This window comes from Thalassospira sp. A3_1 (assembly GCF_017744215.1).
GTDB lineage: Bacteria > Pseudomonadota > Alphaproteobacteria > Rhodospirillales > Thalassospiraceae > Thalassospira > Thalassospira lucentensis_A.
The window spans coordinates 1,268,074-1,325,744 of record NZ_JAGHQQ010000001.1 but is presented as its reverse complement, the minus strand read 5'-3'; the positions used below and the strand labels follow the sequence as shown (position 1 = coordinate 1,325,744).

59 protein-coding genes (1 of these 59 running past the window's edge) are annotated in these 57,671 nt (G+C 55.2%); 21 read left to right on the top strand and 38 right to left on the bottom strand.

Annotated features, from left to right (window positions below; translation table 11 throughout):
- From cobJ to bioB, 9 genes are all read left to right on the top strand, one after another.
- Positions 1-379: the end of a precorrin-3B C(17)-methyltransferase gene (gene cobJ / locus J7395_RS05985; protein ID WP_247741971.1), read on the top strand. 1,571 nt of this gene lie to the left of the window's left edge; 379 of the gene's 1,950 nt are visible here — the last part of the coding sequence; its start codon lies beyond the left edge, outside the window; it ends in the stop codon at positions 377-379.
- Entirely contained in the window at positions 379-1,140 is a 762-nt protein-coding gene (gene cobM / locus J7395_RS05980; protein WP_209220840.1) for a precorrin-4 C(11)-methyltransferase, read from the top strand. The genes cobJ and cobM overlap by 1 nt, the downstream gene beginning before the upstream one ends.
- 164 nt (positions 1,141-1,304) lie before the next feature.
- Positions 1,305-2,708, top strand: coding sequence for a circularly permuted type 2 ATP-grasp protein (locus tag J7395_RS05975; RefSeq protein ID WP_062960243.1), 1,404 nt, complete (start codon positions 1,305-1,307; stop codon positions 2,706-2,708).
- A 17-nt stretch (positions 2,709-2,725) separates the two neighbouring features.
- Positions 2,726-3,673 carry an alpha-E domain-containing protein gene (locus J7395_RS05970; RefSeq protein ID WP_062949851.1) on the top strand — a complete coding sequence of 316 codons (948 nt, stop codon included), beginning with the start codon at positions 2,726-2,728 and terminating at the stop codon, positions 3,671-3,673.
- Position 3,674: 1 nt separating this feature from the next.
- Positions 3,675-4,493 carry a transglutaminase family protein gene (locus J7395_RS05965; RefSeq protein WP_097053345.1) on the top strand — a complete coding sequence of 273 codons (819 nt, stop codon included), beginning with the start codon at positions 3,675-3,677 and terminating at the stop codon, positions 4,491-4,493.
- A gap of 19 nt (positions 4,494-4,512) precedes the next feature.
- Complete coding sequence (locus J7395_RS05960) at positions 4,513-5,259, top strand: proteasome-type protease (protein WP_063092188.1); 747 nt, start codon at positions 4,513-4,515, stop codon at positions 5,257-5,259.
- Between the two features lie 87 nt (positions 5,260-5,346).
- Entirely contained in the window at positions 5,347-5,985 is a 639-nt protein-coding gene (locus tag J7395_RS05955; RefSeq protein ID WP_209220838.1) for a GntR family transcriptional regulator, read from the top strand.
- 296 nt (positions 5,986-6,281) lie between these two features.
- The gene (locus tag J7395_RS05950) at positions 6,282-6,857 is read left to right on the top strand and encodes a biotin transporter BioY (protein WP_062949859.1); all 576 of its coding nucleotides are present in this window, start codon (positions 6,282-6,284) and stop codon (positions 6,855-6,857) included.
- On the top strand, positions 6,857-7,849 hold the full coding sequence (bioB, locus tag J7395_RS05945) for a biotin synthase BioB (protein WP_209220836.1): 993 nt from the start codon (positions 6,857-6,859) through the stop codon (positions 7,847-7,849). Before J7395_RS05950 ends, bioB begins: the two co-directional genes overlap by 1 nt.
- A 129-nt stretch (positions 7,850-7,978) precedes the next feature.
- Here the strand turns inward: bioB and J7395_RS05940 are convergent, their stop codons facing one another.
- Both J7395_RS05940 and J7395_RS05935 read right to left on the bottom strand, forming a co-directional pair.
- Entirely contained in the window at positions 7,979-8,512 is a 534-nt protein-coding gene (locus J7395_RS05940; protein ID WP_247741970.1) for a CHAP domain-containing protein, read from the bottom strand.
- Between the two features lie 134 nt (positions 8,513-8,646).
- Positions 8,647-9,924 (bottom strand): MFS transporter, encoded by a 1,278-nt coding sequence (locus tag J7395_RS05935; RefSeq protein WP_209220834.1) that lies wholly within the window; start codon positions 9,922-9,924, stop codon positions 8,647-8,649.
- Between the two features lie 294 nt (positions 9,925-10,218).
- Here J7395_RS05935 and J7395_RS05930 point away from each other — a divergent pair, with 294 nt between their 5' ends.
- The 4 genes from J7395_RS05930 (at position 10,219) to J7395_RS05915 (ending at position 14,314) form a co-directional block, all read left to right on the top strand.
- Positions 10,219-12,570: an alpha/beta fold hydrolase gene (locus tag J7395_RS05930; RefSeq protein WP_209220828.1), complete on the top strand. Its 2,352-nt coding sequence runs from the start codon at positions 10,219-10,221 to the stop codon at positions 12,568-12,570.
- A gap of 220 nt (positions 12,571-12,790) precedes the next feature.
- The gene (locus J7395_RS05925) at positions 12,791-13,423 is read left to right on the top strand and encodes a GntR family transcriptional regulator (protein ID WP_209220827.1); all 633 of its coding nucleotides are present in this window, start codon (positions 12,791-12,793) and stop codon (positions 13,421-13,423) included.
- Positions 13,420-13,875, top strand: a complete 456-nt coding sequence (locus J7395_RS05920) for an OsmC family protein (RefSeq protein ID WP_114120894.1) — start codon at positions 13,420-13,422, stop codon at positions 13,873-13,875. The genes J7395_RS05925 and J7395_RS05920 overlap by 4 nt, the downstream gene beginning before the upstream one ends.
- Positions 13,876-13,963: 88 nt before the next feature.
- Entirely contained in the window at positions 13,964-14,314 is a 351-nt protein-coding gene (locus J7395_RS05915) for a putative quinol monooxygenase (protein ID WP_209220825.1), read from the top strand.
- A gap of 17 nt (positions 14,315-14,331) precedes the next feature.
- Here the strand turns inward: J7395_RS05915 and J7395_RS05910 are convergent, their stop codons facing one another.
- Entirely contained in the window at positions 14,332-15,120 is a 789-nt protein-coding gene (locus J7395_RS05910) for a class I SAM-dependent methyltransferase (protein WP_209220823.1), read from the bottom strand.
- Between the two features lie 189 nt (positions 15,121-15,309).
- On the opposite strand from J7395_RS05910, the gene J7395_RS05905 reads away from it, so the two are divergent.
- The 3 genes from J7395_RS05905 to J7395_RS05895 are packed head-to-tail and all read left to right on the top strand — an operon-like array spanning position 15,310 to position 18,298.
- The gene (locus tag J7395_RS05905) at positions 15,310-16,434 is read left to right on the top strand and encodes an ABC transporter substrate-binding protein (RefSeq protein WP_209220821.1); all 1,125 of its coding nucleotides are present in this window, start codon (positions 15,310-15,312) and stop codon (positions 16,432-16,434) included.
- 5 nt (positions 16,435-16,439) lie between these two features.
- Positions 16,440-17,501: an iron ABC transporter permease gene (locus J7395_RS05900; protein WP_082832772.1), complete on the top strand. Its 1,062-nt coding sequence runs from the start codon at positions 16,440-16,442 to the stop codon at positions 17,499-17,501.
- The gene (locus J7395_RS05895; RefSeq protein WP_062949875.1) at positions 17,495-18,298 is read left to right on the top strand and encodes an ABC transporter ATP-binding protein; all 804 of its coding nucleotides are present in this window, start codon (positions 17,495-17,497) and stop codon (positions 18,296-18,298) included. Before J7395_RS05900 ends, J7395_RS05895 begins: the two co-directional genes overlap by 7 nt.
- Before the next feature lie 37 nt (positions 18,299-18,335).
- Here J7395_RS05895 and J7395_RS05890 read toward each other — a convergent pair whose 3' ends face one another.
- From J7395_RS05890 to J7395_RS05780, 23 genes are all read right to left on the bottom strand, one after another.
- Entirely contained in the window at positions 18,336-19,301 is a 966-nt protein-coding gene (locus J7395_RS05890; RefSeq protein ID WP_209220820.1) for a serine hydrolase, read from the bottom strand.
- A gap of 62 nt (positions 19,302-19,363) precedes the next feature.
- Complete coding sequence (locus tag J7395_RS05885; RefSeq protein WP_062949879.1) at positions 19,364-19,801, bottom strand: rubrerythrin family protein; 438 nt, start codon at positions 19,799-19,801, stop codon at positions 19,364-19,366.
- Between the two features lie 238 nt (positions 19,802-20,039).
- Positions 20,040-20,477: an iron response transcriptional regulator IrrA gene (gene irrA / locus J7395_RS05880; RefSeq protein ID WP_062949881.1), complete on the bottom strand. Its 438-nt coding sequence runs from the start codon at positions 20,475-20,477 to the stop codon at positions 20,040-20,042.
- A 215-nt stretch (positions 20,478-20,692) separates the two neighbouring features.
- Positions 20,693-22,087, bottom strand: coding sequence for a 2-nitropropane dioxygenase (locus J7395_RS05875; RefSeq protein WP_062949883.1), 1,395 nt, complete (start codon positions 22,085-22,087; stop codon positions 20,693-20,695).
- 106 nt (positions 22,088-22,193) lie between these two features.
- On the bottom strand, positions 22,194-24,320 hold the full coding sequence (pnp, locus tag J7395_RS05870) for a polyribonucleotide nucleotidyltransferase (RefSeq protein ID WP_062960260.1): 2,127 nt from the start codon (positions 24,318-24,320) through the stop codon (positions 22,194-22,196).
- A 221-nt stretch (positions 24,321-24,541) separates the two neighbouring features.
- Positions 24,542-24,811 (bottom strand): 30S ribosomal protein S15, encoded by a 270-nt coding sequence (rpsO, locus tag J7395_RS05865; RefSeq protein WP_007088414.1) that lies wholly within the window; start codon positions 24,809-24,811, stop codon positions 24,542-24,544.
- Positions 24,812-24,828: 17 nt separating this feature from the next.
- Positions 24,829-25,755 (bottom strand): tRNA pseudouridine(55) synthase TruB, encoded by a 927-nt coding sequence (truB, locus tag J7395_RS05860; protein WP_062949887.1) that lies wholly within the window; start codon positions 25,753-25,755, stop codon positions 24,829-24,831.
- Positions 25,755-26,174 carry a 30S ribosome-binding factor RbfA gene (rbfA, locus tag J7395_RS05855; RefSeq protein WP_062949889.1) on the bottom strand — a complete coding sequence of 140 codons (420 nt, stop codon included), beginning with the start codon at positions 26,172-26,174 and terminating at the stop codon, positions 25,755-25,757. The genes truB and rbfA overlap by 1 nt, the downstream gene beginning before the upstream one ends.
- Positions 26,175-26,191: 17 nt before the next feature.
- Positions 26,192-28,852, bottom strand: coding sequence for a translation initiation factor IF-2 (gene infB, locus J7395_RS05850; RefSeq protein ID WP_062949891.1), 2,661 nt, complete (start codon positions 28,850-28,852; stop codon positions 26,192-26,194).
- An 80-nt stretch (positions 28,853-28,932) separates the two neighbouring features.
- Complete coding sequence (locus tag J7395_RS05845; RefSeq protein ID WP_062949892.1) at positions 28,933-29,523, bottom strand: RNA-binding protein; 591 nt, start codon at positions 29,521-29,523, stop codon at positions 28,933-28,935.
- 19 nt (positions 29,524-29,542) lie between these two features.
- The gene (gene nusA / locus J7395_RS05840; protein ID WP_062949894.1) at positions 29,543-31,102 is read right to left on the bottom strand and encodes a transcription termination factor NusA; all 1,560 of its coding nucleotides are present in this window, start codon (positions 31,100-31,102) and stop codon (positions 29,543-29,545) included.
- Between the two features lie 9 nt (positions 31,103-31,111).
- Positions 31,112-31,651, bottom strand: a complete 540-nt coding sequence (rimP, locus tag J7395_RS05835) for a ribosome maturation factor RimP (RefSeq protein WP_082832784.1) — start codon at positions 31,649-31,651, stop codon at positions 31,112-31,114.
- Positions 31,652-31,931: 280 nt separating this feature from the next.
- The gene (gene trmB, locus J7395_RS05830) at positions 31,932-32,648 is read right to left on the bottom strand and encodes a tRNA (guanosine(46)-N7)-methyltransferase TrmB (protein ID WP_209220819.1); all 717 of its coding nucleotides are present in this window, start codon (positions 32,646-32,648) and stop codon (positions 31,932-31,934) included.
- A gap of 134 nt (positions 32,649-32,782) precedes the next feature.
- Positions 32,783-33,955 (bottom strand): methionine adenosyltransferase, encoded by a 1,173-nt coding sequence (metK, locus tag J7395_RS05825; RefSeq protein WP_209220817.1) that lies wholly within the window; start codon positions 33,953-33,955, stop codon positions 32,783-32,785.
- A 312-nt stretch (positions 33,956-34,267) separates the two neighbouring features.
- Complete coding sequence (locus J7395_RS05820) at positions 34,268-34,738, bottom strand: helix-turn-helix domain-containing protein (protein ID WP_062949910.1); 471 nt, start codon at positions 34,736-34,738, stop codon at positions 34,268-34,270.
- Between the two features lie 99 nt (positions 34,739-34,837).
- Positions 34,838-36,418, bottom strand: a complete 1,581-nt coding sequence (lnt, locus tag J7395_RS05815; protein ID WP_209220815.1) for an apolipoprotein N-acyltransferase — start codon at positions 36,416-36,418, stop codon at positions 34,838-34,840.
- Positions 36,411-37,352, bottom strand: coding sequence for a hemolysin family protein (locus J7395_RS05810; protein WP_209221029.1), 942 nt, complete (start codon positions 37,350-37,352; stop codon positions 36,411-36,413). Before J7395_RS05810 ends, lnt begins: the two co-directional genes overlap by 8 nt.
- Positions 37,353-37,387: 35 nt before the next feature.
- On the bottom strand, positions 37,388-37,990 hold the full coding sequence (gene ybeY, locus J7395_RS05805; protein WP_209220813.1) for an rRNA maturation RNase YbeY: 603 nt from the start codon (positions 37,988-37,990) through the stop codon (positions 37,388-37,390).
- Positions 37,974-39,068 (bottom strand): PhoH family protein, encoded by a 1,095-nt coding sequence (locus J7395_RS05800; protein ID WP_062949916.1) that lies wholly within the window; start codon positions 39,066-39,068, stop codon positions 37,974-37,976. Before J7395_RS05800 ends, ybeY begins: the two co-directional genes overlap by 17 nt.
- Positions 39,065-40,450, bottom strand: coding sequence for a tRNA (N6-isopentenyl adenosine(37)-C2)-methylthiotransferase MiaB (miaB, locus tag J7395_RS05795; RefSeq protein WP_062960337.1), 1,386 nt, complete (start codon positions 40,448-40,450; stop codon positions 39,065-39,067). Before miaB ends, J7395_RS05800 begins: the two co-directional genes overlap by 4 nt.
- 143 nt (positions 40,451-40,593) lie before the next feature.
- Positions 40,594-41,496: a lysophospholipid acyltransferase family protein gene (locus tag J7395_RS05790; RefSeq protein ID WP_062960269.1), complete on the bottom strand. Its 903-nt coding sequence runs from the start codon at positions 41,494-41,496 to the stop codon at positions 40,594-40,596.
- Complete coding sequence (locus tag J7395_RS05785; protein WP_082832775.1) at positions 41,493-42,284, bottom strand: GNAT family N-acyltransferase; 792 nt, start codon at positions 42,282-42,284, stop codon at positions 41,493-41,495. The genes J7395_RS05790 and J7395_RS05785 overlap by 4 nt, the downstream gene beginning before the upstream one ends.
- 165 nt (positions 42,285-42,449) lie before the next feature.
- Entirely contained in the window at positions 42,450-42,872 is a 423-nt protein-coding gene (locus tag J7395_RS05780) for a Fur family transcriptional regulator (protein ID WP_062949922.1), read from the bottom strand.
- A gap of 196 nt (positions 42,873-43,068) precedes the next feature.
- Here J7395_RS05780 and J7395_RS05775 point away from each other — a divergent pair, with 196 nt between their 5' ends.
- Entirely contained in the window at positions 43,069-43,314 is a 246-nt protein-coding gene (locus J7395_RS05775) for a sulfurtransferase TusA family protein (RefSeq protein WP_062949924.1), read from the top strand.
- A gap of 104 nt (positions 43,315-43,418) precedes the next feature.
- Here J7395_RS05775 and J7395_RS05770 read toward each other — a convergent pair whose 3' ends face one another.
- Both J7395_RS05770 and tsaB read right to left on the bottom strand, forming a co-directional pair.
- Positions 43,419-43,958: a GNAT family N-acetyltransferase gene (locus tag J7395_RS05770; protein WP_209220811.1), complete on the bottom strand. Its 540-nt coding sequence runs from the start codon at positions 43,956-43,958 to the stop codon at positions 43,419-43,421.
- Positions 43,955-44,773 (bottom strand): tRNA (adenosine(37)-N6)-threonylcarbamoyltransferase complex dimerization subunit type 1 TsaB, encoded by an 819-nt coding sequence (gene tsaB / locus J7395_RS05765; protein WP_062949928.1) that lies wholly within the window; start codon positions 44,771-44,773, stop codon positions 43,955-43,957. The genes J7395_RS05770 and tsaB overlap by 4 nt, the downstream gene beginning before the upstream one ends.
- Positions 44,774-44,792: 19 nt before the next feature.
- On the opposite strand from tsaB, the gene ddpX reads away from it, so the two are divergent.
- Entirely contained in the window at positions 44,793-45,350 is a 558-nt protein-coding gene (gene ddpX / locus J7395_RS05760; protein ID WP_062949930.1) for a D-alanyl-D-alanine dipeptidase, read from the top strand.
- Between the two features lie 36 nt (positions 45,351-45,386).
- On the opposite strand, the gene ugpC is transcribed toward ddpX, so the two are convergent.
- The 4 genes from ugpC to J7395_RS05740 all read right to left on the bottom strand — a co-directional run bounded on the left by ugpC (position 45,387) and on the right by J7395_RS05740 (position 49,575).
- Positions 45,387-46,460, bottom strand: a complete 1,074-nt coding sequence (gene ugpC, locus J7395_RS05755; RefSeq protein ID WP_209220809.1) for a sn-glycerol-3-phosphate ABC transporter ATP-binding protein UgpC — start codon at positions 46,458-46,460, stop codon at positions 45,387-45,389.
- Between the two features lie 5 nt (positions 46,461-46,465).
- Positions 46,466-47,320, bottom strand: coding sequence for a carbohydrate ABC transporter permease (locus J7395_RS05750; protein ID WP_062960272.1), 855 nt, complete (start codon positions 47,318-47,320; stop codon positions 46,466-46,468).
- Between the two features lie 2 nt (positions 47,321-47,322).
- Complete coding sequence (locus tag J7395_RS05745; protein WP_062950523.1) at positions 47,323-48,174, bottom strand: sugar ABC transporter permease; 852 nt, start codon at positions 48,172-48,174, stop codon at positions 47,323-47,325.
- A 156-nt stretch (positions 48,175-48,330) separates the two neighbouring features.
- Complete coding sequence (locus tag J7395_RS05740; protein ID WP_062960273.1) at positions 48,331-49,575, bottom strand: ABC transporter substrate-binding protein; 1,245 nt, start codon at positions 49,573-49,575, stop codon at positions 48,331-48,333.
- Positions 49,576-49,803: 228 nt separating this feature from the next.
- Between J7395_RS05740 and J7395_RS05735 the strand changes: the two genes are divergently transcribed.
- Together J7395_RS05735 and J7395_RS05730 are read left to right on the top strand one after the other, a co-directional pair.
- Complete coding sequence (locus tag J7395_RS05735) at positions 49,804-51,135, top strand: GH1 family beta-glucosidase (protein WP_247741969.1); 1,332 nt, start codon at positions 49,804-49,806, stop codon at positions 51,133-51,135.
- A gap of 53 nt (positions 51,136-51,188) precedes the next feature.
- Positions 51,189-52,229, top strand: coding sequence for a LacI family DNA-binding transcriptional regulator (locus tag J7395_RS05730; protein ID WP_209220807.1), 1,041 nt, complete (start codon positions 51,189-51,191; stop codon positions 52,227-52,229).
- A 10-nt stretch (positions 52,230-52,239) separates the two neighbouring features.
- On the opposite strand, the gene J7395_RS05725 is transcribed toward J7395_RS05730, so the two are convergent.
- Together J7395_RS05725 and J7395_RS05720 are read right to left on the bottom strand one after the other, a co-directional pair.
- The gene (locus tag J7395_RS05725; RefSeq protein WP_062950527.1) at positions 52,240-52,773 is read right to left on the bottom strand and encodes an MgtC/SapB family protein; all 534 of its coding nucleotides are present in this window, start codon (positions 52,771-52,773) and stop codon (positions 52,240-52,242) included.
- Positions 52,774-52,875: 102 nt separating this feature from the next.
- A complete protein-coding gene (locus J7395_RS05720; RefSeq protein ID WP_209220806.1) occupies positions 52,876-53,793 on the bottom strand; it encodes a LysR substrate-binding domain-containing protein in 918 nt (305 codons plus the stop codon).
- Between the two features lie 81 nt (positions 53,794-53,874).
- Here J7395_RS05720 and J7395_RS05715 point away from each other — a divergent pair, with 81 nt between their 5' ends.
- A complete protein-coding gene (locus J7395_RS05715; protein WP_062960276.1) occupies positions 53,875-54,549 on the top strand; it encodes a LysE family translocator in 675 nt (224 codons plus the stop codon).
- Positions 54,550-54,564: 15 nt separating this feature from the next.
- On the opposite strand, the gene J7395_RS05710 is transcribed toward J7395_RS05715, so the two are convergent.
- The 4 genes from J7395_RS05710 to J7395_RS05695 form a co-directional block, all read right to left on the bottom strand.
- Entirely contained in the window at positions 54,565-55,008 is a 444-nt protein-coding gene (locus J7395_RS05710; RefSeq protein WP_062949943.1) for a DsrE family protein, read from the bottom strand.
- The gene (gene moeB, locus J7395_RS05705) at positions 54,998-55,801 is read right to left on the bottom strand and encodes a molybdopterin-synthase adenylyltransferase MoeB (protein ID WP_209220805.1); all 804 of its coding nucleotides are present in this window, start codon (positions 55,799-55,801) and stop codon (positions 54,998-55,000) included. The genes J7395_RS05710 and moeB overlap by 11 nt, the downstream gene beginning before the upstream one ends.
- 121 nt (positions 55,802-55,922) lie before the next feature.
- A complete protein-coding gene (gene cysK / locus J7395_RS05700) occupies positions 55,923-56,873 on the bottom strand; it encodes a cysteine synthase A (RefSeq protein WP_062949947.1) in 951 nt (316 codons plus the stop codon).
- A 203-nt stretch (positions 56,874-57,076) separates the two neighbouring features.
- A complete protein-coding gene (locus tag J7395_RS05695; protein ID WP_062950528.1) occupies positions 57,077-57,532 on the bottom strand; it encodes an Rrf2 family transcriptional regulator in 456 nt (151 codons plus the stop codon).
- Positions 57,533-57,671: the final 139 nt, after the last annotated feature.

Sequence of the window (57,671 nt, the reverse complement as noted above, 5' to 3'; positions counted from 1 at the left end):
CAAGGCCGCGGGCGAGGGTGATTTTGTCATTGCCTTCTATAATCCGGTATCCAAACGCCGCCGTGATCTTCTGGCACAGGCGCGTGATATCCTGCTTGAATACCGCGGGCCGGAAACACCAGTTGTTTTGGGTCGGCAGCTTGGTCGCCCGGACGAGGAAATCACGGTCGTTCCGCTTGCGAAACTTGCAGTCGACATGGTCGATATGCTGACCACCGTTCTGGTCGGATCGAGTAACAGCCGCCATATCACACGCGGTGAAAACAGCTGGGTCTATACCCCGCGTGGCTATGCCAAAAAGGGCCCCGACGCAGCCAATGCACCCGTCCACAGCCTCGATAACTCCAAGAATGACCCCAAAAACGATAAGGCAAACTGATGACCGTTCATTTTATCGGTGCCGGTCCCGGCGCCCCCGATCTGATCACCGTTCGCGGGCTTAAACTGATCGAAAAATGTCCGGTCTGTCTCTATGCCGGATCGCTCGTGCCCGAGGAAATCGTCAAATCCGCCCCCTTTGGTGCACGCGTGATTGATACCGCGCCAATGAACCTTGATGAAATCCTGGCCGAAATTGAAACGGCCTACGCCGCAGGGCAGGATGTCGCGCGCGTGCATTCCGGTGATCCGTCAATTTATGGCGCGATTGCCGAACAGATCCGCAGGCTTGATGACCTTGGCATTCCCTATGACATCACGCCGGGCGTTTCGGCCTATGCCGCCACCGCCGCCGAACTGGGCGCCGAACTGACCCTGCCTGATATTTCGCAAACCGTGATCCTGACGCGCACTGCCATGCGGTCATCCGCCATGCCCGAAGGCGAAAGTCTGGCCGAACTTGGCCGTTCGCGGGCGACACTTGCGGTGCATCTGTCGGTCAATAATCTGGTCAATGTTGTCCGTGATCTGGTGCCGCATTACGGCGAAGATTGCCCGGTGGTGGTTGCTTATCGCGTCACCTGGCCCGATCAGCAATTCATCCACGGCACGCTTGGCGATATCCGCGCCAAGGTCAAAGGCAGCGGCATCACACGGACCGCCCTGATCATGGTGGGCGAGGTCTTTGGGCGTAAGGATTTCACCGATTCCCGCCTGTATGCCGCCGATCACACCCATGTCTTGCGGCCGGCAAAACCGTAACCGAACTGTAAAGCGCCCGTTTTTTACGCAATCAACAAAACACGCCAGTTCAATTTTTCATCAAACCCTTATTTTGCCGAAAAAAGAATCATTTCAACCGTGAACATGCTTGACCGCCCCTTGCGACACCGCCTTTAATCAAAGGATAAGCAAGGGGAGTGTGCATGTTCAACGAAATGATGATGAACGATGAAGTACGCGAACCTTATCGCGCACTGGTTGACTGGATGGAGGCCAGCGGGCCCGAGACCCTCCAGCAGAAGCGACTTGAGGCAGAAACACTCTTTCGCAAAATCGGCATCACCTTCGCAGTCTATGGCGAAGGTGGCGATCCGGAACGGCTGATTCCGTTCGATCTTATTCCACGCATTTTCACCGCCACGGAATGGCGCAAGCTTGAACGCGGCGTCAAGCAGCGCGCACGCGCGCTCAACACCTTCCTTTACGATGTCTATCACAACGCTGAAATCATCAAGGCCGGGATTATCCCCGCCGATCTGGTGTTTAAAAACGCCGCGTTTGAACCGGCCGTGATCGGCATTGATCCGCCGCGGAAGGTTTACAGTCACATTGTCGGGGTTGATGTCGTGCGCGTCGGGCCTGATGATTTCTATGTGCTGGAAGATAACTGCCGCACCCCGTCGGGCGTGTCTTACATGCTCGAAAACCGCGAAATCATGATGCGGATGTTCCCGGAACTGTTTTCGAAATTACGGATCGAACCGGTCGAAAGCTATCCGGACATGCTCCATAAGACGCTCAAAAGCATTGCTCCCAAACGGTGTGATCGCGAACCCAATATCGTGGTCCTTACACCGGGTGCGATGAACAGCGCCTATTACGAACATTCCTTCCTTGCCGACCAGATGGGTGTTGAACTTGTCGAAGGTCAGGATCTGTTCGTGTCCGAAGGTCGCGTCTATATGCGCACAACGCGCGGGCCCGCCCGGGTTGATGTGATCTATCGCCGGATTGATGATGCCTTTATCGATCCACTCTGTTTCCGACCCGATTCCGTGCTGGGCGTTCCCGGACTGATGAATGTCTATCGATCAGGCGGGGTTGCCATCTGCTCGGCCCCCGGCGCCGGTGTCGCCGATGACAAGGCGATCTATACCTATGTCCCGGACATGATCCGGTTTTACCTTGGGCAGGAACCGATCCTGAACAATGTCCCGACATGGAAATGTGCCAATCCCGATGATCTGAAATATGTGCTGGAAAATCTTGGTGAACTGGTCGTCAAGGAAGTCCACGGTTCGGGCGGGTACGGCATGCTGGTTGGCCCGGCTTCCACCAAGGAAGAGCAGGCCACCTACGCCGAACGCATCAAGGCCGATCCGGGTGATTTCATTGCCCAGCCAACTCTTGCCCTTTCCGCCTGTCCGACCTTCGTTGAAAGTGGCATCGCCCCACGGCATGTCGATTTCCGGCCCTTCTGCCTTGTCGGCGATGACATTCGCCTGACTCCGGGCGGTTTGACCCGTGTGGCCATGCGCGAAGGATCACTTGTCGTGAACTCGTCGCAGGGTGGCGGGGTCAAGGACACATGGATCATGGCTGATTAGGAAAAGGGAGGTCACACATGCTTAGTCGTACAGCTGACAACCTTTTCTGGTTGTCCCGTTACGTGGAACGGGCCGAAAACATGGCCCGACTGATGGAAATGGGCTATCGCATGGCTCTGATGCCGGCCGCAGGCGACGGCAACCGGTCCGAATGGGCGTCGGTTCTTTCGGCATCGGGCTGCGCACAGGGCTATGATCCCGATATGCCGCTTCGTCAGGCCGAGGTCACCGATTACCTGATTTTCAATCGCGACAACCCGTCTTCGATCCTGAACTGCTTTGAAAATGCACGTGCCAATGCGCGCGCCATGCGCACCGCCATCACCGCTGAAATGTGGGAAGCATTAAACAATGCCCTGATGGAACTGCGCCGGACGGCAATGCATAACCTTGCAAAAACCGACCTGCCGGAATTCATCGACTGGGTCAAACGGCAGGGTGCACTGTTTCGCGGGGCAACCGATTCAACGATCCTGCGTAACGACGGATACGATTTCATCCGTCTTGGGATTTTTATCGAACGCGCCGACAACACCGCACGATTGCTTGACGTGAAATATTATGTCCTGCTGCCGGAAACCAGCATGGTTGGCGATGGCGTCGATAATTACCAATGGACAACGGTTTTGCGGGCGGCATCGTCTTTGCGGGCCTTCCACTGGGTGTATCGCGATGACTATTCCCCCTATCGCATCGCGCACTTCCTGATCCTTAATCCGTTCAGCCCGCGGTCGCTGGCCCACTGTTCCGAACAGATCACCAACCATCTGGAACATCTGGCCCGCCATTACGGACAACGAAGCCCGGTGCACAGTCTGGCTGTGGAAACCTACTCACTGCTGACCCAAAGCCAGATGGAGGAAATTTTCAGCCAAGGCCTGCATGAATTCCTGTCGGACTTCCTGAAACGCAATCAAACCCTGTCATCGGCAATCGCCGAAACCTATTATTTCGGGGGCCAGTAAGATGCGCCTGACTGTTGAACATCGCACCCATTACCGATTTGCCCCTTCGGCCCGCTATGTGGTGCAAAGTCTTAAACTTACTCCGTCCATTTTTGACGGCCAAAAAGTCATCCGCTGGTCGATCAAGGCAGACGGATGCGTGATCAATTCCGAATTTGTCGATGGCAACGGCGATACCATCAGCACCCTGACCGCAAGCGGCCCGGTTGATTCCGTCGATGTCATCGTGTCTGGCGAAGTCGAAACCATTGATACCGCTGGTGTCCTGCGCGGACATAGGGAACGTGCCTTTCCGGCGGTATTTCTGCGCTCGACCCCGGTCACCAAATCCAGCGCCGCCATCCGCAAAATGGCCACCAAGGTCGAAAAGAAAACCAGCGCGGATAACCTGCTTGAACGGGCCCATGCCCTTTCAGCCGCCGTGTCTGACGCCATCGCCTATGTCCCGGGCAGCACTCATGTCCATACTACCGCGGCCGATGCCCTGGCCGATGGCCAGGGTGTCTGTCAGGACCACGCCCATGTCATGATTTCGGCGGCCCGCCATCTTGGCATCCCCGCGCGCTATGTATCGGGTTATCTGTTTGCCGATCAGGATGGCAAATCACACGAAGCATCCCATGCATGGGCGGAACTGCATTTGCCCGAACTTGGCTGGGTCGGGTTTGACCCGGCAAACCGCTGCTGCCCGACCGATTATTATATTCGTCTGGGGTCTGGACTTGATGCGCAGGGTGCCACACCTATACGGGGTGTACATACTGGTGGTGCGAACGAGAATTTGGATGTAACAGTCATCGTTGCGCAATCACAGCAATAGCCGGACCCGAGAATAGAAGATGACCTACTGCGTGGGCTTGATGCTTGATGAGGGGATGGTATTCCTCTCCGACACCCGAACCAATGCCGGGCTCGATAACATTTCGCGTTATCGCAAGATGTTCACCTGGGAAGTCCCCGGTGAACGCGCCATCGTGGCGCTGACCGCAGGGAACCTTGCCATCACACAGGCCGTGATGAGCACCCTTCAGGAAGCCATCGACAACCCGGAAACCGAACCGGGCGACTGTATCCTGAGCGCACCCAGCATGTTCCGCGTTGCCGAACTGATGGGCGAGGCGATGCAGAAAGTGCAGCACAAATATCAGGACACGCTTGAACAGCGCAAGGAAAGCAGCTCGGCCTCGATCATGGTCGGTGGGCAACGTAAAGGCGGGGCACAACGCCTGTTTCTGGTCTATGCGGCGGGCAACTTTATAGAGGCCACCGAAGACACGCCCTATCTTCAGATCGGCGAACATAAATACGGCAAGCCGATCCTTGATCGTGTGATCACCCCGGAAACGCCGATTGCCGATGGAGTCAAGGCCGCCCTGCTGTCGATGGATTCAACATTGCGGTCCAACCTGTCGGTCGGCATGCCGCTTGATCTTGCCGTGCTGCCCGAAGGATCATGCCATTTCTCCGAACATCGGCGGATTGATGCCGAAGATGCCGGGTTCAAGGCCCTTTCAGACGCATGGTCGCAGGCATTGCGCGAAGCATTCGCTGATATGCCTGACGAACATTGTGCGCCGGACTGCTAAACAAACCTTCTGATATCGCACGATTAATTTACCGGTTACGGATATGCGCGCTCGACAAAATCGGGCGCGCAAATTATCTATAAAATCATGAAAAGTGACATCGACAATACCGTTACCGGCAGGATCACTCGCGAACTGGCCGACCGCATCATCGCCGGGCATATCGCGCCGGGCACGAAATTGCGACAGGACCATTTTGCCGAGGAATTCAGCGCAAGCCACGTACCGGTGCGCGAAGCCTTTCGCCGCCTCGAAGCACAGGGACTGGTCGTAAGCGAACCGCGCCGCGGTGTGCGGGTTGCAAGTTTTGACATAGCCGAAGTCCGCGAAGTTGCCGAAATGCGCGCATCCCTTGAAGTCCTCGCCCTTCGCCATGCCGCCCCGCACCTGACCAGCGCCATTCTCGACGAGGCAGAGGCGATCAACCGCGCAGGCGAAAATGCCCCCGATGTCCGGGCATGGGAAGAAGCCAACCGTGCCTTCCATCGCCTGATCCTGACCCCGTGCGGCATGCCCCGCCTGCTGGCAACCATTGACGATCTGCACGCAGCAAGCGCGCGTTTCCTGTTTTCAGGCTTCCGCATGGAATGGGAAGCCCCCACTGATCAGGATCACCGCGCCATCCTCAAGGCACTCCGCGAACGGCAGTTTGATGTTGCCGCAGCCACCCTTGCCCGTCATGTCAAATGGATCGGCACCAAACCGGGCACCAAAACCCGCCCGTAACCCTTTTCTTGAACCCATCCCGAACTGCTCCGAACCCGAAATCCACGGGGCGAACGTGATCCTGCCTGCCTTTTGGCAATGCAGGCCGCTGGCTCGCGTGCAAATTTCCATTTTATAGATAAAAATATATTATTAAAATCAACACTATAGCAGCATACCTTTGCAAATATTCACCAGTTTGACCCAATTATCTATTTTGGGGATTGATTTCACCTCCCAGTCGCGGCGTAATTAATAGATGAGATTCGTTTTTTATCTATAATTTTGAATCCGATCCTGAGGAGGATGAAATCACCATGAGCAATGCAATCTCCAAACCGGCCGAAACCCGCATATCATCGGGAATGAAATACAGCCTGATGGTTCTGGCCGGGGTCGCCATCCTGACCGCAAGTGCGAAGATCACCGTTCCCTTCTGGCCGGTGCCGATGACCCTGCAAACCATGGCAATCATGGCAATTGCACTGGCGACCGGGCCGCGCGTTGCCTGTGCGACGGTGCTGGGATATCTGGCGGCAGGGGCGGCTGGTCTGCCGGTTTTTGCCGGTACCCCGGAACGCGGCATCGGGCTTGCCTATATGGTCGGGCCAACCGGCGGCTATCTGCTGGGTTATCTGATTGCTTCGTGGCTGGTCGGTGCACTTGCAAAGGGACGCGGCACGCTGGCGCGTTTTGGCATCATGATGGCCGGCATGATCCCGGTCTATGTTCTGGGTCTGGCATGGCTTGCCGCCTTTGTGCCACTTGAAAAGGTTGCCGAATACGGTTTCACCCCGTTCATTCTGGGCGACACCATCAAGATCGCCCTTGTTGCCCTTGGCAGCGCGGCCTGCACCCGCCTTGTCAACCGCAATAAAGACGGCAACGCCTGATGAACAGTCTTCCCGCACAAAACCCAGCAGTCGATCAAACCATCCGTCACGACTGGACGGTGGACGAGATCGAGGCGATTTATCGCCTGCCACTGCTTGAACTGATGGGCCGCGCCAGCGCGGTCCACAGGACCCATCACGATCCCAATGCCTTGCAAAAGGCCAGCCTGCTATCGATCAAAACCGGCGGCTGCCCCGAAGATTGCGCCTATTGCCCGCAATCGGCCCACCACCGCGAGGTCAATCTGGGCAAGGAACAGTTGATGGACCCCAGCATGGTTTTGAAAATGGCGGCGCGCGCCAAGGCGGCCGGGACGGATCGTTTCTGCATGGGGGCCGCATGGCGACGCGTGCGCGATGGCGCGGCCTTTGATGCGGTGATCGAAATGGTGCGTGGTGTGCGCAATCTTGGTATGGAGGCCTGCGTGACCCTTGGCATGCTTGAAACCCGCCATGCCGAACGCCTCGCCGGAGCGGGATTGACCGCCTATAACCATAATCTTGATACCAGCCCGGAATATTACAGCCAGATCATCTCGACCCGGACCTATCAGGACCGGCTCGATACACTGGCTGCCGTGCGTGGTGCCGGGATTGACCTGTGTTGTGGCGGGATCATCGGCATGGGCGAAAGCATCCGCGACAGAGCATCAATGCTTCAGGTCCTCGCCTGTTTCGCGCCCCATCCCGAAAGTGTGCCGATCAATGCACTCGTACCGGTGGCGGGAACGCCGCTTGCCGACCGTGATCCCGTCGATGCCCTTGAATTGGTCCGCATGGTCGCAACCGCGCGCATCACCATGCCAAAATCAACCGTCCGCCTTTCAGCCGGGCGCACCGACCTTACGCGCGAAGCCCAGATCATGTGCCTGATGGCCGGGGCCAATTCGGTGTTCTATGGCGAAAAACTTCTGACCACGCCAAACCCGCAGGAAGATTGCGATACCGCCCTGTTTGCAGCACTCGGCCCGGTTCCGGCGTCGGCGGCCTGACAATACCCAAATCATCCCCCGAACTTGTGCGCCCCACCCGCGCAAGGTTCACCTTGGCGAAGCGTCCCTCAGTCGGGCCTTCGCCATTTTTATAAATGATCGGAAAACAGCAGGGAAAGGACGAAAAACCTAGTGGGCTTCGGCGGTTTCGTGTGGTTGATAGATAAAGCCATGCGCCGGATAAACCCGGCCGAATGTGCCAATCGTGTTCATCATCCGCACTTCCGACCAGTCATTATTGGGCGAAACATCGACAACCGGCTGGCGATAATGCACCTTGCCCCGCGTACGCGAATCACTTCCCCAGTTGGCATGATTGACCATGATCTTGCGGCTGTCGAGGATGGCGGCAACCACCGCAACATGCCCGTATTTCAAACGCGATGTTTTCTTGAGCGCCAGAACGGCACCGACTTCGGGTTTTTTGCCGCGGTTATAAGTATTTTTCGCCTGATCCCACCAGGTCCAGGCATCACCATAAATCTCGATCCCGGAAACCGCGCGTGCATAGGGTACGCATTGCAAAAATTCATCGGTGGGCGCAAAAGGCAGCAGGCGCGACGACGGCAGGCTGACATTGGTGACAGTCGAAACGCCGTCACTTTCAAGGCCGCTATTGGGTTTCGGCGTACTTGCGGATGCAAAACATCCCGATACAAGCATACAAAATCCGATAACGACGGCCAGCCGCATACGATATTCCCCCAAAAGGCACGATGATTTAAAAGGTCCTGACTCTGGCACCGTAACCCGACGAGTTTTAAACAAGCGTTTACGAAGCACGCCGAAAAACCCGATCATTTTGCCGTTTCTGTGGCAGATTTCGCATCAGTTGTACCAACACGATATAAACGCCAAAGTCCGACAATCGCCGCGCACAGGATCAATGCCCCCGACCCGCGCGCCGTATATTGAATATGCCCTGCCTCGGAAATCGCGCCAAGCATCGTGCCGCCAACAGCAATCCCGCCAAAACTCGTCGCACTCCAGAAGCTCATCACCCGGCCACGCAATTTATTATCGACGGTCAATTGCAATGCGGTTTGCGACCCGACTCCGACCGCTGTCAGACCAAAACCGGTAATCGCCACCAGCATCACCGCAAGCTCGTACCAAGGTGCAAAACCAAGCCCCAGCATACCGCACCCCGCAGCAAAAGCCCCGATGATCGTCACCCGCTGAAAGGCGGCCGGATCGGATTTGACCCGCGACAACATGAATGTCGATGCCACCGCACCGACCCCGCTTGCCGATGCCAGCATGCCAAGCCCGGTGACGCCGCGGTCATAGACCGCCTCGGCAAAGACCGGCATCAGTTCCACCATGCCCGTGCCCACCAGTGCGACAAAACAGGATAGCGCCAGAACCGAGCGGATCATCGGATGATGAATGGCGTAATTTGCCCCGTCGACAAGCGCCGCCAGCACCCGTTTGCTTTTGGCATCGGGTGCCCGTTCGACATGGATTTTGACAGTCGCCAGAACGAAAACCATCGGGATATAGGATGCCGCATTAATCATGAATGCCGCCCCGGTTCCCCATGTCGCTATCACCACACCACCAACCGCCGGGCCAACCAGACGCGATATATTGAAATTCATCGCCGCATAGGCCACGGCGCGACTCATAAACTCCCGCTGGACAATCACCGGCACCAGTGAAAGCCGAACGGGCGTCATCGCGCTAGCCAAAATCCCGTTCGTCCCGGCCAGAACCACCATCCAGAGAAGGTTTATCTGCCCTGCCATCGACAGGATCATCAACAGAAATGCGGTTGCTGCCATCATCAGGTTCAGGGTCACCGCCGTTTTGCGCAGATTGACCCGGTCCGCCATCACGCCAAAAACCGGCCCCAGAATGAAGGCCGGGGCGAAATTAAGGGCGGCAATCAACCCAGTCCAGAATGGTGATCCGGTCAATGACCATGCCAGCCACGACATGGCGATTTTCTGTACCCAAAGTCCCTGGGTGGTGATGCATTGGCCGACCAGAAACAGGACAAAGTTTCGATCCTGAAAGATTGATTTCCGGGGTGGCTCGGCGGTTGGTGGCAGCACGGATTTTCCAGTTTTCATGACGGGGCGGGATCATCTTGTACCGGACAGCTATATTAACAACGATCTTTGATGGCCATATTTGGGGCGAAATGGCCTGCTATCCGGACAGAACGGTATTTGAAATGTCGCGATGAGTATAGGGACAGGCAAAGGCACGTACCATAGATTGTTCGCCTGATGCGTGTATCTGGCCTTCTCAAACCCCTCAGGAAAACACATATTTGTTTTAGGCATCAGGACCTAAAGGAAACGACCGCAGTTAATCATAACGCCGATCAATTTGGCATTCAGGCCTTCGGGGCGGAAACACCCATGCATCAGAACTTCCGGGAAATCGAACGCGAGCAATTCGCGATCCGCAACCAGACTTGCGAATGGACCATTCGGGCCATGACGGCGTTGCGCGCCAAAGTCGACATCAATATCAAGATGCATGGCGACCAGGATCATCTGGCGCAGGGCGATATTTTCATGTTCAACCATTTCGCCCGGTTTGAAACCTTCATCCCGCAATATCTGATCGCGCTCGAAACCGGAGTGTTCTGCCGCTCTATCGCATCGGGCGAGTTTTTTGTCGAAGACAACCGGTTTTCACGCTATCTGCGCGCACTTGGCGGTGTCCCCAACGATTACGAACGTCTGCTGCCGTTCCTGGCCGAGGAAATCCTGCGCGGCGGCAAGGTCGTGATCTTTCCCGAGGGTGGCATGGTCAAGGACCGGCGCGTTCTTGCTGCCGAACGCCCGCATCCCAAACGCCCGGATTACAGCATCTATTCCCGTTCTGCCGATCAACGGCGCGCCCATCATACCGGGGCGGCGCTGCTTGGGCTTTGCATTGACGGCTTCAAGATCGGTTTGTCGATGCTGCTTGATAAAGGCAAACACGATGAGCTTGATCGCTGGGCAGACGCGATTGATACCACGCCCGAAACTCTCAAAGCCGCCCTTGCCAAGCCAACATTGATGTTTCCGGCCAACATCACCTTTCACCCGTTGCGTGTTGACCAGAACCTTCTGGCGCGGGGCGCAGATCTTTTTGCTGGCGGGCTGAGCCCCAAGATGGCCGAAGAACTGATTATCGAAGGCAATCTTCTGTTCAAACGCACGGATATGGATATCCGGCTTGGCGATCCGGTTGATCCGCGCCATCAGTTCAACTGGATTGACCGGCGTATGCTGGCTCACCGGGTTGAAACCGCAAACAGCATCGATGATCTTTTCCGTCCGGCCAAAGCGCTTGAGAAAATACCCGACCGCATCACCCAATATGCCATTAGCCGCCATATCAACCCGCTTCGCGATCATTGCATGGGTGTGATGTATTCCAACCTGACACTCAATGTCAGTCATCTGGCATCGCGCCTGATCATGATGTGGCTGGCTGATGGCGTGACCGAGGTCGATATCGCCCATTTTGACCGCACACTTTATCTGGCGATCAAGAATGTCCAGCAGGCCGAAGGCATTCATTTGCATCGCGGCATGCGCAACCCGGCCGACTATATCGGCATCTTTGATCTGAAATGCCCGCAGATTCGCGAATATATTGATGCCGCGGTTCATCTTGGCCTGATCGAACGGTCCGAAGGCAAATATTGCTTCCTGCCGAAATTGCAGGAAGAAGCCACCTTTGATCAGATCCGCATGGACAATCCGGTGATGGTCTATGCCAATGAAATGGCACCGATCAACGCCGCATGGACTGCACTTGAAAAGGCGCGGGACGAAGTCGACCATCTGACACCACGCGATTTTGCCAAACGCCGTTTTGATGATGAAATCCGGGCATGGCAATGGAACCGCGCCAAATACCAGAAACCCAAATACGCCGCGATCAATGATCAGGAAACTGCAACCGCCGATAGCCGCCCCTATCTGTTGCTGCCTAATGGCAACGAACATTTCACCACCGGCGTTCTCGTCGTCCACGGGTTCCTTGCCTCCCCGGCGGAACTTCGAAATCTTGGTGATCGCCTGGCCGCACGCGATTATGCCGTGATGGGAGTCCGCCTTGCCGGGCACGGCACATCACCGCACGAGTTGCAAAAACGTCCATGGGGAGACTGGCTGGCATCGGTTCGGCGCGGCTATGAAATCCTGTCGGCCTTTTGCGAGAATATCATCATTGTCGGCTTTTCAACCGGTGGGGCGCTTTCGGCTATTCTGGCGGCTGACCGGCCCGAAAAGCTGGCCGGGCTCGTCATGGCATCGACACCGCTTAAATTCCGCAATCGCAATCTGATGTTTGTGCCGCTGCTTTATGGTGCGAACAAACTGATGGGCTGGGTACCCTCGGCACAGGAAATGCTCAGTTTCCGGCTTAACGAATCCGAACATCCCGATATCAATTACCGCAACATCCCGATTGGCGGTCTGCACAATCTCCGTCAGGCGGTTGCCGAAATGCAAAACCGTCTGCCCGATGTTGCCTGTCCAATCCTGATTTTACAGGGCGATGGCGATCAGGTCGTAGATCCCGCCAGTGCGACCCTGATCAAACGCCACGCCACCGGATGCAGCCATCTTGATATCCAGGTCCTGGGCTCCGATCGCCACGGCATCCTGAACGAGGATATCGACAATGCGGTCAATCGCGTGATCGACTTCGTCTCCAAAACCGCCCCGGCCAATAGCACCCTGACCGCAGCCATCCCGGCCCAATAACCCGAGGGAATGCTTGCCGAAGCCCCCCTTAGCCCCCAGAGCCCTTGAGCATCCCTCGGGCAAACGCCCAATGCCCACGCCACCTCCACAATGCCGCGGGTAAATCCTCATACAAATAAAGTGCGCGCGGGATTTACGATGCTGTCGCATCAAATTTCGGGTGAACTCACGCCAACGGAACCCACTTGACTCTTTCGCGAATTTGCACGACTTTGGATCCATGGATCCAAATAAAATCACTGAAACGCTTCAAAGCGAAATCGAAAACGGCACCCTTGCGCCCGGCACAATCCTGAAACAGGAACGGCTGGCCGAACGGTTCGGCGTCAGTCGCCAACCTGTGCGTCAGGCGCTGGAACGGCTGCTGGCAAACGGGTTGCTAACCAAACGATCCGACCGAAGCCTCGCGGTAAACGGTTTAAGTGCCAACGAGGCCCGCGAACTGTCGCAAATCCGCATTTCGCTGGAATCAACCGCCCTGATCCTGTCGATCCCGCATCTGACACAACGCGACCTGCGCAAGGCGATCCGTTTGAACGACGATCTTTTTGAAGAAGAAGCCCCGGCCATCATCGAGGAGCTCGATATCGCGTTTCACCGGACCCTGTATGCCCCGTGTGGCAATGGTCGCCTGTTACAGATGATTGACGAATTGCGCCGCGAAGCCCGCCGTTCCTATCACCGGCAGCCCCCGGGATCACAGGCACGCAAAGCGTTTTACGAAGAACATAATGACCTACTGGCCATATGTAACCTTGGCGATGTTAGCAAGGCCGTTGAAATCATTGAAAAACACATCGGCATCACCTCACGACAACTTGTCGAGCACCCCGAAAATGGAGCCCCGCAATGAGCAGTTTTGGCGCAGAAGTCAGATGGCAACGCGACGGTGCAAACTTTGCCGACCGCCGTTATAGCCGCGGTCATCTTTGGCGGTTTGACGGCGGGGTCGAAGTCCCCGCATCGTCATCCCCCCATGTCGTGCCGCTGCCCTATTCCGTCGCCGAAAATGTCGATCCCGAAGAAGCCTATGTCGCCGCCCTTTCAAGCTGCCACATGCTGTTCTTCCTTGATTTCGCATCGCGCCGGAAAATCATTGTCGACAGCTATGTCGATGCTGCAACCGGCGTCATGGAAATGCAGGACGGCAAAACAGTCATCACCCGGGTCGAACTTTGCCCCAAGGTCACCTATGCCAGCACAGCCCCGACGGCAGAGATTGAGGCCGAACTGCATCACGCCGCCCACGAGGCCTGCTTCCTTGCCAATTCGGTCAAAACCGAAATCAGCATCAAACTTGATTAGGCTCATTACCTGCCAGGTAATCGTTTTGCTTCCCGGTCTGTCATAACCTGCCCCGGTCAATATCGAAATCAGACCGAAGGCCGAGATCATGAATGCAACCGTTAACACCGAAACAGGCCCGATTGCCGGCACCGTTATCCTGACCATCAAACCGGGCAGGAAAGACGAATTTCTTGACCTGCTTCACCCGGTTCTGGATGCGATGCGCTATGAGGCAACATTCATCAATGCCTTCCTGCATCATCATCCGGACGAACCCAACCGTTTCATGCTGTATGAAACATGGACCGATCTGGAAGATTTGATGGAAGTACAGATGCACCGTCCCTATCGGCAGGCCTTCTGGGACAGTTTGCCGGGGCTTCTTGCGGTCCCGCGCGAGATTATCGTCTGGACCCCGATGCGCAGCGACATCGCCCTGTTTTCAGGCCGCTCATAACCGGCCCAAGTGGCCTTTTAAGGCTTGGTCGCGCAGATGGCGTAACGATGCTGGGCACCACGTTCCAGACCCTTGGCAAGCGTAAGATGCTTTGACTGGGCGCGGTGAATCTGGCGCATGTTGAAATCGGCCATCACCGGGTCGAACCCGGCGGTTTTCAGCATTGATGTCACTTCGTCAGCACGGGCACCCTGGGAAAAATGAACGCGCGCAAGAATATCGCGATGGGTCTTGAGCTGCGGGATTTCGGCAACATCGCGTTTCAACCCGATGGATTGCAGGAACCCCGTCATCGCCTTGTTTAGCTTACTGATCCAGGTGGGCGAGACGAAATCGCCATCCACCACCAGAAGCTTGCCCCCCGGTTTCAAAACCCGGAACCATTCAGCAAAGGCCGCCGCCGGATCCACCAGAGTCCAGACCAGATGCCGTGTGACGATGACATCATAGCTGTTATCGTCTTCAAGCGTGTTTTCCGCATCGCCAAGGATGAACCGGATATTGGACTGGCGCAGTTTCGATTTGGCCCGCGCCTTTTCCAGCATCGCTTCGGACCAATCAAGCCCGGTAACCTCGAACCCCAGATCATGCATCAAATGGCTGATGACGCCGGTACCACTGGCAAGGTCAAGCGCACGTTTGCCGGTCCCGTTCCCCAGATGACGACGAAACAGGTCGTGCCACGCCAGACGTTCCTGATCTGAAAAAATCTCGTGCCCGGGCTGTTCGTCGAACGTTGCCGCGCGCATGGACCAGTATTCCTTGATCTCGTCACGCAGATTGAAATTGCTTGAATGCGTTGTCATCGTCCGGTCGTCCCCCAATGGCCCATATCTGCGAAAAGTTTGCGCGATCTTGCGGGAACCGCACACCGACAGATATCGGCACAAATACCATCCAATCCATAAAAAAATCAATTAATGCGAAAAGTATTGATTTGCATTCTCATTAAATGATAATGCCGCGGTCAGGCAATCCTAAACAAGGGTACGGGAATGAAATTTTTTGGCGCTATTGCTGCGGTTGCGTTGATGGTCGCGGGGACCGTCCACGCAGCAGAAACCGTCACGATCACCGATGTGGCCGGACGTGAAGTTTCGGTCAAGGTTCCGGCAGAAAAGCTTATTCTTGGCGAAGGTCGCCTGATTTACGGCCTTGCGACGCTTGATAGCGCAGAACCGTTCAAGCGAGTCGTTGGCTGGCGCGATGACCTGAAAAAGGCCGATCCGCAGACATATGACATCTATGCCGCCAAATACCCGTCCATTAACGATCTGCCGACCTTCGGCGGAATCAAGGATGGCACATTCGATATCGAACAGGCCATCGCCCTGAAACCCGACGTCATCGTGATGAACCTTGAAGCCAAGGGAGCCACCGAAGACGCGGCCCTTGACGAAAAGCTGGCTGCGGTCGGCATTCCGCTGGTTTATATCGATTTCCGCGAACGCCCGATTGAAAACACCGATACCAGCATGCGCATTCTGGGCACCATCACCGGTGACCAGGACCGTGCCGAGGAATTCATCAAATTCCGCAACGATAAAATCGCCATTGTGACCGATCGCCTTGCCAAGGCCAATCCAGCCAAACCTAACGTTTTCATCGAACGCGCAGCCGGTTTTTCCGATGAGTGCTGCATGTCGTTTGGCAATGAAAACTTTGGGAAAATGGTTGAGATTGCCGGTGGTACCAACATCGCTGCAACAATCATTCCAGGCACCTTTGGTACGATCAACCCCGAACAGGTTGTTGCATCAAACCCCGATCAGGTCATTGCAACCGGCGCAAGCTGGGAAGCCTATTCACCGGGTGGTGCATGGGTCGGACTCGGCCCGAATGCAGACATGAAAGAGGCCCATCGCAAGCTTGAAAACCTTATGAACCGCCCGGCATTCACCGGCATCAAAGCCGTTGAAAACGGTAAAATTCATGCGGTCTGGCACCAGTTCTATAACAGCCCCTATCAGTTCGTGGTCATCGAACAGATGGCAAAATGGCTGCATCCGGATCTGTTTGCCGATATCGACCCGGAGGCATCGTTCCGCGAACTGCATGAGCGGTTCCTGTCAACGCCGTATCAGCCGGGTTATTTCGTTTCCGTTAGCGATCAGAACTGATTTCCATGATCTCCGATCAAACCACCATTCCGGCAGGGAGCGCGCATTACAAGGCGCGCTCCCTGCGTCGTGTCCTGATCCTTACCGGCATGACGATTGCGCTGTTCCTGTCCTTTGCTGTCGATCTGGCAACCGGACCGGCCAATTATCCGCTGTCTGACGTGATCTTTGCCTTATTAAACCCATCGGATGCCAGCGATCAGTTGCGCGTCGTGATCTGGGAAATCCGCATGCCTGTCGCCCTGATGGCGCTGACCGTCGGTGCCGCCCTTTCGACCGCAGGCGCCCAGATGCAGACCATCCTTGCCAACCCGCTTGCCAGCCCCTTTACGTTAGGCATTTCGGCCGCAGCCGGTTTTGGCGCTGCTCTGGCGCTGGTTCTTGGCGTTGCGATCCTGCCTGCCTTTGTCGAATTCATCATCCCGATCAATGCCTTTGTCATGGCAATGGGAACCGCGCTGATCATTCATTTTTTCAGCCGCATGCGCGGTGTTACGGTTGAAACCATCGTCCTTTTGGGGATTGCGCTGGTCTTTACCTTCAACGCGCTTCTGGCCCTGCTGCAATATCTTGCCAGCGAACAGGCATTGGCCGCAGTTGTGTTCTGGACGATGGGCAGTCTGGTCAAGGCGACCTGGTCCAAGGTCGCGATCACGGCCATTGCGGTTGCCATCGCCCTGCCGCTGTTTACCCGTCAGGCCTGGGCACTGACCGCCCTTCGGTTAGGCGATGCCAAGGCGGAAAGTTTCGGGGTGAATGTCCAGTCGCTGAGGCTCAAAACCATGTTGCTGGTCAGTATGCTGGCGGCAATCCCGGTTTCCTTTGTCGGGACCATCGGGTTCATCGGTCTGGTCGGGCCGCATATCGCCCGCATGCTTGTCGGCGAGGATCAGCGTTTCTTCCTGCCGGCATCAGTCCTGTGCGGGGCGTTGATCCTGTCGGCGACGTCGGTACTATCCAAGCTTCTGATCCCCGGCGCAATCCTGCCCATCGGGGTGATTACCGCACTTGTCGGCGTGCCGTTCTTCTTCTCGCTGATTTTCGCAAGCCGGAGGAAATCATGGTAACAACACTTCGCCTTGAAGACCTTGGCACCCGCTACGGCCGTACCCATGTGGTTTCCGGTGTCAGTACGCCGGTTCTGACAGGTGGCGACGTGATTGCCGTCATCGGGCCGAACGCAGCAGGCAAATCAAGCCTGTTCAAACGCGTTGCCGGTCTTGCCAAGGGCGGCGGCAAAGTGCATGTCGAAACGGCGAATTATAGCCGCAACACGATTTGCTACATGCCACAGGATACCGGGTCGAACGCCGTTCTTTCGGTGTATGAGTCGGTTATTCTGGCCGCCAAACAGGGATCGTCACTACGCGTTCAGGCCGATGAACTGGCTCGGATTGACGATATTCTGGCCGCCCTTCGAATTTCCGATCTGGCCGCGCGCAATCTGGGCGAGCTTAGCGGCGGTCAGCGGCAGCTTGTTGCCATTGCCCAGACGCTGGTGCGTGAACCCGAAATCCTGCTGATGGACGAGCCGACCTCGGCCCTTGATCTGCATCGCCAGATGGAGGTCCTGTCCTTCATGCGCGATATTGCCAAGCGCCAGAAAATGATTGTCCTGATCGCCATTCACGACCTTAACCATGCCCTGCAATATTGCGATCACGCCATGGCAATCCGCAATGGCCGTATGGTGGCATTTGGTGAATGCGCCAAGGTTATTGACCGTGATCTGCTGCGCGACGTTTATCAGGTTGACGGGCATGTCGAACACAATTCGCTTGGTCATCCCCATATTGTCCTGCGCGGCCCATTGACCCCCGGCACGGTTGCCGAATATCCGGCGGAACGCATCGCCGCCCAATAACTGGCAATAGTCATCCAATCCGGCAGGCTGAATTCGTTCAGCTTGTCTCTGCCGCGACGCGGTCAATTATATCGGCCATCAAACCATGCAACCGGTCACGGTAACCAGTACGCGCCGACGGTTTGGTTTCGTCCGATGTCATCGCCACGGTCAATTCAAGTGCGGGAACGATGTAAAGCATCTGCCCGCCATATCCCCAGGCATAGATGACATCCTGCCCGGCAATATCGCGCATGAACCAGCCATACCCATATTCATCACCGGTAAAACGCGAATTTGTCCGGTGCTGCCAGCTTTGATCAATCCAGTCCTGCGTGATGATCTGTGTCCCGTCCGGAGCACGCCCGCCATTGCGGTAAAGTTCGCCAAAAGCCAGAAGGGATGTGGTGCTCATCGCCATCTGGTTACCGCCAAAATAAATTCCCTGCGGATCGCGATCCCAGGCCGTAATGGCAAAACCATTCAGCGGCCCCAGCCATTCACGCGCCAGTTCCAGTGTGGTTTTTCCGGTTTCACGGATCAGGATGGCCGATAGCAGGTGGCTTGAACCGGTTGAATACAGCATATCTCCGCCCGGATCGTCGGCAAAAGGACGGGCAAGGGCGGCACGCACCCAGTTTGATTGCGCGACCCACTGGCCGTAATACTGCCCCGATGTCCGCCCTAGACCGGCCTGCATCGACAAAAGATGCCCGATGGTAATTTCAGACAGCCGCGGGTCAGGATCAGCTGGCAACTGATCACGCAGCAAGGGGGCGATTTTCTGATCGGTGCCGGTTAAAACACCCCGTTCAATCGCGATGCCAACCAATGCCGAGATAATCGATTTCGATGCGGATTTGATATTGGTCGACTGACCGGGGGAATTGCCGTGATAGCCCCGCCGTGCGATCACCTCACCACGGTGAGCGACCATCACCGCCTGCAGGGGTTCAAGACGCCCGGTATCGGTCAGAATATCGTCAAGCTCCACGGATTGTGCCATGGCGGCAATGGGTGTCATTACCGCCACAAACAGCAGAACCGTGCTATATCTGTAAAAGCATCGTCGAATTGTCTTCAACCTTATTCCACCGGTTCGGAAACAGTGCCAAAAGATGCCAGTGCGCGTTCCATCCGCGAAGCGTGGGCATCTTCGACCCGCGACAGGCTTTCGAACCAGTCGGCGATATCGTTAAAACCCTCTTGGCGGGCGATACGGGCCATTTCGGGATAACGCGATTTGGCATCGTTCTGTTCGTCGGCAAATGCAGCTTCAAGATTAAGCCGGGTGGTACCGATCGGCTGCCCGGTCACAGGATCCCCGACCTGTTCGAGAAATTCGAGATGACCAAATGCGTGGCCTGTTTCGGCCTCGGCCGTTGCACGGAACATCTCGGCTATTTCAGGATAGCCTTCGATATCGGCCTGTTGCGCAAAATAGAGATATCGGCGATTGACCTGGGCCTCGGCGGCAAATGCCGCACGAAGAAGTTCCTCGGTCCGTGTTCCCTTGAGCACCATTACGGGCTTCCTTATTTGTCGTTGAAGTCTGAAATTTGCGGTGTTGCTGTCACACACACATGGGCAAAAAAAGAGCGACAGTTCCAGACGGGACCGTCGCCTCTGTATTTGTCTTGAAAACCCTGCCCGTCAAGCACTGAAGGGACGTTTTGCGCCATTTCAGGCGGTTTTCATCGACCCGTCATTTCGTTGTCACCGCGCCGCTACAATTGAGACACATCACTGCCCGATACAGCAATCAGGCGGCACTGCGTGCCGATTGGCGACGCAAACGAAACACCAGATCAACCGATGCCAATTCGGTACCGCGCGGCATATTGGGAACACGTGCAAGCTGAACCGCTTCGGCCGGTATATCGCTTAGCATGCCATCTTCTTCGCAATAGAAATGGTAATGCGGGGCCGTGTTCGTATCGAAATAGGACCGACCGGAATCGATCACGATCTCGTTCAGAAGTGCCGCCTCGGTAAACTGATGAAGCGTGTTGTAAACGGTCGCCAGTGATACCTTAATATTCTGGCTCATGGCTTCGGAATGAAGCTGTTCGGCGGTGATGTGCCGATGGCCGTTATCAAACAGCAGACGGGCCAATGCCAGACGCTGGCGGGTCGGACGCAAACCGGCCTCTTTCAGACGGTTCAGGGCATGGGTGTAAGGACGCGGGTTCGTCGTCATGAAATTGTCCCTTCATACGCTTTTCAGGACCGGTCAATTCCCGGTTCCCGATCAAATCCAAGCGTATATTAGGGAACCAAGACGCGCCTTTCTTTGATTTTGATCAACTCCAATCATCCCAATTTTAGATGCCGTTTCATCGGCAAGTCATTAAAAAAGGGGCCGAAAACCGGCCCCTTTTTCTGATTTCGATCCATGCAGGACCGGCATTTGGCTTAATCGCCTGTGGCAATCCGGTCGACCAGCTCTTTGACAGTCGGGACAAAGCCATTGGTGTAGAACGGGTCTTCACCAAATTTATAGGCATTGTGACCGGCAAACATCAGTTCGTTTTCAACCATCGCGCCATGCGCAATGTTCTGAAGCGTTTTCTGAATGCAGAACGAACGCGGATCGGCACGTTTGCCGGTAGTACCGCTATGCTGTTCCCAGTTCGAGAACTGGCACTGCGACAAGCAACCCATGCAGTCGATCTGGTCTTTCTTGATCGTAAGCGCACTGTCAGGCGTGACAAACACCATGGTTTCATCGGGTGTCGGCATGCCTTCGGTATAACCGGCATCAAGCCATGCCCGAACCTTGTCGGCGTCATCTTCGCGAACATAGATCGGACGACCGCGACGGCCCAGCGGAATACCGACATGCAGGTCGGCTTCTGCGGTACGCGAATAACGGACCTGACGATCAGAACGCTGATGCAGATCTTCAAGGAAGTCGTTGCGAACAGCCGAACTGTAAAAACCGGTCGGGCTAAATTTATGCAGCGAGACGTCGCCGTCCTGCAGCGTCAGCAAACGGTTTTTCCATTCTTCGGAAATCTCGCTTTCCTTGGTCAGAAGCGGACGGGTCCCGAACTGGAAGGCCACCGGGGCGACTTCCGGATTGTCGAGCCAGTCTTCATAGTCACGCAGGAACCAGACGCCACCAGCCATAATGATCGGAACGTCGTTCAGGCCGACCGAATTCATGTATTCGCGAAGGGCTGCAACACGCGGGAACGGATCTTCGGGCACCAGCGGGTCTTCGGAATTCGAAAGACCGTTGTGACCGCCAGCGCGCCACGGATCTTCATAGACCACACCACCAAGCCATTCCGGGGTGTTTTTGTACGACCGCAGCCACAAGGCACGGAACGCACGCGCAGAAGATACGATCGGGTAATAATGCACGCCATACTGGGCTGCGATCTGCGATACCTTGTAAGGCATGCCCGCGCCACAGGTCACCCCATGGACAAGACCCTTGGTCCCCTCAAGCACGCCGCGCAGAATTTCTTCCGCACCGCCCATTTCCCACAGAACGTTCATATGCAGGCGACCTTCGCCGCCGCGCATTTCATGTGCGATCTGTGCCTGGGCGATACCGCCGCGGATGCCATAGGCGATCAGTTCCTGATGGCGCTCACCACGGGTTTTTCCGGCATATTCGACCGGAACCAGATTGCCATTTTCGTCATAAGAATCGGCATTGACGGCGGAAAACGTCCCGATGCCACCAGCAGCTGCCCACGCGCCGGAACTTTTACCCGTCGAAACAGCGATACCTTTACCACCTTCAATCAGTGGCAAGACCTCTTTTCCCGACATGACGAGCGGTTTAAGGGCTTTCAAATTCGTCTCTCCCATTCGGCTTTTCATCGCCAGCGATGCCCCGGCATCGCATTTGGAAAACCGGACGGCGTGTTGTTGTTATCGCCGTCCGGTCTATCAGATCGGATTATTCAGCGTCGCCGACTTCGAGATCGGCACCGGTTTCCTGGTCAACGCGTTTCATCGACAATTTGATCTTGCCGCGATCATCAAAGCCAATGACCTTGACCTTGACCGCATCGCCTTCCTTGACGATATCCGAAACCTGCTTGACGCGTTCCTGCGCCAGTTCGGAGATGTGGACCAGACCGTCGCGTGCGCCAAAGAAATTGACGAATGCGCCAAAGTCGACAGCCTTAACAACCTTACCATCATAGATATGGTTCAATTCAGGTTCCGCAACGATCGATTTGATCCAATCGACGGCCTGTTTGCCTTTTGCACCATCGGTATGTGCAACAGTGATCGAACCATCGTCTTCGATATCGACCTTGGCACCGGTTTCTTCGCAGATTTCGCGAATGACCTTGCCGCCCGAACCGATAACGTCACGGATCTTGTCACGCGGGATCGAGAACTGGGTGATGGTCGGCGCATTGCCCGAAACTTCACCACGTGCTTCCGGAAGCGCTTTGGACATTTCGCCAAGGATGTGCAGACGGCCGTCGCGGGCCTGGCCAAGTGCGATCTGCATGATATCCGGGGTCACCGAGGTGATCTTGATATCCATCTGAAGCGAGGTAATACCGTTTTCAGTACCGGCAACCTTGAAGTCCATATCGCCAAGGTGATCTTCATCACCCATGATGTCGGACAGAACAGCAAAATCATCGCCTTCCTTGATCAGACCCATGGCAATACCGGCAACCGGACGTGCCAGCGGAACACCGGCATCCATCATTGCAAGCGAGGTTGCGCAAACAGTCGCCATCGAGGACGAACCGTTCGATTCGGTGACTTCGGAAACGATACGGATGGTGTAAGGGAACGCATCCTTGCCCGGCATCAGCGGGTGCAGGGCGCGCCATGCCAGTTTACCGTGACCGATTTCACGACGGCCCGGCGAACCCATGCGGCCAGCTTCACCGACCGAGTAGGGCGGGAAGTTGTAGTGCAGCATGAAGTTTTCGCGGTATTCACCATCCAGCGCATCGACGATCTGCTCGTCCTGACCGGTGCCAAGGGTGGCAACGGCAAGTGCCTGGGTTTCACCACGGGTAAAGATCGCAGAACCGTGCGCGCGCGGCAGAACCGAAACTTCGCCAAGGATCGGGCGAACGTCGGCACCGGTACGGCCATCAATACGTTTGCCGGTCTTCAGGATCGCACCGCGGACGATGTCTTTTTCCAGATCCTTGATGATCGACGAAACCTTGCCTTTCAGGGCATCGGCGACTTCTTCTTCAGCCAGTTTCTCGGCAATGGCAGCTTTGGCGTCGGAAACAGCAGCCGAACGCTCCTGCTTGACGACATGGCTGTATGCCTTGGTCAGACCATCGGTGCCAAGGGCAGCAACTTTTTCGACCAGTGCATCATAGCCTTCCGGCAGTTCTGCGATATCGCGCGGCTCTTTCGCGGCATCTTCGGCCAGCGAAATGATCAGATCGAGAACCGGCTGGAACTGCTCGTGACCGAATTTAACGGCACCAAGCATGATTTCTTCCGAAAGCTCGCTGGCTTCGGATTCAACCATCATCACACCGTCACGGGTACCGGCAACAACCAGGTCAAGGTCGCTTTCCTTAACTGACTCGGTCGCCGGGTTCAGGATATATTCGCCATCTTTGTAACCGACGCGTGCGGCACCGATCGGGCCGAGGAACGGCAGACCGGAAATGGTCAGCGCAGCAGATGCGCCGATCATGGCAACCACGTCCGGATCGTTTTCCATGTCATGCGACAGAACGGTACAAACGATCTGGGTTTCGTTGCGATACAGCGGGTGGAACAGCGGACGGATCGGACGGTCGATCAGACGCGAAACCAGGGTTTCCTTTTCCGAAGGACGGCCTTCACGCTTGAAGAAACCACCCGGGATCTTACCGGCAGCGAATGCCTTTTCCTGGTAGTTCACGGTCAGCGGGAAAAAGTCGATATCCGGGCGCGGTGATTTCGCGCCAACAGCGGTACAAAGCACAACGGTCTCGCCATAGGTGACCATGACGGCACCATCGGCCTGGCGCGCGACCTTGCCGGTTTCGAGAACCAGCTTGGCATTGCCCCACTGCATTTCCTTGCGGACGACATTAAACATTATTTTCTCTTCCTCTTACAAACCTTCAGCGGACCCGGATAGTCTTACACGAGTTCCGAACACATTAATTATGAGGCTTTCATAAAAGCTGCATAATTAATGGGTCCGGACCAAGCAAAGAGGTCGGCCCATCCGACCCTGCTTCCCCGTGTTTCCCGATCCGCTCGGGACATTAAAAAACGACGGCGGAGGGGATCAACCACCTCCGCCGCAGTTCGATATCAGCGGCGAATACCGAGGCGTTCGATAACGGTCTCGTAACGCGACTGGTCTTTGCGCTGCAGGTACTTCAGCAGACGACGGCGCTGGCCAACCATCATGAGAAGACCACGACGGCTGTGGAAGTCGTGGTTATGTTCTTTCATGTGTTCGGTCAGGTTCTTGATCCGCTCGGTCAGGATTGCAACCTGGACTTCGGGGGAACCGGTGTCACCGTCTTTCTGAGCATATTCTTTGATCAGCTCAGCTTTGCGTTCAGCAGTAATCGACATCAGGCATCCTTTCGCCTTTAGAGATTAAAAACACGTACAGGCCGGATTTCGCCGCCACTGATCTCCGCCAACGCAACCGCGCGGTCATGGAGCATGGCGCAGACGATATCGTCCTGCACGACGGGGTTTTCGAGGGCACTGCGTTTTGCCACCGGCAACAACCCGACAGGTTGTCCACTCGATAGCCGCTGCGCCTCGACTTCGGTCAGGGCCAGCGCCGGGATGTCGTCCAGCGCGGTCTCGACCGGAAGCAATTTCTCCAACACCGCATCCGGATCCATTTCGAGCAATTCCGCAAGCGGAATGGAACTCGTTTCAGGAAACGGCCCCGCCGATGTCCGGCGAAGGGCGGATATATGGCCGACAGAACCAAGGCGCAGCGCGATATCGCGCGCCAAAGACCGCATATATGCCCCCTTGCCCGAAACAACTTCGAGAACGGCATGATCGCGATCCGGCATATCGACCAGTCGAAGATCCTTGATCAGAATCGGACGCGGTTTAAGCACCACGTCTTCATCGCGACGCGCAAGATCATAGGCACGCTTGCCATTGACCTTGATCGCCGAAAACTTTGGCGGCACCTGCTGAATTTCGCCAATAAACTCACCCAGCACGGCCTTTATCTCGTCTGCATCCGGACGATGATCCGAGGTGGCGGTAACTTCGCCCTCGGCATCGTCGGTGCTGCGTGCTTCGCCGAACTTCAGCGTCACACGATAACTTTTGCTGCCATCCATGACATAGGCAACCGTTTTTGTCGCCTCGCCAAATGCAATAGGCAGGACACCACTCGCCAATGGATCGAGTGTCCCGCCGTGACCGGCCTTTGCCGCATCAAGCAGACGACGCACCTGATTGACCACCGTCGAAGACGTGATTTCCAGGGGCTTGTCGACCGCCAGCCAGCCATTGATGCTTCTACCGCGACGCCGACGCGCCATCAGTCGTCCTCATTCTCATGGTCGTCCGACCCGTCCGCCGCAAGATCCTGAGCAACATGCGGGTCACGCAGGAGGGCACCGATATGGTCGGCGACATCGAAACTTTTGTCTTCAACAAAACGCAATGCCGGTACGTACTTCATGTGAACCGTGCGCGCCACATGGGTACGCAAATGGCCCTTCTGACGCGTCAGCGCCTTGAGCGAGGTTTCCGCCTCGCCCCCGCCAAGCGGCGTAAAGGATACCATGGCATTGCGCATATCCGGACTCAGACTGACGCCGGTAATGGTTACCGGGCGCCGGGTCAGGTCCGGGTCGTAAATATCTCCGCGCTCAAGTGCCTGCGACAGGGCCTGGCGGATTTCCTCCGCCACGCGCAACTGTCGCTGACTTGGTGCTTTGGCCGGTTGCTTCGCCATATCGTCAATCCACCGTCTTAAAGTTCGACGGCGATTTCCTCCTGCTCGAAGCACTCGATCATATCGCCGACCTGCAGGTCATTATATTTGGCGAATGACATGCCACATTCATAGCCCTCGCGGACTTCTTTTACTTCATCCTTGAAGCGACGCAGTGTGGACAGCTCGCCCGAATGGATCACGACGTTGTCGCGAAGCAGGCGAACACCCGCACCACGCTTGACGGTACCTTCGGTAACCATACAACCGGCAATCTTGTTGCCCGAGATGGTGAAGATATCGCGGATTTCCGCGTAACCCAGGAACTTCTCGCGGACTTCCGGCGACAGCATGCCCGACAGCATCTTTTTGATGTCGTCTGCAACATCATAGATGATCGAGTAATAGCGAATGTCGACATTATCGCGACGGGACTGTTCGCGGGCCTGCTGGTTGGCACGAACGTTAAAGCCGATGATCAGCGCGTTCGACGCACGCGCCAGCGTGACATCGGATTCGTTGATCCCGCCAACACCGCTATGCAGGACGCGAACACTGACTTCCTCGTTACCCAGCTTCTGCAGGGTACCGATAAGCGCTTCGACAGAACCCTGCACGTCACCTTTGATAAGGATCGGCAGTTCCTTGACCTCGCCCGAGCTCGAGAACATGTTTTCGAGTGCCGATTTCTTCATCGCAGCAGCCTGCGTTTCGCGGATGCGACGCTGACGATAATCGGAAATCTCGCGGGCTTTAGCTTCGTTTTCGACAACGACAAAGTCATCACCAGCCGACGGCACGCCGTTCAGACCGGTTACTTCGACCGGCATGCCCGGAATGGCTTCTTCGATACGAACGCCATGGTCGTTGACCAGCGCACGAACGCGACCCCATTCAGCACCCGTGACAAAGATGTCGCCGTTTTTAAGCGTACCGCGCTGAACCAGAACCGTGGCAACCGGGCCGCGGCCTTTTTCCATACGGGCTTCAACGACAACACCGTCAGCAACACGTGCCGGGTTGGCTTTAAGGTCAAGAACCTCGGCCTGCAGCAGAATGGCTTCTTCAAGTTCGGTCAGGCCAAGACCCTGCTTTGCCGAAACTTCAATACACTGAACTTCACCACCCATTTCCTCGACGACGACTTCGTGCTGAAGCAGTTCGGTTTTAACCTTGGTCGGGTTTGCGCCCTGCTTGTCGATCTTGTTGATCGCAATGATCATCGGCACGCCAGCCGCTTTTGCATGGCTGATGGCTTCGATCGTCTGCGGCATGACCGAGTCGTCAGCAGCAACAACCAGAACGACGATATCGGTAACCTTGGCACCGCGCGAACGCATCTCGGTGAATGCAGCGTGGCCCGGTGTATCGATGAAGGTGATCTTCGAACCGGTTTCCATCGTCACCTGATAGGCACCGATATGCTGGGTGATGCCGCCGGCTTCACCACTGACAACGTCAGTTTTGCGCAGGGCATCCAGCAACGAGGTTTTACCATGGTCAACGTGCCCCATGACGGTCACAACCGGCGGACGACCGATCAGCTGATCTTCGTTGTCGTCTGCAGTGACCAGCGCTTCTTCAACGTCGGCATCCGAAACGCGTTTCATCTTGTGACCGAATTCCTCGACAACCAGTTGTGCGGTATCGGGATCAAGGCTCTGGTTGATGGTTGCCATAACGCCAAGGCCCATCAGGCACTTGATGACGTCGGCAGCACGTTCGGCCATACGGTTGGCAAGTTCCTGAACGGTGATCGCGTCCGGAACAATAACATCACGTACGATTTTCTCTTTCGGCTTCTGCTGACCCTGCATACGGGCCTTGGCTTTTGCCTGCTGACGCTTGATCGAGGCCATCGAACGACGACGGCCACCTTCGTCACCGGTCATCGCATTGTTGATCGAAAGCTTGCCACGACGACGGCCTTCGTCGCCTTTCGTGCGCGCGGCACGGCCAAGAGCTTCCTCTTCGGCGCGTTTGCGTGCGGCTGCACTACGGGCTTCTTCCTCGTCCAGTTCCTTGCGGCTTTTCGGCTTGACGGTGGACGGGTCGGCACGACGGCGTTCTTCCGGAACCAGCGGCTCTGCCGGTTCACCAGGAATGATTTCTTCCTGTTTTTTCGCAACAGCAGCGGGTTTCGGCTTGGACTTGCCTTTGGCGGTCGATGCTTCAAGGGCCTTTTCGACTTCTTCAACAGAAACCGGGGCTTCCTTTTCAAGCACAGGAGCTTCTGCCGCAGCAGCTTTTGCTGCCTCGGCTTCTTCCTGTTTGCGACGTTCGGCTTCTTCTGCCTTGCGTTTGCTTTCCTCGGCGGCACGTACAGCTGCGTCGGCTTCTTCCTGCTTACGGCGCTCTTCGGCTGCTTTCAGGGCGGCCATACGGGCTGCGCGCTCGCTATCGGTCAGATTGCTATGGTCTTCAACCGGCTCAGGTTTGGCAACCGGTTCAGGTTTGGCAGCCGGTGCCGGTGCGGCAGGTTGCTGCTGCTGTTCAGCAACCGCATCCTTTTTCACTTCACGGAAGCGGCCGGATTCGTTCTTTTCGAAAGTCCGCTTCTTGCGCACTTCGACAGTCACAGATTTGGACCGTCCATGCGAGAAGCTCTGACGTACCTGCCCAGCCTCGACCGTCTTGCTCAGTTCAAGTTTCGATCTGTTGAGGCTCAGCGGTTTCTTCTCCTGATCGCGATCACTCATAATCCGTCCAACTTCCTCATTTCCTGCGGGACCGGCATCCTTTGCCTGTCCTGTCCTGTCCGTTCTGCGCAAGCCTGCCTTCAGACCGCGCGAAATCCTTCTAGCCGTCCAAGCGAACGACTTAACTGCTTTGCCAGTCCACCCGGCGCAACAGCCACATGTACTGCTTTCTCGCGACCAAAGGCCGCGCCAATCTCGGCAGCATCCAGAACGGTATAAATCGGCAGATCCCGGGCCTTCGCCTCGATCTTGGATTTTCCGTCCGCAGCACCATCTCGGGCTGCCAATATCATTGCCGCGCCCTCATCAATCTGGGCCCGGACTTTTTCGTAGCCAGCAACCGCCTGACCGGCTCTACGCGCAAGCGACAGCAGATCAAGGCTTTTCTGAAGCAAAAGCTTCTCGATCCGGTCTGCCAGCGCAGGGTCAATCACGACTTTTTGCCGCGCCGCCTTGGCAAAGGCATTTTTTGCACAGGCGGTATTTATCACATCCCGCGACGGGCACAACCATAATCCCCGTCCGGGCAACCGTTCCTCAAGATCGGGAACAACCGTGTCATCCGGTCCGATCACAACCCTGAGAAGGTCTTCCTTGGGCCGGACTTCGCCGGTGACGATACACCGGCGTTCCGGAACCTCGGCTACCTTGCCGCCTTTACGGTGCGACATGGCGTCCTCCGATCAGCCCTCAGGCTTCTTCGCCTTCTTCGGCATCCTCGGAAACTTCTTCTTCAAGCCCTTCGAACCAGCCAAGCTGACGACGTGCATCCATGATCAGGTCATTGGCCTGGTCCATGGTCATGTTGTCTGCATCACCGACATATTCGATCAGCTCGTCACTTGCGAGATCTGCGAAGTCTTCAAGGGTTTTGACGTCATTCTCGCCAAGGCGAACAACAACGGCCAGCGACAGTCCGCCAAACTCGACGAGGTCATCGGCAACTTTGAGCTCTTCGCGGCGCTTCTGAAGACGTTCGGCTTCTTCGGCAAGGAAGGTGCGTGCGCGGGTGCGCAGCTCTTCGGCGATTTCTTCTTCAAAACCTTCGATCTCTGCCAGTTCGGCCAGCGGCACGTAACCAACCTCCTCGATCGAGGTAAAGCCTTCGGCGACAAGAAGATGGGCAATGACTTCATCAACATCAAGTGCCTTGATGAACATTTCCGCCCGTTTACGGGCTTCTTCCTGGCGACGTTCGCTTTCGTCTTCCTCGGTCAGGATATCGATATCCCATCCGGTCAGCTGCGATGCCAGACGCACATTCTGGCCACGACGGCCAATGGCAAGGCTCAGCTGATCATCGGGAACGACAACTTCGATACGGTTGGTTTCTTCATCAAGAACAACCTTGGTGACCTCGGCCGGAGCCAATGCGTTCACAACAAAGGTTGCCGGGTCTTCCGACCACTGGATGATGTCGATTTTCTCACCCTGAAGTTCGCCGACAACGGCCTGAACGCGCGAACCACGCATACCGACACATGCCCCGACGGGATCAATGGAATTGTCGGACGACTGAACCGAAATCTTGGCGCGCGAACCCGGGTCACGGGCAACCGATTTGATTTCAATAATGCCGTCGTAGATTTCCGGCACTTCCTGGGCAAACAGTTTTGCCATGAAAGTCGGATGGGTACGCGACAGGAAGATTTGCGGACCACGCTGTTCACGACGCACATCAAGGATCAGCGCACGAACGCGATCTCCCTGACGGACGGTTTCACGCGGGATTAGTTCTTCACGGCGCAGAATGGCTTCCGCCCGACCCATATCGACCAGAACGTTACCGAATTCGACGCGTTTGACGACGCCGTTGATCACTTCACCGGCACGGTCTTTATATTCTTCGAACTGACGTTCACGTTCCGCGTCACGGACTTTCTGAACGATGACCTGTTTTGCGGTCTGCGCGGCAATACGTCCGAAATCGATCGGCGGCAGCGGATCAATCAGAAACTCACCAAGCTGGATATTTTCGTCGCGAATACGCGCCTGTTCCAGCGACATCTGGGTGAAGTCGTTTTCAATATCGTCCGTGACCTCAATGAAACGGGCCAGTTTGATTTCACCGGTTTTACGGTCGATATGGGCACGGATGTCATGCTCATGGCCATATCTGGAACGACCGGCCTTCTGGATGGCCTGTTCCATTGCACCAAGAACTTCATCACGATCAATGCCCTTTTCACGGGCAACGGCATCTGCGACCTGCAAAAGTTCCGGCCGCGGCATTCCCGAAGTTGCTTCCATATCCAACCTCTATTCTGCGTTATCGTCAGACCGGCCCTTGCCGGTGACATGCGCGATCAATTCATCCGTCAGCACCAATTTCGATTTGGCGATATCGGCCAACGGCAACAATTCACGTTCGCCATCGACAATCAAGGCGACCGCATCATCTTCGATTCCATCCAGCTTTCCGCTGAAACGGCGACGGCCATTCTGGGCCATCACCAGTTCGACCTTTGCCTCGAACCCGCGCCAGACATCAAAGTCCTTGGCACGGGTCAGCGGGCGGTCAATACCCGGCGAACTGACTTCAAGGTGATAAGCCCCTGAAATCGGGTCCTCAACATCCATCAGGGCAGAAACGGTACGGCTGATTTCGGCGCAATCCTCGACATTGATGCTGCCGTTGCCATCCGCACGATCCGCCATGATCTGCAGGACATTGCTGTCCTTGCCCATCATGGAGACACGTACCAGTTCGAAACCCAGTGCGTTGATCGACGGTTCGATAATCTCCGTGATCCGCATCATCAGCGGGTCTTTCAACTGTTGTCCGATCAGCTCAGCCATATAGCGATGCCATACCCCAAAAAGCACAAAAGAGCGGGCGGAGGGCCCACTCTTTGTCAGAATTTACAAAAAGCTTGGCGGCTTTATACAGCCGGTTTTGCCAGAAATCAAGTCACGATCCTGACCCCGCAAGCCTTTCAACCAAGGGATTTGCATCGTTTTTATAGGCTTCGATGAATTCATGGTAGCTATGTAAGGAAGATAGGCAATTTAACCAAAATTTATCCATCGATAACCGATCACCTGAAATAATACGGAATCAAGTTGTTATCATCAGGTTCTAATTACGAACACGTCGCCGGAACCGCAAATAATTGCATTTTTTACCCTGGCGTAGCGCTTTTTGTTCATACCGGGTTTTAACCCAGTCGGCAGGCGGGTTGCGCCAGTCTTCCGGACTCTCGGCAAGCCACTCGAAATCCGGATGATTGTGCATATGCTGCAGGGTCCAGGAAATATATTGCATGTCGTCACTGGCAACCCGGAACTCCGCCCCGTCTTTAAGAAGGCGCGCCAGCAATGCAAGATTCTTGGGACCAATAAACCGGCGTTCCGCATGGCGTTTTTTCGGCCATGGATCCGGAAAGAGCAAAAATGCACGGTCAAAGCAGGCATCAACCAGCTTGTAAAGCAGGGGGCGGGAATCGTCCGCAATGATCCGGACATTGGTCAGGCCACGCTCGTAGATATGACGCAGGAGGCTGCCAACCCCGTCCATAAACGGCTCAGCTCCGATAATCCCGGTCTTCGGGTTGGCCTGAGCCTGACCAGCCAAATGTTCCCCACCGCCAAAACCGATCTCGAGCCAAAGCTGATCATGCTTTTCCCCGAAATAGTCGTTCGGATCGACACCAGCCTGATCTGGATAGGTAATCCCGATTTTCGGAAGCAACTCGTCAACCAGTGCCCGGCGAGAATCTTTGAGGGGGCGGCTGCCGCGACGGCCATAAAAATTCGGACGATCCGGGGTCGGTAACGGGCGATTGCTGTTGCGCATTGTCTTAATAACTGTCAGGACGGGTTTGAAAAATGGCTCAAAATCAAACGGGCGGCCCCGGATTTGTATCGGGGCCGCCCGCCTCATATCACGTCACACGATTTTGGCAAATCGTGCTTTGGCTTTTCAGTCAATCAGGCACCGAATGCCGATTTCAGTTCACCAACCAGATCGGTGCGCTCCCAGGAGAAACGACCGTCTTCTTCTGCCTGACGACCAAAGTGGCCATAGGCAGAAGTCGGGGTATAGATCGGACGACAAAGCGAAAGATGTTCACGAATGCCCCGCGGGCTGAGATCCATCAACTGGCGCAAAACACTACCCAGTTTGATTTCGTCCACATTGCCGGTACCATGGTTGTTGACATAAAGCGCCAGCGGCTTGGAAACACCGATCGCATAGGCAACCTGAATGGTGCAACGTTCGGCAAGGCCGGCAGCAACCACGTTTTTCGCAAGGTAACGCGCGGCATAAGCTGCTGAACGGTCAACCTTGGTCGGGTCCTTACCCGAAAACGCACCGCCCCCATGAGGTGCCGCGCCACCATAGGTATCAACGATGATTTTACGACCAGTCAGGCCAGCATCCCCATCGGGACCACCAATAACAAAACGGCCTGTCGGGTTAATATAAATCTCGTCTTCCGACGGCATCCAACCTTCCGGCAGGATCGTCTCGATATAGGGCATGACCAGCGAACGAACATCAGCCTGGCTCAGACCATCAGCATGCTGGGTCGAAACCACAACCGAGGTCGCACCAACCGGCTTGCCATCAACATAACGCAGGGTAACCTGACTTTTGGCGTCCGGGCCAAACTCGGCAGATTTACCGGAATGACGATCTTCGGCCATTTTGCGCAGGATACGGTGCGAGAACTGGATCGGTGCCGGCATCAGTTCGTCCGTTTCGTCACAGGCGTAACCGAACATAATGCCTTGGTCGCCGGCGCCGAGGTCTTTCTCACCAGCGGAATCAACACCTTGGGCAATATCGGCAGACTGTTCGTGGACGTGGCACTCGATTTCGGCCGTTTTCCAATGGAAACCTTCCTGCTCATAACCGATGGCACGAATCGCTTCGCGTGCCTTTTCGATCATGACTTCCTTGGAAACGCTTTCAGGGCCGCGAACTTCGCCAGCCAGAACGACACGATTGGTAGTTGCCAAAGTCTCTACGGCAACGCGCGAATCTTCATCAGCCGCAAGAAACGCGTCAACGATGGAATCGGAAATGCGGTCGCAAACCTTATCCGGGTGGCCTTCGGAAACGGATTCGCTGGTAAAAAGATATTCAGAAAGAGACATGTAAACCTTCTCCGGTGAAAAAAGGAATTCCAAAACTGGACCGGAGGGCATCGGCACAGAGCTGCACCAATTGCGCCCACTTAGCCTTTTTTTGCGTGGTGGCAAGCGGTCCAAATCCGTCCACGTATTCGATTGGGCATATCGCCCGAACTGCGGTTTTGCCTCAATGACATTTTCAGGTCAAGAAAGATCGGTGCATAAGCGTAACGCGCCAATTGCATTTCGAGGATCAAAATGGTCTTAACAAAGGCAAAAAAGCGCATCGGGCCTGAAGCCACTAATGCGCTTTTCAAATTGATAGTTCTAGGTTTTCTATTTTACGTTTTCGTTGTCAGCAACAAGAATGCCCATCGATTTGACCAGCTCGAAAACGCGTTTCCGCTGCGTCGGATCGGTAATCCGATAATATGCCCGCACAAGCTCAAGCGTTTCACGGCGGTTCATCGGATCGTTATCGAACGGATCCGGGCTTTCCGACATTTCGCGACGCTCATGCACGGATTTCGACGAAATCTCGTCTGGCATGTCATCAAAGAAGAATGAAACCGGCACTTCGAGAACGCGTGACAGATCATAAAGGCGCGACGCACCAACGCGGTTTGCACCGCGTTCATATTTCTGAACCTGCTGGAATGTCAGGCCGATGGCCTCACCAAGCTTCTCCTGGCTCATGCCAAGCAGCGTCCTGCGCAGTCGAACGCGCGCACCAACATGAATATCAACCGGGTTCGGCTTGCCACTTGCGGTCCGGCCCCGACCTCTGCCACGGGTGTTTTTGACCATCGTGTTTTCATCCTTAGGCGACATTTTGTGTTGTCCTTCTCTCACTCCGACCTACCCGCTCTTATTTTTGGTGGGACAATCAGGGAGCGGTTCGGTGCTTCACACAGCCGCTTTAAGGGATTTGAAAAACCTACTATATCCCAAAACGAGAACGGCTAGAAAGGTTACAATACCGTAAAATAGAATATCGCGCCACAAATAATATACCGTGGTATGGTTATATACCCCCGAAAGGGGGTGAATCATGACTCCCTCTCCACTTAAGGGGAGTGTCGCCAGTTCCCGTCCATATGCATCATACATTGCCGATACACCGGTATAGGCCGCCCGAACCATCGGACGCCCTTCTTCGACACTGCGAAACCGTGCAGCTGCCAGATGCTGATAAGGGCCGGCACTTTTGCCAAACCAGCCATCATTGGTCACATTTAGCAACCAGTCGGGCTGATTGGCCTCGTCAATAACCGCACCCGGGAAGATCACCTCATAGCAAATCAGGGGCGAGAAACTCGGCAAACCTGCAATATCAAGTGTCTGCGGTCCCGGCCCAAAAGAGAAATCAGTGCGTCCTGCCGTCAGCTTCGGGATCGGTATCCAGTTGCGGAACGGCACGTACTCGCCAAATGGGACGAGGTGGAACTTGTCGAAACTCGCAACAATCTCTCCGGTACTGTCGAGAACCTGAACCGCGTTCCAAACTTTGAATTCATCCGTATCCCGCGGATAGGTTCTTGGAGCCCCGGTAACCAGAATATCATCAGGTCCGAGAACCGATGCCATCTGCAACCTGCGTACCGGTTGGGCTTCGACAAAAAATGTCGCAGCAGTTTCCGGCCAGATCACGATACGTCTGCGGTCCGGCGCCATATCGGCCGGACGACGCGACAGTCGCAGCAGTTTTGCAAAATGCTGATCCTGAAGTTCCGGTACCCACTTTTCACGCTGCGGGATATTGGGCTGCACGACCTGCACCACAGGCAAATCTTCAGAAACGGCAGCCTCGGCATCCGCTGGTCCCACGAGAGCAAGGCGAAGCGCACCACCACCCCATAACAGCACTGCAATCATGATGCCCGCAAAAGCTGTCAATCGCCCGGCACGTCCTGCAATGAAAGTTGCAGGCAAAGTCGCAAACAGGCCCGTGATCACAGATAGTCCATAAACCCCGATGATTGAGGCAAATTGCATCGGAGCCGGATCGACCGCCCAGACATGGGCCAGCAGGTTCCAGGGGAAACCGGTCATCAGATGGCCGCGAAGGAATTCAGCAACCGCCCACAAAGCTGCCAGCATCACGGCACGCCCGATAATTTCGCGCGTCAGCCACCAGCTCGCCCAAACGGCAACCATCGGAAAGATAGCAAGCCCGCCCCCCAGTCCGAGCAAGACAAATGGGATCATCCAGCCATAGATTTCCGGCTCGACCAGAAAGGCATGACTGACCCAGTAAAAACCGGCGGCAAAATGTCCGGTTCCGAACCACCAACCCGCCGAAAGCGCACCTTTGTTGCATTTAACGCCGTCAAGCGACCAAATCAGCACGGCAAAAGCTATCGGAAGGGCCGGTAAAAAGAAGAAAGGCGGCAACGCCAATACCGCAACCGCCCCGGACACCAGCCACAAAAAACGCCTGCGCCAACCCGAAAGGTTGGCCAGACGCGCCGCCAGTCTATCAATCATTGGATGATCCCTGTTTGGAACTTTCGTCACTGATTGCTGCCGGTTCCGTGCGGATCAGGTGAATGCGCAAGCGCCGGATACGGCGTGGATCGGCATCAAGAACCTCGAACTGGATACCGCTCGGATGCTCGATCAGTTCACCTCGCGCGGGAACACGCCCTGCCAGCGAAAAGACCAATCCACCCAGCGTATCGATATCTTCGTCCTCATCCTCGTCCAGCAGGCCAAAGCCCAGCTTCTCCTCGAGGTCCTCGACCTCGTAACGCGCATCGGCAATATAGCAACCATCCGAAAGGCGGATCAGCTTAGGTGTCTGGTCAATGTCGTGCTCGTCGTCAATTTCGCCGACAATTTCCTCGACCAGATCCTCGATGGTGATCAGGCCATCGATACCGCCAAACTCGTCAACCACCAGCGCCATATGCGTCCGCGACAGACGCATTTCCGATAACAGGTCGAGGACACGGATCGCAGGCGACACGAACAGCACCCGGCGCAACAGGGTCTGCAGCTGGAATTCCTTGCCCGCCGCAACGCAGCCCAAAACATCCTTGATATGGACCATACCAACGATTTCATCGATAGACTCGCCATAAACCGGCAGGCGGGAATGTGCCTTTTTCACCATCACCTCGACCAGTTCGTCGAGGGTGATGCTTTTTTCGACCGCAACAATATCGGCGCGCGGGATCATTACGTCTTCAGCGGTCATATCACGAAGGGCGATGATATTTTCAAAAAGCGACCGTTCATGAAGCGAGACGGGCTCATCATCTTCTTCACTACGTTCGGCAAGCTCTTCAAGCGTATCGGAAAGCGATGCTTCGCCGTTTCGCGCTTTGCCGCGCTTAAGGCCTAATGCCGATGCGACATTGCCCCATAAGGACTCGTTATCCGAATCCTGACCATTATCCCCGCCTTGGCGAGGGCTCATACTGTCGTGGTCGTCGTCGCGCTGACTATTCTCGTTCATTGTCCTGTTTCGATATCTTGATCTTCGATCGGTTCATAGGGATCATCAATCCCCAGTGCGGCAAGAATTTGCCGTTCAAGTTCTTCCATCTCTTCGGCTTCATCATCAACGATATGATCATAGCCGACAAGATGCAGCGTGCCATGCACCGTCAGATGAACAAGATGATTTATCAGTGTCTTGTTCTGTTCAAAGGCTTCACGTTCGCATGTTTCACGTGCAATGACGATATCACCTAGCATCAGGGGCATATCAGGTGACATCATGAAATCTGCCGCATCATCCGCACTTTCCAGTGCTGCGAACGATAAAACATTGGTCGGGTTGTCCTTGCCGCGATAATCGCGGTTCAATATCCGGACCGATGCATCGTCCGATAGCCGAACACCAACTTCAACCACAGGCGCAATGCTCAGAAGCGATGCACCATCTCCTTCGTCGGATGTTCCATCGGTTGGAACGGCATCTTCTTCCCATAGCGCACCATCACGCGTAGCGCCATCAAGTGCCGCACGCACAGCGTTTTCAATCGCATCAATCTCGGTCTTGGCCCAATTACCAGCTTCAACATCAAGGTCCAGATCAAGCGGTGCGGTCATCGCCCTGATCCTCGTCCTTGATCCCGCGATAGCCTTTTTTCAGGCGGTCGCGCAAGGCATCTGCTGCGTCATAGGCCTGAACAATCTTGGTCACCAGTGCGTGACGAACCACATCGCGTTGATCAAACTTGATCGTCGCGACACCTTTGACATCCGCAATGGTTTCAAGCGCATCCCGCAAGCCGGATTTGGTACCATCGGGCAAATCGACCTGTGTCAGGTCACCTGTCACCACCATCCGCGATCCTTCGCCAAGGCGGGTCAGGAACATTTTCATCTGCATGGCTGTCGTGTTCTGCGCTTCGTCCAGAATAACAAAGGCATGTGCAAGCGTACGGCCTCGCATGAAGGCAAGCGGTGCGACTTCAATCTCGCCGCTTTCCATGCGCTTGATAACAACATCGCCCGGAAGAGTATCATGCAGCGCATCATAAAGTGGGCGCAGATAAGGATCGACCTTGTCCTTCAGATCGCCGGGCAGAAAGCCAAGCCGTTCGCCAGCCTCGACCGCCGGACGTGACAGAACGATACGGTCAACCTGCCCCTGAATAAGCGACTGAACCGCCATTGCGACCGCCAGATAGGTTTTCCCGGTACCGGCCGGACCAATACCAAAGACCAGCTCGTGATCAAGCATCGCCTCGACATAATCCTTCTGGCGTTTGGATCGCGGCGAAATCCGGCGTTTCTTGGTCTGGATGGTCAGGCGCGATCCGCCAAACATATCCTTGGTCTGGCCGGTCCAAGGATCGGCTTCATCAGGTTCGGACAGTCGAATCGCACCGTCGACCGTTTCAACATCGACATGGTCAATTTCCTTGTCCCGCAGACGCGCGTAAAGCTGCCCCAGAACCTTTTTGGCCTGGGCTACTTTGGGACCTTGCCCTGCAAGGGTTACGACCGACCCGCGACTGGAAACCTGAACACCGGTGCCTTCGGAAAGGCGAGTCAGGTTTTCGGCTTGTGGCCCGTATAAAAGCTGAGCAAGCGCATTATCTGCAAATTCGATCTGATCGGTATCTTTGGTCGAAGACTTGGCTTTTGCCGTGTTTTTTGCCTTTGCTGAGGTGGCAGTCACGCAATTTTCCTTTCAGAATCCCGGTTTTGAACCGGGGCATCGACCAGTTCACCGCCAAGGGAATTAGGCAGCGCTTCGGTGATTTTCAACCTTACTATTTGTCCCAATGAGGATTCCGGTAAACCGCTAACATGTACCGGCTGCATGTACGGGCTTTTTCCGACAAGCTGTCCTTCAAGTTTGCCATAACGTTCCAGCAGGACATCCATTTCCCGGCCAAGGCAGTTTCGATTGAATTCCAGCTGCTGCTCGGCAAGAAGCGCCTGCAAACGCATGATCCGTTCGGTCTTTACCGGTTCGGGAACCTGCAATTCCATGGCCGATGCCGGGGTGCCGGGACGCGGGCTGTATTTAAAGCTGAACGCCTGAATGAAGGTGATATCACGCACCATCTGCATCGTGTCCTCAAAATCCTTGTCGGATTCGCCGGGGAAACCCACGATGAAATCGGATGACAACGCAAGATCGGGGCAGGCGTCTTTGAGTTTAGCAACGATTTCGCGATAAGACGCGCCATCATGTTTGCGGTTCATCGCCTGCAACACACGATCCGATCCCGCCTGAATGGGAAGATGCAGAAACGGCATCAGCTTTGGCAGGTCACGATGGGCTGCAATCAAATCATCATCAACATCGCGCGGGTGCGAGGTGGTGTATCGGATGCGATCCAGTCCATCGATCTCGGACAATTCGCGTAACAAACGGCCAAGCGTCCACTCTCCACCATTCGGGGCTTCTCCGTGATAGGCATTTACGTTCTGCCCCAGAAGGGTGATTTCGCGCGTGCCCTTGCCAACAAGCTGTCGGGCTTCATTGACGACATCCATGCCCGGACGGGAGTATTCCGCACCGCGGGTATAAGGCACAACACAGAAGGTACAGAATTTATCGCATCCTTCCTGAATAGCCAGAAAGGCTGAATAACCCTGCCTTGAAACCTGCTGGGGCAGATGATCGAACTTTTCCTCGGCCGGGAAATCGGTATCGATGATGCGATCACGCCCGATGGCACGATTGGCACGTGCCACCATTTCCGGCAAACGATGATAGGTTTGCGGCCCGAACACCATATCAACCATCGGCTCGCGACGCATCAATTCTGCACCTTCGGCCTGCGCAACACAACCGGCAACGGCGACAATCATCTTGTCCGTTCCGTTCGCTTCCTTGGCTTTTTTGTGTTTGCGGATACGACCCAGATCGGAAAAGACCTTTTCAGCAGCCTTTTCGCGGATGTGACAGGTATTGAGGATAACCATATCCGCACCTGCGGCGTCGTCGACCGGCTGGTAGCCCAGCGGCGCCAATACATCCTGCATGCGCTGACTGTCATAAACATTCATCTGACAGCCATAGGTTTTTACAAAAAGCTTCTTCGTCACGCTCACTTCTGGATCCGTTTTTGCTTTCCCGAATACGCCGAAAAGCGGTGTGAAAGCTCACACCGCAGAACGGACATCTTCGATATCTGAAATTCCGGTTACATGAAACCCAATTCACACAACCCGATTATATGGCAAAACGGTCAGGAACCGAACTGACGATCAGGTCCGAACAAACGAAAGTCTTCGGAAACAATGGCCAGCGGCGAAAAACCGATCAGGTCACCCGAACGTCCATTATCAATCAGCGGAACCGGAACGCCCTGATGCATGCCGGTCAGCGCTGCGTGATGTCCACGCGCAACAGCTGTTTCACACATCCGGGCAAGTTCCTTGCGTGACCCGGCATCTGCCAGCGTCACAGGCGGATGAACAACCAGCTCAACCGTTACTTTGCCAAGCGCCAGAAACTGCCACAAATGCGGCGCCAAGTCCATATCCCCGTACCACGAATAGAATGCCCGTAAATCACGCCCGATCGGCGCACCGTCAAGACGGGTGGCGGCAATCGAAACCGGTTGGACTTTTACTGGCGATCCATCAGGCATGGTGCGTTCGGCAACACCAAACAGGGTCGATTTGAACGGCAGCACACGGTTGCCGTCGTTGCTGGTGCCTTCCGGGAACAGGATCAACTTATGCCCGTCGGCAAGGCGCTGGGAAATCTGGTCATTCTGTTCGCGTGCACGAACCGGACGACGTTCTACAAAGGTGGATCGCTGCAACTTGGCAAGTGTTCCAAAAACCGGCCAGCTGGCGACCTCGGTCTTGGCAATGAAACTGCCACGAACCAAAGCCCCCAGCACCGGAATATCAAGGTAGGATGCGTGATTAGCCACAATCACACCCGGCCCATCCATCAACTCTGCCCCGGAAACCCGAAGCTCGATATGCAGGATTTTGAGGCAAAGTGCATGATAAACCCGCGGCAGGTCATCAGCCAATCGCAGTCGAAATGCAATCGCCATCACCTGAACCGGGATCAGGATCAAAGTCAGCAGGGCATAGGCCAACAGCCGGATGGCTGCACACGCATAACAGTTCACGATACCCTCGCGGTCCGCTCATAATGCTTGTAGTAACGATCCGTTACCTTTTCCGTCGGTAACACAATGCAGATGTCAGTGGTATTGAACTGATGATCAATCACCGCACCGTCACCAACGAAACCACCCAGTCGCAGATAGCCCTTGATCAATGGCGGCAGATCGCGAAGCGCCTGGCGGGCGTCAATTGCATCGATGGTCGTACGCGCCATTGGTTCGTACCGACCTTCGACCGCGCGCGGGCGCATTTCTTCGGGTGCCAGATGGTTGTGATGCAGATAGGTCAGAACATCGCCAAACGCATCCGGATCGGTGCCATGGAACGATGCGCAGCCAAACATCAGTTTGATATCGTATTTGAATACATAGGCCGCAATTCCCTGCCAGAGGAGTTGCAGGGTCGGCATGGTGCGGTAGGCTTCCTCGACACAGGAACGACCAAGTTCCATGATCTCGCCATTGCCCTGTGCCGCATCAAGCATCGACTGGATGTGATATTCATCTGCGCTGTAAAAGCCACCGTGCTGATTGGCAACCGACTGACGCAACAGGCGATAGGTTCCAACAACACCGTCAGGTCCCTGTCCGCGATTGTGATCGATTACCAGCAGGTGGTCGCACAAAGGATCGTAGTGGTCAAAGTCGCGCTCGGCCGCAGCCATTTCTGCGCTGGGCTTTGCCCCACGCTCCTCATAGAACACTTTGTAGCGAAGTTTCTGGCTGGCGAGGATTTCGTCCTCGGTTTCGGCGAGGCGAACCTCTAGCCGCTGCTGTCGATCGTCGCTCATCGCAACTCCCTTTCGTTCATCTGCGCAGATTTTGCGCAAGTTTCGCATCAGGGGCGAGTGAAGGCTTTGTTAAGAACGCGTAACAGGAATATGAAAAACCACCCGCTCTTGTCGAGCGGGCGGCTTGAAATCTGCGATTTTCGCAACCGGCTTGTCAGAAATCGGTTACTTTTCGTCTTTCATCGGAACGCCGTAAAGCTCCAGACGATGACCAACAAGCTTAAAACCAAGCTCTTTGGCGATCTCTTCCTGAAGCTTTTCGATTTTTTCGTTCGAAAATTCGATCACCTTACCCGACCGCATGTCGATCAGATGATCATGATGTTCCTCGGTCAGTTCCTCGTAACGCGCACGGCCATCGCCGAAATCGTGTTTTTCGAGAATATCCGCCTCTTCAAAAAGGCGAACGGTCCGATAAACGGTCGCAATCGAAATCTTCGGGTCAATTTCCGTCGCCCGGCGATAAACGAGCTCCACATCGGGATGATCTTCTGATTCCGACAGGACTCGGGCAATTACCCGGCGTTGGCCGGTCATTTTCAGACCCGCGTCGATGCACTTCTGCTCGATGGTTGATTCTGCAAGCATAGTCTTGTTTCTCGTTTCCGGTTCCGCCTGTCCCCAAGCCAGGATGCTCCCAGGCTTTTGCTCTCATGTGGGCTAAATATCGAGAAAACTGTCACATATCGCAAGGTACAAATCGCGATATTTTGTTCTCTCCGGCTTGCCTCCTGTCCAATGAAACGCTACTTCACGTTTCCGGTGCCCGATCAGGAGACAGCATATGGACGACACCACGCCCGACCATAAGATCGACATCACAAACGATGTCTGCCCGATGACATTTGTTCGCACCCGGCTGAAACTCGAAACCATGACACAAGGCCAGATTCTGGAAGTCACACTGGGCGCAGGCGAACCATTAAAAAACGTTCCGCGTTCCGTCACCGAAATGGGCGACACAGTTATCGATATTGTCGAACTTGCCAACGCCCCGGAAACATATCGGGTAACCATCCGCAAGGGATGAAACCGATCCGGTGCGCCGTCATCGGTGCTTAGACTATAACAGCTTGGCAGTCAAAACCACACATTTGATGTGGATATATCAAAATAGAATGCATCCAGCTTGCATCAAGTATTCCAGCCCAAGACACAAGTTCCAAGATCACGTTCCATAACAAGTGCATCTACCTCGCGGCCGGACTTGCGGCGATAGTATTTTTTACGCCGCCCGATCTCGGTAAAGCCGCAATGACGATAAAGCGCAATCGCCGGTGCGTTATCCTCGGCAACCTCCAGCAGGACACGACCGACGCCGGTTTCATGCAACCGCTCGAAGACCGCAAACAGCAAATTTCTGGCCACACCGCGTTTACGGGCTTCTTTGGCAACAACGATGGTGTTGATTTCCGCCTCGTCCAGCACCGCCTGCATCTGAATAAAGCCAAGCGGCGTATCAAGCCGGTTTTCCGCCTCGTTTCCCGGGGCAAAGGCCAGAAATCCGAAAGCACCGGGAACATCAAGCAGCGCAATTATCTCGTCTGCCGACCAGTGATCCTGATCTTCGAACCCTTGGGCATGAAGCGCACTGGCAACAGGGCAAAACGCCGCCGTCAGGGGAACGATTTCAATCCTGTCTACAAGTTCCGTCTGACGGGAAGAATGACTCATCCTTCGTCTGCCTGTCTGCTTTTTGCCGGTCCCTGATCCTCGATACGGCGCGCATCGGGCGCACGCAGATACATCGGCACCGGTGGAAGGTTTTCATCCGTCCCCCAACGTGCCGCGGCAATCCGTGCCACATTTCCCGCCCGCGGAAGGCCGGGGGCGGTGCAATCATAAAACGCATCAGGCGCATGGGCAGCGGCGGTCAAAAGGCGCGGGGTCGCATCACCGGCCAGAAGCGTATCACCGGGTGGCGCCATCATCAGTGCCTGTCGCGGAGCAACACATTCCGGTGCACTTAGCGCACGTTTCTTGCCATCAAAAGCCTGGGCGAAAATCTCGTTCCGCTTGCTGTCGAGTGCGACCAGAATATTGCGTCCCTGCTGATCGCGTTCGGAAACCCCATAAGCCACTGCCTCAAGCGAACTGACACCGACCACCGGAATTTTGCGCGCCAGTCCCAGTGCACGCGCGGTCGCAAGCCCGATCCGCATGCCGGTAAAGGCCCCGGGTCCAACGGTCACGGCGATACCGTCAACCTCGTCGAACGTGATGCTTGCCTGGCTAAGGCTTTCGGTAATGAAGCCCATCAGGTTTTCGGCCTGACCGCGTTCCATGTCTTCGTAAAGCTCGCCCTTGACCACGCCATTGATCAGAACGGCTGTTGAAAGCGATGTTGACGCAGTATCGATTGCCAAAAGCGTCGGGCCTGTTTTTTCAATGGCCCCGGATGGCGTTTGCGATGCGGTTTGATCTGCGCTATGGGAATTGCTGCGCAACTGACCGGTAAGCATCTTTTTGATGTAATCGGTAAACGACAAGAACAGGGGGCCTCCGGCAATGGCGCTGGTCGAAATTACGCCACAAGAATATGATGTCGAAATCGATATTGTTTATGCCACGGATCGCAATTTCACCGGGGCACCAATTTATTCACGGCCTGCCTGCTATCTTCATCGCGATGCTGCCGACTGCCTGAAAAAGGCTGTCGCCATGGCACGACGTCACGGGAAACGCATTCGCATTCTGGATGCCTTCCGTCCACAGGAAGCCCAGAGGGCCCTTTGGAACCATACACCCAATCCCGATTTCATCGCCAATCCCGATATTGGATCGCCACATGGCCGTGGTGTTGCCATTGATCTAACGCTGTTGGACGAAAACGGCAAGGAACTGGATATGGGGGCAGGGTTTGACGAAATGCATATCCGGTCCTATCACGGGGCGGACGGGCTTTCAAAAGACGCCGAAGCCAACCGTTTACTACTGCTTGGCATTATGGTCAGCGCCGGGTTCGAATATTACGATCATGAATGGTGGCACTATCAGTTACCCAACGCGCGCAGCAAATACCCGCTGTTTTCGGACAGTTCCCTGCCGCAAAGCATGATGAAATAATATCGGATAGATTCCCCGAATACGGAATTGGACAACCTAAAGAATTGCGCGTCCGTTTTCAGGATCAAATAGCGACACACGTGCCCCGTCAATCATGATACGCGCATCAGTGCCGGAACTGAAATGCTGTTCGGGGCCGGTGCGCGCGGTGACTTCCGATCCGGCAACCGCAAGACGGACATACTGATCCGGTCCGGTCGGCTCAGCCAGAAGCACCCGTGCATTGGCCCCAAGATCATCAAACATCAGATGTTCGGGACGCGCGCCCAAGGTCAGGGGCTGCCCGATCAGATCACGTGAGCGGGTAGGCAAATTTGCCAAAGGCAACTGACCAGACCCACCATCGAATGCAATACCATCGCCGTCCTGTACCAGCTTGCCATCAATGAAATTCATGGTCGGGGCCCCGACGAAACTGGCGACAAATTTGTTGGCCGGCCGGCGATAGACATTTTCCGGTGTATCGGCCTGTTGAATGGCACCCTTGTCCAGTACCACCACCTTGGTTGCCAGCGTCATGGCTTCGATCTGGTCATGGGTGACATAGACAATTGTCCGGCCAAGCCGTTCATGCAGGCGTTTCAGTTCCACACGCATATCGGCACGTAATTTGGCATCAAGATTCGATAACGGTTCATCAAACAGGAAAACCGATGGTTCGCGCACCAGCGCACGGCCGATTGCCACACGCTGCTGCTGGCCACCGGACAATTGCGATGGTTTGCGATCCAGAAGCGGGGTGATTTGCAAAAGTTCACCGATTTCATCGACCCGTTTTTCGATATCGGCCTTGGGCATGCCGCGCATTTTAAGGCCAAAACCGATATTCCTGCGAACCGACATGGTCGGATACAGCGCATAAGACTGAAACACCATCGCGATATCGCGTTCGTCGGGTTCCAGTTCTGTCACATCCCGCCCGGCGATGTGAATTGCCCCACCGGTAACGGGTTCCAAACCGGCAATCATATTCAGGATCGTCGATTTTCCACAACCCGATGGCCCCAGCAGAACCAGAAACGCGCCATCCTCGATTTCGAGATTGATGTCCTTCATTACGGTCAGACCGGCATAGGCCTTGGTCACACCACGTAATTCAACGCCGTTCATTTCCGTTATCCTTTCACTGCACCAGCCGCAATTCCGCGAACAAACAACCGCCCCGACAGCAGATAAACCGCCAGTGTCGGAAGCGCTGTCAGCATGGTGGCAGCCATATCCACGTTATATTCCTTTTCACCGAACTGCGATCCGACAAGGTTGTTAAGCGCAACCGTCATCGGCTGTCCGGATCGCCCGCCAAAGGTCAGGCCCAGCAGAAAATCGTTCCAGATGTATGTGAATTGCAAAATCATCGCGACGCCTAGGATCGGCAACGACAGGGGCAACATCACATGCCAGAACAAGGGCCAGAATCCCGCCCCGTCAATCCGGGCGGCTTTCAGCAGATCCTGCGGAACGGTTTTGAAAAAGTTTCGAAACATCATGGTGGTAAAGGCGACACCCCAGATGACATGCACCAGAACAAGTCCCGGAATTGAGCCAAATATCCCCAATTCACGCACCATGATGATCAGGGGATAAAGTGTGACCTGAGGCGGGATGAACATGCCGACCAGAAGGGCGGCAAACATCAGATTGGCGCCGCGCATCTTCCACGCTGCCAGGGCATAACCCGTCACCGCACCAAGCCCGACCGATAAAAACAGGGCCGGAATGACGATTTTGACCGATGTCAGGAAAGACGATGACAAACCACCGCAATTCTCACCCACAGTCTGGGTACAATCGCCAAACCATGCCTCGCCCCATGCGTCAAAATTTGGTTCTGCCGGCAGAGTAAAGATACTGCCGTCGCGGATTTCATCCATCGATTTCAGCGACGTCGAAACCATGATGAAGACCGGCGCCAAAATCATCAGGGCCGCGATCCCCAGCATCGCGTAAAGCGCAACACGGTTATATCGCATGGTCAATGCCCTCCGCCGTCGCGTGCTTTGCGCAATTCAAAATGGATATAGGGCGAAATGACTGCGATCACGGTACAGAGCAAAACAAACGCACCTGCCGCGCCAAGGCCCAGTTCCTGCCGGTTCAGGATATGATCGACCACAAATTTCGCCGGCAAATCCGATGAAAAGCCCGGACCACCACCCGTCAGGGCGACAACAAGGTCAAAGGCTTTCATGACAATCGCACTCATCAGGATAAAGACCGTAAAAAACACGGTCCGCATCATCGGCGTAATCACATGCAGATAGACCCGCCAGACCGGGATGCCATCCACCCGGGATGCTTTCCAGATATTGGGGTCGACATTACGCAACCCCGCCAGAAACAGTGCCATGCACAGCCCGACCTGTTGCCAGATCCCAGCAATTGCCAGTGTATAAATCGACCGGTCCTGTCGCACAATCCAGTTGAATTCAAACGTGGTCCAGCCCAGTTCGCGCACTGCATCCTGAAGACCCAGCCCCGGATTCATCACCCACTGCCAGATGACACCGGTAACGATGAAAGACATCGAAAGCGGCAGCATGAAAACCGTGCGAAACATGCCTTCGGCCTTGACCCCGCGATCAATCAGGATCGCCAGCAAATAGCCGAAAACAATACATCCACCGATAAACAGGAAGCCGTGGATGGCGATATTCTGCATCGCCGTCCACCAGCGTTCATTAGCAAACAGACGCACATATTGATCAAACCCGGTAAATTTATAAACCGGCAACAGACGCGAACGCGTCAGCGAGATCACAAAGGTCCAGATGATAAAACCATAGAAACAGACGATGGTAATCGTCATGGCAGGAATCAGCGCCATTCTTGCCGTCCATTGCGGACGCCAGCGCCATCTGCCGTCGTGCGAAGTCTTCAACGCACCCTGTGCCGGTTCGGCCATGAATAATCTCGCTTCTTTGTAAAGGCGCCGCTGCATGAGGCAGCGGCGCACCTGCAAAGTCGTGTCATTCCATCTGCCTTATTTGGCGTAGGAAATCGCCTGACGGAATTCTTCCTGTCCCTGTTCCGGGCTCATGTCAGCACTGTTCCAGAAATTGGAGATACTGTCATCAATTGCCCCGGAAACGGCACTGGGAACGCCAAACAGTCCGGTACTGACCAGATGGGTTTTCTTGTCCTGCAATGTTGCCATGGCTTTTTGTGCACAGGCATCGAAACTGTCACCTGACACATCAAGAAGGGCAGGGATCGAGCCCTTTTTCTTGTTAAAGGCAATCTGAACATCGGGTTCAAGCATGACCTCGGCCATCTTTTGCTGGGCAGCCTGGGCTTCGTCACCGTCCATGGCGGAAAAGGCAAAGGCATCAACCGTCATGATATAGGCGGTATCAATAGCCGGGGCGAAGGCGCAGCCAACCGTTGTACCCGGTTCAACCCCGGCAGCAATGATTTCACCCTTGGCCCAGTCGCCCATGAACTGAAACGCCGCATCGCCGCGAATGACCATATTGGTCGCCTCGTTCCAGTTCCTGCCCGGGCTTGCTTCATCGACAAAGGGTTTAAGCGCTGCAAAGGTTTCAAACACCTTGCGCATGGTGTCGGATGCCAGAAGTTCATCATCCAGCGTGCTGTATAGCTGAGCGTAAAATTCACGTCCGCCAACACCCAGAAGGACACTGTTAAACAGGATACGTTCTTGCCACGGCTGCCCGCCAAGACCGATCGGGACAATGCCGGCATCTTCAAGCTTTTTGGCCGCATCAATAAATTCCGGCCAGCTTTTTGGCACCTCGATCCCGGCTTTTTCAATCGCTTCGGTATTGTAAAACATCCAGTTTTCACCGTGGATGTTGATCGGGGCCGCGATGTAATCGCCATCATATTTTGCGGCCTGTACGATCAGCGGCGGCAGCTTTTCATCCCAGTTTTCTTCCTCGGCCACCGCATTCACATCGGCCAAAAGCCCCTGATCGGCCAGTTCACGCAATTGTTGCCCAATGGAAAACTGGAAAACAGTCGCCGGATCGCCGCCCAGCATGCGGTTGACCGCAGCCGCACGAGCATTGCCGCCACCGGCAATCGGTGTATCGACCCATTTGCCGCCCTGCGCCTCGAAAGCCGCACGGATTTCGCCCAAGGCAGCCTGCTCGCTGCCCGAGGTCCACCAGTGCAGAACTTCGGCTGTCTGGGCGTGAAGCGCACCGACAGAAACACCGGCGCTCAGAAATGTCGCGAGTGCTGCGACCTTTGAAAATTTCTTCATAACGGATGTCCTCCCTAATGGATACGTTCGCGCCCGACTTCTTGATGGTCGAAAATTCGTAACGTTTCGATTTTTTTGATAGGCGCTTTATTCACTCTTGTCAATCAACAAGACCCGGCCATAATAAGGCGAAATCGATCCGGCATTATTTTTTTGCCGAAATCTCCGAAACGTTACGATTTTGGATCTGCCAACGAATGCGATCCGCGACAGGGCAAGGAAACAACCATGACCAAACCTTTTCCCAACAGTTTCCGCTGGGGTGTCTCGACCTCAAGCTATCAGATTGAAGGCGGCGCGAGCGACGACGGGCGCGGCGACAGCATCTGGGATACCTACTGTGCAACACCCGGCCGGGTTGCCAATGGCGATAACGGCAGTGTCGCCTGCGACCATTATCATCGCTGGGCCGAAGATCTTGACCTGATCAGGGGGCTTGGTGCCAAACATTATCGATTTTCGGTGATGTGGCCGCGTGTCATTCCGAACGGCACGGGCAAAGTCAATGAAACCGGCATGGCATTTTACGACCGGTTAATTGACGGCATGTGCGAACGCGGCCTTGATCCCTGGTTATGCCTGTATCACTGGGACCTGCCGCAGGCATTGCAGGACCGCGGCGGTTGGACCAATCGCGACATTGTCGACTGGTTTGGCGACTATACCGAGCTGCTGGTGACGCGATTTGGCGACCGGGTCAAATCATGGGTTACGTTTAACGAACCCAACGTTGTGGCGTGGGTTGGCCACGAAGAAGGCCGCCACGCACCGGGAATTACCGACCCGCGCGCGGCAATGCGGGCCGCCCACCATCTGAATATGTGCCATGCCCGTGCGACCCGCGTGATCAAGCATCACTCTTCGGATGCACCAGTCGGATTCGTTTTGCCGATGCACAAGGCCTATACTCTGCCGCATCGGCGCGAACAGGATGCCCATCTAATCGATCTGTTCGAGGCCAAATGGAACGGCATCTTTCTTGATCCGGTTTATTACGGTCGATATCCCGAGCTGATCATTGATCGAATGGAACCGCACATTCAGGATGGTGACCTTGAAGCGATCAAGACCAAAGTCGATTTTCAGGGGCTGAACCAGTATTTCCCGAGCTATATCGAAGCCGCCGAAGGGCGCGCATGGCCATTCAAACATGCCGAACCGCCGAGATATTTCCGCCGTACGGAAATGGGATGGGCGATTGACGGTGACTGCTTCTATCGCACCATGAAAATCCTGCAGGAAAACTATGGCAACCCGCCGGTTTTCGTGACCGAAAATGGCGGTGCCTTCACGGACGTTCCCGGCCATAATGGTTATATCGACGATCAGGACCGCATTGCCTATTACCACGAGTATCTTTCGGCCCTTTTGCGGGCGGTGGACGAAGGCGCAAATGTGCAGGGATACATGCCCTGGTCGTTGCTGGATAATTTCGAATGGGCCTATGGCTATGAAAAACGGTTCGGGTTGGTGCATGTCGATTACGACACGCTCAAGCGCACGCCAAAGGCATCCTATGACTTCATGCGTCGCGTGATCGAAAGCAACGCATTGCCTTAACCGCAAACGGGCGATTAGATTGTCCGCCAAAGAATAAATGAACGGACCTGTATATGTCAGCCACCCGCCCTAACCTTCGCACCATCGCCGATCGTCTTGGCCTGTCGGTCACGACGGTCTCGCGTGCATTGAAAGACGGGCCGGAGGTCAAACCCGATACGGTCGCCCGCGTCAAAGCCGCGGCAACCGAAATCGGCTACCATCCCGATGCCCGCGGCGTCATGCTGCGCACTGGCAAGACGATGCAGGTCTGTTCTATCTTGTATTCTCCGGAAGTCGGCGATTACGGCGACCCGGGTTTTCTGGCTCAGGTTGAAAGCCTCGCCAAGGGGCTGGAGGCCGATCATTACTCACTTGTCGTTCTTGCCCAAACCAGTAGTGAAGACCCGCTTGAACCCGTGCGTCGCGTTCATACGCAGCATATGGCCGACGCAGTTGTATTTTCGCGCACGACCCTGCAGGACAGCCGCGCCAAATACTGCCTGCAACATGACTTTCCCTTTGTCAGTTTTGGCCGGACGGAACTTTTAACCCCGCATGCCTTTGTCGATCATGACGATGAACAGGCGGCTTATGATGCGGTCAAACGCCTGATTGATGATGGCCATCGCAAAATCGGCATGATTGATCCGCCCGAAGACCTGACTTTTTTTGGCTATCGCAAACGCGGTGCGCGGCGCGCGATGATCGAGGCAGGACTTGATCCAGAAAGCCTGATCTGGATGACATCGGACGTGTCCGTCCGTGCGGCGCGCGAAGCCACTATCCGCCTGTTTGGCAATCAGCGCGATGCCACCGCAGTGGTGTGCGCCAGCCAGATGACCATGATTGGTGCGCTGGAGGCATTGCTGGAACTGGGCATGGACACGATACGGGACGGGATCGGTATTGTCGGTTTTGGCGGCATGCCGTTTCGCATGCTGTCCAGACAGAAGCTCGCCTATTACTACCAGCCACAACGCAAGGTCGGTAAAGTGCTGTCAGAACATTTGCACGGCCTGATGACCGGCACCCCGGCCGAAGAACTGCAAACGCTTTTACCCTATCGACGGATCGACGATCTTGTCGCCTTCCGCGAGGGAGAAGATTTCTGATCAAACCCGACTATCCCTGTTTGTCTTCCTTGATATCCTCGACGGTTTGCTCGTTGCCCAGAAGGCGAACCAGCATAAGTTCGAACGGTTTCAAGGCGATCAGGACAATCAGCGTCAAGACCGTCGCAATCACCACCACATGCCAAGCCGCCAGAGCACATGCGATACCAAGGGCAGCCGTGATCCAGACGGTGGCCGCCGTTGTCAGGCCGCTAACCGACATGTCTTTTGGCTGGCGCAGGATCACACCCGCCCCTATAAAGCCGATCCCGGTCAGAACGCCTTGCAAAATCCCCTGCACGACGCGCGATAACGCATCGGGATGATCGATCAGATCCTGAAAATGGACCGCAACAACCGACACCACCGCCGCACCAAGCGCAACCAGCGCCAATGTGCGCATGCCGGTCGGCTTGCCATTCACATCACGGTTCAAGCCGATCACCATTCCGATCACGGTTGCCGCACACAGCCGCAAAACCATATCGATCACACCGATATCGAAATATCGTTCAGCCGTTGCAAAATAGGGAAGATCCGTCATGCCCATATCCAGTTCGCGTTTCAATCTGTTTGATATACAGACCGAAACGCCTCCTGTTCCCGCATTGTTCCACCACCAGCAAATCGGGCACCGCGATTTGAATCAGCCTTTTGGCACGGCGCCATCTTCAATCCCTTTGGCTTCGGCCATCAACCAGTCAAAGAATCGTAAAATCCGCGGGTCGCGCCCCGGTCTATCCAACGTGATCAGAACATAGTCATAGCCGGTAGGCGCCATACCATGCGGGGCGACAAGCCGCCCTGCAACCAGATCATCATAAACCAGAGGCAAGGACCCGATTGCGGTCCCCAAACGATTGGCGGCTGCCTGAAGCGTAAAAAAGAAATGGTCAAAATATTGCTCGCTTGCCGGGCTGGCATTGCTTCCACTCGCCCGTTTCCAGACATCCCAGGCGTCAGGTCGCGTGCGACTGTGTAACCATCGGGCATTTGACAAATCACGAGCCAGAATGTTTTCCCAACAATCCGGGTCACAAACCGGCCCGGCAAATTCCGGCCAAAGGCGCGTTACCTCGTAATCCCCGCCGATACCGAAATCAGCCCGCCGGATTGCCACATCGCATCCCTCAACCAGCAGATCAACCGGGCCACCAGCCAGCCGTAGATCGATATTCAAGTCAGGATTGGATTCGCGAAACGCGCCCAGCCTTGGCATTAACCAGCGCATGGCGAGGCTGGGCTCGCACGACACCGACAGGATCGGCGATGCACTATCATGGCGGTGAATTTCTTCGATAGCGCCATCAAGCCCGTCCAGTGCGGTTGCCACCGACTTCAAAAGCCTTTCGCCTGCCTGAGTTAACCAGACACGCCGATTACGACGAACAAACAGATCAATACCCAACCGTTCCTCGATCTGCGCCACGGCGCGACTGATCGCCCCGTGCGTCAGGTGCAATTCCTCGGCAGCACGCGAAAAGCTTTGGTGTCGCGCCGCCGCCTCAAAGGCGGGCAAAGCGGCAAGGGGTGGCAGATTGCGTTTTCTGTGAATATTACTCACGAAATTCCCTACGAATTTTCGATTTTCTGGCGATCTTTTCAATTTGATACTGAATAATCTCACAGATCAAGGACCACGAACATGCCAGCCATTGCTCAGATCGAAGTCATTGCCGTCGCCATTATCACCATTCTTGCCGTTATCAGCCCCGGGCCGGATTTCGCCATGGTGACGCGTATTGCACTTGCACGTGGTCGTCGCGCTGGTGTGCTGTGCGCTATCGGGATCGGCAGCGGTGTTTCGATACATCTTACCTATACGCTGATCGGGCTTGGCGTTGTGTTTGCCAGTAATGTCTGGGTTCTGACCAGCTTACGCTATCTGGGTGCTGCCTATCTGATATGGCTGGGAATATCGGCACTTTGGCCGGATATACGGGCCTTATTGGCGAAAAATCCAACCGAAATTCAGACCCAAATGGCAAACAAAAACATCAACAAGCCGAAAGCGAATCATAAACGGAATGGATCCGCGTTCTGGGTCGGTTTTGTCTGCAATGCCCTGAACCCCAAGACGATGCTGTTCATCGTTTCGTTGTTCAGTCAGGTCATTTCTCCCGATACACCGGTTTTGATGGAGATCGGATACGGTTTTTATATCGCAGCATGCCACATGATCTGGTTTACGCTGGTCGCGGTTGCGTTGACATTGCCTTCGGTGCAAGCGCGCATCGCAGCCATCAAAATCTGGATCGAACGTGGTGTGGGATTGTGCCTTGCCGGACTTGGCATCAAGCTACTAACAAGCACCAACTGAATTCATCAATGTTTCTTAGATAAAAAGCATTTCGCCCTGTTGACGGGCGTCATTAAGGAACGTTACCACGCCGCCCGTCTCGATTTTGAGCTCTTCACGCTTTGCTTCGTTTTCCAGACCAAGCGCGCGAAGGCCCATGTCGCAAACCATGAACTTACCATCCAGCGCCACACAGGCCGACAGCAGTTCCTCGAACGTGCCGATGCCACGTGTGGAATAGCTGAGATCAATCGAGGTAGCCGTTGCCCCTTCGGCCTCAGTCCGCAAGTGACGCCAGCCCGAAGGGGCCAACACGGCGCGACTGGCTTCCATCGTAAAAAACAGGGTTGCCTCGCGCCCGGATGCAAGTGCCGCCGATGCCATTACGAGTGCGTAATGAACCTTTTCAAAGCTGCCGGAAAACACCACCAGCGACAGTTTCTTCGGGCTTTCGGACTGGTTGGCGTTTTCAGTGCTCATGAATGGACAGGTCCTTGATGCTGGCATTTTCGGAACAAAGCGGGCAGCCCGGATCACGCGGGACTTTGATCTTTCGGAAGGATGCACCAAGTGCATCGACAATCACAAGCCTGCCGGACAGACCATCGCCAATCCCCATCAATTCCTTGAGGATTTCGGTTGCCTGAATCCCGCCAATCATTCCCACGACCGAGCCCAGGACACCGCCCTGGGCACAGGACGGAATGGCGTCTTCGGGCGGAGGACTGTGATAGATGCAGCGATAACAGGGATGCGGATCGCCCTGATGCGCCTTGAATGTCGCAACCTGGCCGTCAAACCGGAGGGCCGCACCCGATACCAGCGTTTTGCCGGCAAAATAGCACGCATCGTTTAGAAGGAATCGTGTTTCGAAATTGTCCGACCCATCGGCAATCACATCATAACCCGCAATCAGGTCCATAACATTGGACGCATCAAGCCGCACATAATGCGTCTGCACACTGATTTCCGGGTTCATATCAAGCATGGTCGACTTGGCACTTTCGACCTTGGGCGAGCCCAAGTCTTTCATACCATGCGCGATCTGACGCTGCAGATTGGAAAGTTCGACCGTATCGGCATCGACAATCCCGATGGTACCGACCCCGGCTGCCGCCAGATACATCGCCAAGGGCGATCCAAGTCCGCCTGCGCCCACAATCAGAACCCGCCCGCGCTTCAGCTTCATTTGGCCTGTGCCGCCCACATCCTTCAGGACGATATGCCGGGCATAACGCTGCACTTCATTTTCGCTGAAATCAAAATCACTCACAGGCAGTTTCTTTCATTTGGTTCAAACGATCTGCCATTGCATATAGCGCGCATGCCACAGACAAGAAAGGCCCGGAAAATTCCGGGCCTTTTTTACAAGATGCTCGGTCAGCAAAACCGAATTACTGCAGACCTTCGAACAGCGGGGTCGACAGGTAACGCTCGGCAAAGCTCGGGATGATAACCACAATGCGCTTGCCTTCGTTTTCCGGCAACTGACCCAACTCGATACCGGCGGCAACAGCCGCGCCGGACGAAATGCCGGTCGGCAGGCCTTCGATGCTTGCGAGTTTGCGCGCAGTGGCAAAGGCTGTTTCGTTTCCGATCGTCATGACCTTGTCGATCACATCGGTATGAAGGTTGCCCGGAATGAAACCGGCACCAATGCCCTGGATTTTATGCGGGCCCGGTGCGCCACCGGAAATAACCGGGCTGTCTTCCGGTTCAACCGCAACAATCTGGATATTCGGGTTATGCTTTTTCAGGACTTCACCAACACCGGTCAATGTCCCGCCGGTACCGACACCGGCAACAAAGATATCGATCTTGCCGGCGGTATCCTTGATGATTTCCTCGGCAGTGGTATTGCGATGAATTTCCGGGTTTGCCGGGTTTTCAAACTGCTGAAGCATGATCGCGCCATCAATCTCGGCAACCAGTTCCTCGGCACGAGCAACCGCCCCCTTCATGCCCTTGGCAGCCGGGGTCAGGTCGATTTGCGCGCCCAGAAGCATCAGCATCTTGCGGCGTTCCAGCGACATGCTTTCAGGCATGGTCAGGATCAGTTTGTAACCCTTGGCCGCCGCCACGAAAGCTAGCGCAATACCGGTATTACCTGAAGTCGGTTCAACCAGAGTCGCACCAGGTTTGATGCGTCCTGATTTTTCGGCATCCTCGATCATTGCGAGACCGATACGATCTTTGACCGAGGCCAGCGGGTTGAAGAATTCAAGCTTGCCAATCAGGTCGGCCTTCACACCCTCGGCCGCTGCCAAGCGTGATAGACGAACCAGCGGCGTTGCACCGATGGTGTCGATGATGCTGTCGTAAATCTTGCCGCGAAACTCAGTCATGTTTTCCTCGCAATTTCTTGTAATTTAAAACCAACCACATTCTGGATTTGTATTTATCCTGTCTAACACCCAAGTCAATCGGGTTTAAACAGTTTTTACGTAAATCCCGGTTGGGCCGGTTTCCTGATGCCTGTGTATCAGATGTGAACCGCAGCGGATTCTTGTGGTTTAACGATACAACAATCCGCAACCTGTTCCGACGATTAAATGATGAAATCCGGGGATTCCTCGATCCCACTTCGCAGACCAGCGTCACGTGCTCTATTACATAAATCTTCGACCGTGATCCGGGTCAGCGACACCATCATTTCGTCCTGTAATTCACGCCAAAGCGGGCGCACGACTTCCTTACCCAACGGAGATCCTGCCGGATCCTCGATCGGGTCATCGGATGTTTCCATCGACCGGATGACCGACACGATATCGGCAAGGGTGATACGACGACGTTCACGTGCCAGACGATAGCCGCCACGCGGACCACGCACACCGACAAGAATGTCGGCACGCACCAGCTGCTGCAAAGTCTGTTCAAGATAGCGTTTCGGAATACCCTGGCGCGCGGTGATGTCACGGCTTTGCACTGGCTCACCTGCGGCGTTATAGGCAATGTCCACCACCGCCTCGATGGCAAACAGCATCTTCTTTGACAGTTTTAACATCGTTTCTTTCATACTCCCCTTGCGGTCCCGTCGATCCCCCCGGAAGTACCGGGACCAGCCATTTTCAGAGTTCACAAGGCAGCAACATCACCAACCGACCCATATTCTTCGGTGATATTGCTGCTGCCCTCAACGATAA

Coding starts and splice junctions, on each gene's coding strand:
- J7395_RS05725 (WP_062950527.1), bottom strand. CDS start 52,773: ATGACGGATCTTCCCTATTTTGCAACGGCTGAACGATATTTCGATATC.
- J7395_RS05715 (WP_062960276.1), top strand. CDS start 53,875: ATGCCAGCCATTGCTCAGATCGAAGTCATTGCCGTCGCCATTATCACC.
- J7395_RS05940 (WP_247741970.1), bottom strand. CDS start 8,512: ATGCTTGTATCGGGATGTTTTGCATCCGCAAGTACGCCGAAACCCAAT.
- J7395_RS05780 (WP_062949922.1), bottom strand. CDS start 42,872: ATGCTTGCAGAATCAACCATCGAGCAGAAGTGCATCGACGCGGGTCTG.
- cobM (WP_209220840.1), top strand. CDS start 379: ATGACCGTTCATTTTATCGGTGCCGGTCCCGGCGCCCCCGATCTGATC.
- J7395_RS05820 (WP_062949910.1), bottom strand. CDS start 34,738: ATGGTCAAAAACACCCGTGGCAGAGGTCGGGGCCGGACCGCAAGTGGC.
- pnp (WP_062960260.1), bottom strand. CDS start 24,320: ATGTTTAATGTCGTCCGCAAGGAAATGCAGTGGGGCAATGCCAAGCTG.
- J7395_RS05910 (WP_209220823.1), bottom strand. CDS start 15,120: ATGACAACGCATTCAAGCAATTTCAATCTGCGTGACGAGATCAAGGAA.
- J7395_RS05845 (WP_062949892.1), bottom strand. CDS start 29,523: ATGTCGCACCGTAAAGGCGGCAAGGTAGCCGAGGTTCCGGAACGCCGG.
- J7395_RS05895 (WP_062949875.1), top strand. CDS start 17,495: ATGGTAACAACACTTCGCCTTGAAGACCTTGGCACCCGCTACGGCCGT.
- J7395_RS05735 (WP_247741969.1), top strand. CDS start 49,804: ATGACCAAACCTTTTCCCAACAGTTTCCGCTGGGGTGTCTCGACCTCA.
- lnt (WP_209220815.1), bottom strand. CDS start 36,418: ATGATTGATAGACTGGCGGCGCGTCTGGCCAACCTTTCGGGTTGGCGC.
- J7395_RS05750 (WP_062960272.1), bottom strand. CDS start 47,320: ATGCGATATAACCGTGTTGCGCTTTACGCGATGCTGGGGATCGCGGCC.
- truB (WP_062949887.1), bottom strand. CDS start 25,755: ATGGCGCGTCGGCGTCGCGGTAGAAGCATCAATGGCTGGCTGGCGGTC.
- cysK (WP_062949947.1), bottom strand. CDS start 56,873: ATGACTGAGTTTCGCGGCAAGATTTACGACAGCATCATCGACACCATC.
- J7395_RS05770 (WP_209220811.1), bottom strand. CDS start 43,958: ATGAGTCATTCTTCCCGTCAGACGGAACTTGTAGACAGGATTGAAATC.
- J7395_RS05695 (WP_062950528.1), bottom strand. CDS start 57,532: ATGTTAAAACTGTCAAAGAAGATGCTGTTTGCCATCGAGGCGGTGGTG.
- J7395_RS05915 (WP_209220825.1), top strand. CDS start 13,964: ATGAATGCAACCGTTAACACCGAAACAGGCCCGATTGCCGGCACCGTT.
- rbfA (WP_062949889.1), bottom strand. CDS start 26,174: ATGGCGAAGCAACCGGCCAAAGCACCAAGTCAGCGACAGTTGCGCGTG.
- metK (WP_209220817.1), bottom strand. CDS start 33,955: ATGTCTCTTTCTGAATATCTTTTTACCAGCGAATCCGTTTCCGAAGGC.
- nusA (WP_062949894.1), bottom strand. CDS start 31,102: ATGGAAGCAACTTCGGGAATGCCGCGGCCGGAACTTTTGCAGGTCGCA.
- J7395_RS05970 (WP_062949851.1), top strand. CDS start 2,726: ATGCTTAGTCGTACAGCTGACAACCTTTTCTGGTTGTCCCGTTACGTG.
- J7395_RS05965 (WP_097053345.1), top strand. CDS start 3,675: ATGCGCCTGACTGTTGAACATCGCACCCATTACCGATTTGCCCCTTCG.
- irrA (WP_062949881.1), bottom strand. CDS start 20,477: ATGACGACGAACCCGCGTCCTTACACCCATGCCCTGAACCGTCTGAAA.
- J7395_RS05920 (WP_114120894.1), top strand. CDS start 13,420: ATGAGCAGTTTTGGCGCAGAAGTCAGATGGCAACGCGACGGTGCAAAC.
- J7395_RS05740 (WP_062960273.1), bottom strand. CDS start 49,575: ATGAAGAAATTTTCAAAGGTCGCAGCACTCGCGACATTTCTGAGCGCC.
- J7395_RS05710 (WP_062949943.1), bottom strand. CDS start 55,008: ATGAGCACTGAAAACGCCAACCAGTCCGAAAGCCCGAAGAAACTGTCG.
- ddpX (WP_062949930.1), top strand. CDS start 44,793: ATGGCGCTGGTCGAAATTACGCCACAAGAATATGATGTCGAAATCGAT.
- J7395_RS05885 (WP_062949879.1), bottom strand. CDS start 19,801: ATGGTGCTCAAGGGAACACGGACCGAGGAACTTCTTCGTGCGGCATTT.
- J7395_RS05960 (WP_063092188.1), top strand. CDS start 4,513: ATGACCTACTGCGTGGGCTTGATGCTTGATGAGGGGATGGTATTCCTC.
- J7395_RS05900 (WP_082832772.1), top strand. CDS start 16,440: ATGATCTCCGATCAAACCACCATTCCGGCAGGGAGCGCGCATTACAAG.
- ugpC (WP_209220809.1), bottom strand. CDS start 46,460: ATGAACGGCGTTGAATTACGTGGTGTGACCAAGGCCTATGCCGGTCTG.
- J7395_RS05930 (WP_209220828.1), top strand. CDS start 10,219: ATGCATCAGAACTTCCGGGAAATCGAACGCGAGCAATTCGCGATCCGC.
- J7395_RS05775 (WP_062949924.1), top strand. CDS start 43,069: ATGGACGACACCACGCCCGACCATAAGATCGACATCACAAACGATGTC.
- rimP (WP_082832784.1), bottom strand. CDS start 31,651: ATGGCTGAGCTGATCGGACAACAGTTGAAAGACCCGCTGATGATGCGG.
- J7395_RS05935 (WP_209220834.1), bottom strand. CDS start 9,924: ATGAAAACTGGAAAATCCGTGCTGCCACCAACCGCCGAGCCACCCCGG.
- J7395_RS05975 (WP_062960243.1), top strand. CDS start 1,305: ATGTTCAACGAAATGATGATGAACGATGAAGTACGCGAACCTTATCGC.
- J7395_RS05890 (WP_209220820.1), bottom strand. CDS start 19,301: ATGACACCCATTGCCGCCATGGCACAATCCGTGGAGCTTGACGATATT.
- J7395_RS05730 (WP_209220807.1), top strand. CDS start 51,189: ATGTCAGCCACCCGCCCTAACCTTCGCACCATCGCCGATCGTCTTGGC.
- J7395_RS05745 (WP_062950523.1), bottom strand. CDS start 48,174: ATGGCGCTGATTCCTGCCATGACGATTACCATCGTCTGTTTCTATGGT.
- J7395_RS05925 (WP_209220827.1), top strand. CDS start 12,791: ATGGATCCAAATAAAATCACTGAAACGCTTCAAAGCGAAATCGAAAAC.
- ybeY (WP_209220813.1), bottom strand. CDS start 37,990: ATGACCGCACCGCTTGATCTGGACCTTGATGTTGAAGCTGGTAATTGG.
- rpsO (WP_007088414.1), bottom strand. CDS start 24,811: ATGTCGATTACTGCTGAACGCAAAGCTGAGCTGATCAAAGAATATGCT.
- J7395_RS05955 (WP_209220838.1), top strand. CDS start 5,347: ATGAAAAGTGACATCGACAATACCGTTACCGGCAGGATCACTCGCGAA.
- J7395_RS05950 (WP_062949859.1), top strand. CDS start 6,282: ATGAGCAATGCAATCTCCAAACCGGCCGAAACCCGCATATCATCGGGA.
- J7395_RS05810 (WP_209221029.1), bottom strand. CDS start 37,352: ATGAGCCCTCGCCAAGGCGGGGATAATGGTCAGGATTCGGATAACGAG.
- infB (WP_062949891.1), bottom strand. CDS start 28,852: ATGAGTGATCGCGATCAGGAGAAGAAACCGCTGAGCCTCAACAGATCG.
- J7395_RS05905 (WP_209220821.1), top strand. CDS start 15,310: ATGAAATTTTTTGGCGCTATTGCTGCGGTTGCGTTGATGGTCGCGGGG.
- J7395_RS05785 (WP_082832775.1), bottom strand. CDS start 42,284: ATGAGCGACGATCGACAGCAGCGGCTAGAGGTTCGCCTCGCCGAAACC.
- bioB (WP_209220836.1), top strand. CDS start 6,857: ATGAACAGTCTTCCCGCACAAAACCCAGCAGTCGATCAAACCATCCGT.
- trmB (WP_209220819.1), bottom strand. CDS start 32,648: ATGCGCAACAGCAATCGCCCGTTACCGACCCCGGATCGTCCGAATTTT.